This window comes from Streptomyces sp. NPDC107538 (assembly GCF_055657445.1).
In genome coordinates this window covers 282,718-340,388 of sequence record NZ_JBVKAY010000006.1, presented here as the reverse complement: position 1 = coordinate 340,388, position 57,671 = coordinate 282,718, and the positions used below count along the sequence as shown (strand labels likewise).

Here is a 57,671-nt window from a genome sequence, read left to right as displayed (position 1 = left end):
AAGCGCTGCCCGAGACGGTGGGCGCCACTTGCCCGGTATCCGGCCTTCCGGGCCCGGTTGATGTTCCCCAATGGCCGGAACTCGTCGGTGGTGTACCAGGGGTTGAAGGTCAGCTCCTCGATCCGCCGCGCCGCCGCCCGCGCCTCGGCGCCGTCCAGCTCCTGCGCGGGGATGGTGAGCCGGGCGATCGGCACCGCCGGGGCCACCGCGTCCTTCCACTCCACCGCCGCGTCCTCGACCGGGGTGACCCGCTCGTCCACGTACCGCTGCACACACAGGTCGAACGCCACGTCCGCCCGCCCCAGCCGCCGTGCCAGCTCCCGGTGGAGGAAGTCCGGGTCCCGGCGGTCGGGTTCGGCCGCCGCCGGCGTACCGGGCGCGGGCCGCAGCAGATACCGTACGGGCCCCGCCTCGCCCCACAGGATCGCCCCGCGGCTCCAATAGGTCTCGGTGGCAAGGGAGTTGACGGACCGTCGGGTCGCGGCCTGTACATTGCGCCGCATCCGCGTGGCCGTCCGGAGCCCCACCGCGAGCGGCAGCTTCACGAACAGCCCGAACGCCTTGCCCAGCGAACCGCGCGCCCCCGCCATGGCCTTGGCGAACGCCACGAACTCCCGCGCGTCGCTCGCGTGCGACACCGGGAAGCTGGTGGCCAGCAGGTCATGGCTCACGCCGTCCGCCACCCGCACCCGTACCGCCGCGCCCCGCAGATCCGGGGACCCGTCGCCCTGCCGGATGCCGCTGGCGTTGGAGAGCCGGACCAGCGCCGGATAGTCGGCGCCGGGCTGCGCGAAGCCGGTCCGCAGCACCGCGGGAAGGTCGTCGTGGAACCGCAGCCGCGCGTTCTCGACCCCGAGCGGCGCCTTCGCGTGGAACGCCCGCGCGATCCCGCCACCGCCGGCCCGCCGGTTCCTGACCTGGACTTCCATCAGCTCCCGCGCCAGCCGCTCGAACACGAGCCGCTCGGCCTCGGGGCCGCCCCCGTCGTACCGTTCGTACCGCTGGTCGTGCCGCCCTGTCTCGGCCATCGCCGTTTCCCCCTACGGACGCGCTGCGTACGCACACGCACTCATGCGCACGCGATGCATACGGGACAGGGGCCGCACGCTACCGGCGGCGGGGTTCCGGCCACAGCGACAGTTCACGCCATGTACACATCTGCCGACAATGCTCCGGAAGGTCCGGTTCCCGGCGCGCGGAACAGACGGTTCCCCGCACCCGAGGGGCGCGGGGAACCGGGTGATCAGCGCCTACTCCCCCTTCGTCGACTCGACCGCGTGCCCGCCGAACTGGTTGCGCAGGGCGGCGATCATCTTCATCTGCGGGGAGTCGTCCTGCCGCGAGGCGAAGCGGGTGAACAGGGACGCGGTGATCGCGGGGAGCGGCACCGCGTGGTCGATCGCGGCCTCCACGGTCCAGCGGCCCTCGCCGGAGTCCTCGGCGTAGCCGCGCAGCTTCTCCAGGTGCTCGTCCTCGTCGAGCGCGTTGACGGCGAGGTCGAGCAGCCAGGAGCGGATCACGGTGCCGTCCTGCCAGGACCGGAACACCTCGCGGACGCTGTCGACCGACTCGACCTTCTCCAGCAGCTCCCAGCCCTCGGCGTACGCCTGCATCATGGCGTACTCGATGCCGTTGTGGACCATCTTGGAGAAGTGCCCGGCACCGACCTTGCCGGCGTGGACATAGCCGTACGGGCCCTCCGGCTTGAGCGCCTCGAAGATCGGCTGGAGCCGCTCGACGTGCTCCTTGTCGCCGCCGACCATCAGGGCGTAGCCGTTCTGCAGCCCCCACACACCGCCGGAGACACCCGCGTCGACGAAGCCGATGCCCTTCTCGCCCAGCTCGGCCGCGTGCTTCTCGTCGTCCGTCCAGCGGGAGTTGCCGCCGTCGACGACGGTGTCGCCGGGCGAGAGCAGCCCGCCGAGTTCGTCGACCACGGACTGGGTGGCGGCCCCGGCGGGGACCATCACCCAGACCGTACGCGGCGCGTCGAGGCCCTCGACCAGTTCGGCCAGGCTGCCCACGTCGGAGACGTCGGGGTTGCGGTCGTAGCCGACGACGGTGTGGCCGGCGCGGCGGATCCGCTCGCGCATGTTGCCGCCCATCTTGCCGAGACCGATCAGACCGAGCTGCATGTCAGTTCGCTTCCTTCTGTGCGTCAGGGGCAGAGGCAGGCCGGTCGCCGCCGCGCAGGGCGACCGCGTACATCTCGTCCGCGTCCAGCCGCCGCAGTTCCTCCGCGATCAGCTCGGACGTGGCGCGCACCTTCAGGGCGAGGGTGCGCGACGGCTGGCCCGGCAGGGTGAGCGTGGCGAGCGGGCCCTCGGGGCGGTCGATGACGACCTCGCCCTTCGCGGTGCCGAGCCGCACCCCGGTCACGACCGGACCGGCGGTCAGCACGCGCTCGACGGAGACACCGAGCCGGGCCTCCAGCCAGCGGGCCAGCAGTTCGGCGCTCGGGTTGTCGGCCTCGCTCTCCACGGCGGCCGAGGTGATGGTCTCCTTGGCCTGGTCGAGGGCGGCGGCCAGCATCGAACGCCACGGCGTCAGCCGGGTCCACGCCAGGTCGGTGTCGCCGGGGGTGTAGGAGGCGCTGCGCTGTTCGAGCGCGGCGAGCGGGGTCTCCACGGCGTACATGTCGGTGATCCGGCGCTGGGCGAGCGCGCCCAGCGGGTCCTTCGCCGGGTTCTCCGGCGCGTCCACCGGCCACCAGACGACGACCGGCGCGTCCGGCAGCAGCAGCGGCAGGACCACCGAGTCGGCGTGGTCGGACACCTCGCCGTACGTCCGCAGTACGACCGTCTCGCCGGTGCCCGCGTCGGCGCCGACCCGCACCTCGGCGTCCAGATGGGACTTGGTGCGGTCCTTCGGGGTGCGGGCGTGCCGCTTGATGACGACCAGGGTGCGCGAGGGGTGCTCGTGCGAGGCTTCCTCGGCCGCCTTGATCGAGTCGTACGCGTTCTCCTCGTCCGTCACGATCACCATCGTGAGGACCATGCCCACGGCGGGTGTGCCGATGGCCCGCCGGCCCTGCACCAGGGCCTTGTTGATCTTGCTTGCCGTGGTGTCCGTCAGGTCGATCTTCATGGCCTGCGCCAGCTCCGTCCGTCTCGTGCGAGCATCTCGTCCGCTTCCTCGGGGCCCCAACTGCCCGAGGCGTACTGCGCGGGCCTGCCGTGCCGCGCCCAGTACTCCTCGATCGGGTCGAGGATCTTCCAGGACTCCTCCACCTCCTGATGGCGGGGGAAGAGGTTGGCGTCGCCGAGCAGCACATCCAGGATCAGCCGTTCGTACGCCTCCGGGCTGGACTCCGTGAACGACTCGCCGTACGCGAAGTCCATGGTGACGTCCCGGATCTCCATCGAGGTACCCGGCACCTTCGAACCGAAGCGCACGGTCATCCCCTCGTCGGGTTGCACCCGGATGACGATCGCGTTCTGCCCCAGTTCCTCGGTGGCCGTGGAGTCGAACGGGGAGTGCGGGGCGCGCTGGAAGACGACCGCGATCTCCGTGACCCGGCGGCCGAGCCGCTTGCCGGTGCGCAGATAGAACGGGACCCCGGCCCAACGGCGGTTGTCGATGCCGAGCTTGACCGCCGCGTAGGTGTCCGTGGTCGAGGACCGGTCGATGCCGTCCTCCTGCAGATAGCCGACCACCTGCTCGCCGCCCTGCCACCCGGCCGCGTACTGGCCGCGCACACTGTGCCGGCCCAGATCCTCCGGCAGCCGCACCGCCTTGAGCGCCTTCAACTTCTCGGTCAGCAACGACTCGGCGTCGAAGGCCGCCGGTTCCTCCATCGCGGTCAGGGCCAGCAGTTGGAGGAGGTGGTTCTGGATGACGTCACGGGCCGAGCCGATGCCGTCGTAGTACCCGGCACGGCCGCCGATGCCGATGTCCTCGGCCATCGTGATCTGGACGTGGTCGACGTAACTCCGGTTCCAGATGGGCTCGTACATCTGGTTGGCGAAGCGGAGCGCCAGGATGTTCTGGACGGTCTCCTTGCCGAGATAGTGGTCGATGCGGAAGACCTGCTCGGGGTCGAACACGTCGTGCAGGACCGTGTTCAGCTCGCGGGCGCTGGTCAGGTCGTGGCCGAACGGCTTCTCGATGACCGCGCGCCGCCAGGACCCTTCGGGCGGACTGGCGAGCCCGTGCTTCTTGAGCTGCTTGACGACCTTCGGGAACATGCTCGGCGGCACGGAGAGATAGAACGCGAAGTTGCCGCCCGTGCCCCGGGATCCGTCCAGTTCCTCGACGGCCTTGCGGAGCCGCTCGAACGCCTCGTCGTCGCCGAAGTCGCCCGGGATGAACCGCATCCCCTCGGCGAGCTGCTGCCAGACCTCCTCACGGAACTCGGTGCGGGCGTGCTCACGGACCGCGTCGTGCACGATCTGCGCGAAGTCCTCGTCCTCCCAGTCCCGGCGGGCGAAACCGACGAGGGAGAAACCCGGCGGCAGCAGACCCCGGTTGGCCAGGTCGTACACGGCCGGCATCAGCTTCTTGCGGGACAGGTCACCGGTCACGCCGAAGATGACGAGCCCGGACGGGCCCGCGATCCTCGGGAGCCGGCGATCGCCCGCGTCCCGGAGCGGGTTGAGCCACTCGGCGGTCATTCCCCATCAACTCCCTTGCTGTTCGCCTCGTCCAGGAGGCGCTTCAGGGGTTCCTCCGTGACGGTGGTCGCCACGGCTGCTTCGGTGGTCACGTGATCATCTTCCTTCAGGCGCTCGCGTCAACCGAGGAGCGAGCGCAGTGATTCCTGCGCGGCGGCGACGACGTTCTCGGGGGTGAAGCCGTACGCGGCGAACAAGGTCTGCGCGTCGGCGGAGGCGCCGAAGTGTTCGAGGGAGACGATGCGGCCGTGGTCACCGACGTAGCGGTACCAGGTCAGACCGATCCCCGCCTCGACCGCCACGCGGGCCTTCACGGACGGCGGCAGCACACGCTCCCGGTATTCGCGCGGCTGTTCCTCGAACCACTCCACGGACGGCATCGACACCACCCGCGTCCCGACCCCCTCGGCCTCCAGCCGCTCCCGCGCGGCGACGGCCAACTGCACCTCGGACCCGGTGGCGATCAGGATCACCTCCGGGGTCGCGGTGGAGGACTCCCGGAGGACGTAACCACCCTTCGCCGCCTCGGAGTTGAGCGGATACGTCGGCACGCCCTGCCGGGTGAGCGCCAGCCCGTGCGGGGCCGGGTGCGTGGCGTGCCGCTTCAGGATCTCGGCCCAGGCCACGGCCGTCTCGTTGGCGTCGGCGGGGCGGACCAGATTCAGCCCCGGTATGGCCCGCAGGGAGGCCAGGTGTTCGACCGGCTGATGGGTGGGGCCGTCCTCGCCGAGCCCGATGGAGTCGTGCGTCCACACGTACGTCACCGGCAGCTGCATCAGCGCGGAGAGCCGCACGGCGTTGCGCATGTAGTCGGAGAAGACGAGGAACGTGCCGCCGTAGATCCGGGTGTTGCCGTGCAGCGCGATGCCGTTCATCTCGGCGGCCATCGCGTGCTCGCGGATGCCGAAGTGGATCGTACGGCCGTACGGGTCGGCCTCCGGGAGCGGATTGCCGACCGGGAGGAACGACGACGTCTTGTCGATCGTGGTGTTGTTCGAACCGGCGAGGTCGGCGGAGCCGCCCCACAGCTCGGGGATCACCGCGCCCAGCGCCTGGAGCACCTTGCCGGACGCGGCCCGGGTCGCCACCGACGCGCCCTCCTCGAACAAGGGCAGCGCGTCCTCCCAGCCCTCCGGCAGCCGGCCCGCGACCACCCGGTCGAAGAGCCGGGCCCGTTCGGGGGAAGCCGCCCGCCACTCGGCGATCCGCTTGTCCCAGGCGGCGTGCGCCTCCGCGCCCCGGTCGAGGGCCCGCCGGGTGTGGGCGAGGACGTCGTCGGCGACGTCGAAGCTCTTGTCCGCGTCGAAGCCGAGGACCCGCTTGGTGGCCGCGACCTCGCCCGCGCCCAGCGCCGAGCCGTGCGAGGCCTCCGTGTTCTGGGCGTTGGGGGCGGGCCAGGCGATGATCGTGCGCATCGCGATGATCGAGGGCCGCGAGGTCTCCTCCCGCGCGGCCAGCAGCGCGTCGTACAGGGCGTGCACATCGACGTTGCCGTTGAATGCCGGCTCGATCCGCTGGACGTGCCAGCCGTACGCCTCGTACCGCTTCAGTACGTCCTCGGAGAACGCGGTGGCCGTGTCGCCCTCGATGGAGATGTGGTTGTCGTCGTACAGGAAGACGAGGTTGCCCAGCTTCTGATGGCCCGCCAGCGACGACGCCTCGGCGGAGATGCCCTCCTCCAGGTCGCCGTCGGAGACGATCGCCCAGACGGTGTGGTCGAACGGGGAGGTCCCCTCGGGCGCGTCCGGGTCGAACAGGCCGCGCTCGTAACGGGCGGCCATCGCCATGCCGACGGCGTTGGCGACCCCCTGGCCCAGCGGCCCGGTGGTGGTCTCCACCCCGGCCGTGTGGCCGTACTCGGGGTGCCCCGGTGTCTTCGAACCGTGGGTGCGGAACGCCTTGAGATCGTCCAGCTCCAGCTCGTACCCGGCGAGGTACAGCTGTGTGTAGAGGGTGAGTGAGGTGTGGCCGGGGGAGAGGACGAAGCGGTCGCGGCCGGTCCACTCGGGGTCGGCCGGATCGTGACGCATCACCTTCTGAAAGAGCGTGTACGCGGCGGGCGCGAGGCTCATCGCCGTACCCGGGTGCCCGTTCCCGGCCTTCTGCACGGCGTCGGCGGCCAGCAGACGGGCGGTGTCGACGGCGCGCCGGTCGAGTTCTGTCCAGTTCATCTTCAAGAAGTCCTCGATGGAGACGGCGGAACTGCTCTGACGTCTTCAAAAGTAAAAGTCTGACTTTTCTTGGGACAGGTCGCGGTGTGCCAGCCTTCGGTGAAACTGGGACACCCACGACGCGGCGGCGAGGACATGACGCACAGAGACTTCCCGGACGGCGACCGGATCAAGACCTTCCCGTTCCCCGCCGACCGCGACGGCCTCTCCGGCGTCGGCATGCGGGTCGGCCCGATGGGCCACCACGAGCCCTGGCACGCGGACATACCCCTCGACGGGGTCCACCGCATCGACTTCCACGTGGTGATGCTCTTCGACGGCGGCCCGGTCCACCACATGATCGACTTCACCGGGTACGAGGTGGGTGCGGGCGAACTGCTGTGGATCCGCCCCGGACAGGTGCATCGCTTCTCACGCGCCACCGAGTACCGCGGGACCGTCCTCACCATGCAACCGGGCTTCCTGCCCCGCGCCACCGTCGAGGCGACCGGCCTCTACCGCTACGACCTGCCGCCGCTGCTCCGCCCCGACCAGGCCCAACTCGCCGGTCTGCGGCACTCGTTGGCCCAGCTGGAACGCGAGTACGCCGACACCGTCACGCTGCCGCCCAGCCTGCACACCGCCGTCCTGCGGCACTCCCTGACGGCCTTCCTGCTGCGCCTCGCCCATCTCGCCGCGGTCGCCGGCCCGGCCGAGGGGGAGGAGCAGCGGCCCGGCGACACCACGTTCAATCGCTTCCGGGACGCCGTCGAGCGGGACTTCGCCGTCAACCACAGCGTCAGCGCCTACGCGGACGCCCTCGGTTACTCCCGCCGCACCCTCGTCCGCGCGGTGCGCGCCGCCACCGGGGAGACCCCCAAGGGGTTCATCGACAAGCGGGTCGTCCTGGAGGCGAAGCGGCTGCTGGCCCACACGGACCTGCCGATCGGCCGGGTCGGCGTGGCCGTCGGCTTCCCCGACGCGGCGAACTTCTCCAAGTTCTTCCAGCTGCACGCGGGGACGACACCGGTGGCGTTCCGGGCGGAGCTGCGCTGACACGCGACGAGGGGCGGATCCGCGAAGAGAGGCGGACCCCACCGCCTGTGCCGAAGCTCAGCAGTTGTCACCAGCAGAGCCGGATGACGTGGTGAATGAGACCGGACGAAGCAGCCCGGTTGTCACCACCAAGGCGTTCGACTTGTCACATGGGCTCATGCAGCACTCTTTCTGTCACCAGAGGCGAAGACCGGGAGCCGGCGGCTCAGGAGCCGGTGCTCACGAGCGCCCCGATGCGGCACTTCACCTGGCGCCGGGAACAGCGGCACCGTCCTGGCCTGCAGCACCGGCCGTCACCACGCGTGGAGACATCTCGCAGCCGCTGAAGATCTCCTTCACAACCTGCGGGAAACGCCGCACCCACACCCTGACTGTCTCGCGGTGACCCGCCGCGGCGTCTGGCTGATCGACGTACGCCCGAGCCCCTGATCAAGGAGGCGGACCGGGAGTCGTTCGCCTCGGCGATTGACGCCGACATCCCCGTCCATCTCGCGCGTCGGCTCCCCATGCAAAGGCGTCAGAGCGCGCTGAAGCCGCTCTCCCCCGGTCGGCGGCAGCCGGTGATGGCCGCCAGCGGGATTCCCCCGATGAAATCCATTTCCTGGGTGGGGCCGACGGGACCGATGACGGCCGCGGTCGCGGTCTCCAGGGACGTGCTGTTGGCGTAGACCGTCGGCTTGGTCAGGATCTTGCTCCGCGCGGGCGGCGCGGCGAATTTGTGCCAGCCGCTGACCTGGATCTGGTACAGGTGCCGGTCGTTGCTGGCGTACCCACCGCAGTCCTCGTCCAGCGCCGTGGAAACCAAGGTCGGCTTGGGGCTGCTGACATGGGCCCGGGCGTAGGCGATCGGGTCCTCAAAGAACATGGCGAGTTCGGTCGCGACCGACGTGTTGTTGCGGGACCTCATCCCGTTCGCCTGCCGGATGACCTCGGGGGAGCGCCCATCGGCTCGGAAGAAGACCAGGCTGGCCGATCCGGCGAGCGTGTACCCGTGCGCGGGGGTGTCGGACTGCGCCTGCGCGGGCTCCGCGGCGGCCGACGTCTGCCCGGCCGAGTTGGTCTGGTCGGCGCTGGAGGTCTGCGCGGCCCCGCCGACCCTCAGATTGTCGGGCTTGTTCGGTACGGGCGGCGGCTTCTTTTTCCCGTCGGTGGGCGCGGTCTGCACGGCGACCGGGCCGCCGCGACCCTCGTGGGTGGCACCGGTGGCGGGGGCGGTCCGTGGGCCCACGACGCGTTGCACATCGAGCGGTGCCCGCATGACGCGCTGCGCGTTGGCCTCCGCGGCGCGTTCGAACGTGTCGGAAGCGTCGGAGACGCGGAGTCCGTTGCCCATGTCCGTACCGGCCACGGGGCCCCGACGCTGCTGGATGACATGGGTCAGTTCATGGGCGAGGGTGTGCTTGTCCCCACCGTCGGCACCGATGACGACATGGCTGCCGGACGTGTAGGCGCGGGCGCCGACCTCGGTGGCCGACGCACGGGCGGCCTTGTCGTCGTGGACGCGCACGTCGGAGAAGTCCGCGCCGAGCCGCACCTCCATTTCCTGGCGCACTGGCTCGCTGAGGGGCTTTCCGGCGCTGCGGAGCACGTCGTGGACGGCGGAACGCTGCACCGGTGCGGGCGAGGTCGCGATCTCCCGGTGGTTCTCCTGGTGGCCGCAGCCGGCGCCGTGCTCGTGCTGTTCCCGGGCCCAGGAGTGGCCGGCGCCGCGGAGCATCTGGACGACCGCGGCGTTGCCCACAGCGGCCTGTAGGCCGAGCAGACCATGCTGCGCGGGCGGGGCGGATGCGGGCCGACGGGCAGGGATACGGCTGTTGCCCGCCCCAGTGTGGGAGTCGGCTTTCTCCTGATCGTGCACGGGAGCCCCTCTTCTGGCGTGAGATCGTCAACTTCCCTGGATATGTGGCGGGGAGCCACTGGCGCAAGGTGTGGGCGGGCAGCATGCGGTGACCGGACGGGCACACCAGCTCCGGCGCTCCACCAGTCGCCGGAGCTCCCCGCACTCCCGGCGGCCAGCCCAGCGCGTCCTGTCCGGCGTTCCCGGTGACAACCGGCATGCCTTGGTGACAGCTATCGTGCTTCGGCTCACCGCCGTGGAGTCCGCCCCTCGTCCAATTCGCCTGTCAGCGGCCGAAGTTGAACCAGTTCACGTTCACGAAGTCCTGCGCCTGACCGCTGGTGAAGGTCAGATAGACGTCATGGGTGCCGGTGATCCGGCTCATGTTCGCGGGCACCGTCCGCCAGGACTGCCAGCCGCCGGTGTTGGCGATCGAGAAACTGCCGACCGGGGCGCTCGTCCGGCTGTCGATCCTGACCTCGACCAGCCCGCTCACCCCGGTGTTGGCGCCGGAGGCCACCCGGGCGACGAACTGGGTCGCCGCCGTGGAACCGAAGTTGACGTTCTGGAACAGCGCCCAGTCACCGTTGGCCAGCGAACCGATGTTCTGGCCGCCGCCTGTGTCGGTCGTGGTCTCGGTGAGCGTGCCGCTCTGGCCGTTGTACGACTCGGCCTGGATCGCGCTGTACGCGTCCCGGGTGCCGGTCGGCGGCGGGGTGGTGGTGCCCCCGGCCGCCGACAGCACCTGTACGTAGTCGACGACCATCGGGACACCGGACCGCGTGTCACCGTCCAGGCCACCGCCGAACGCGTCCGGGAACGCGCCGCCCATCGCCACGTTCAGGATGATGAAGAAGCCGTGGTTGGTGGCGTTGGTCCAGGTGGTCGCGTCGACCTGGTTCGCGTTCACCGAGTGGAACTGGGTGCCGTCGACGGAGAACCGGATCGTCTCGGGGGTCACCGAGCGGTCCCACTCCATGGTGTAGGTGTGGAAGCCGGACTGGCAGGTCGTGTTGGGGCACGCGGTGGAGTTGCCGATGCCGGTCGTCTCGTTGCACGGGCCGCCCGGGTTGGTGCCGCAGTGCATCGTCGCCCAGACCTGGTTGCGGCCCTGGACGTTCTCCATGATGTCCAGCTCACCGACGCTCGGCCAGTTCTGGTAGTTGCCCCGGTAGGGCGCGCCCAGCATCCAGAACGCCGGCCAGTAGCCCTCGGCGGCCGTCCCGGTGACGTTCGGCATCTGGATACGGGACTCGACCCGCAGCTTGCCGCCCGCCGGGGGCTGGAAGTCGGTGCGGTTGGTCTCGATCCGGCCCGAGGTCCAGCGGCCCGCCGAGTCCCGGACCGGGGTGATACGGAGATTGCCGCTGCCGTCGAGCGAGACGTTGGTGGTGCTGTTCGTCATCGTCTCGACCTCGCCGGTGCCCCAGTTTGCGGGGCCGCCGGGGTACGAAGTCCCGGTCGCGTACTGCCAGTTGGAGGTGTTGACGCCGGTGCCCGCGGTGCCGTTGAAGTCGTCGACGAAGACCTGCGTCCAGCCGGTGGGCGGGGTGGGGGCGGCGCCCTGCGCGGTCGTCGCCCACGCAGTGGCCAGCGCCAGCGCGGCGGCCATGGCGAGGAACGCGCGCCGGAGCGGGCGGCGACGTCTGCGGGGTATGCCGGAGGTTTCACTCATAGCGGCCTCTTCGGGTGTACGGAGTGAAATGAGCGGATGTGGGGTGCGGGGTTGCGGGGTGCGGGGTTCTGCGTGGGGGAGCGCTCTGTGGAGTCCCGTCCTGAGAGCGCTCTCAGAGAAGAGCGTGCGGTCAATGTGCGCTCCGGCGCTGCGGTCGTCAAGAGTTAAAGCGGAGAAAGTCCGTACGGGGGCGGCGAGTTCACCATGTGAAGATCGGAACTTCTCGGGCGGTTTCCCGCCAAGACGGTGTGTTGGTGGGGCGGTGGGGCGGTGAGGTGATGGGCCGGGCTCAGTCCCCGGCGCCCGTGGCCGCGGTCGGGACGTCCATCGGCTCGTCCGGGTTCACGGAGAACGCCATCGTGCCGGCGGTCGCCACGACCGCGTCGTCCACGAGCAGGGCCCGGGGAGAGGTCTCGGTCGCGGTGTCCCCGGGGTCGTCGAGCGCGTCCGTACGCCACAACTCGGCGCCCGTGCCGCTGTCCAGGGCCAGCAGCCGCCCGAACCGGTTGGCGAAGTAGATCTCGTGACGGGCCGCCGACACGACCGGGACGGACAGGTTCTCCATCTCGGTGGTCAGCTCCCACCGCACCTTGCCGCTCGTCGCGGACACGGCGGTGACCGAGCCGTTGGTCCGCGCGAAGTACACCACCCCGTCCACCAGCGTCGCCGCGCCGCGCAGCGCCCGCTCCAGCGGGATCCGGGTGACCTTCCCGGTGTCCGGGTCCACCCGCAGGAACGCGTTGTACGGCCGCTCGTAGCCCGACTGGTACACCTCCTCGGTGGTCTCCGCCTTCAGGAACAGCGGCCGTCCGTCCACGGCGCCCAGCGCGAGCGCCTTCTCGGGCAGCGGGGCGAGTTCCCGCGAGGCGCCGTCCTCCGGATCGAGCCGGACGAGCGAGGACGGGCGGGCGTCGAGGAAGTCGTCCCCCGTCCAGCACCGGGCGTACGGGTCGTCGCCGAGCACCGTGGAAACGCAGTTGTCCCCGGCGGGCTCCGGCACCCGCCACAGCTCGTCGCCGGCCGTGTTGTAGGCGACCAGCTCCGAGTGGTCGGGCGTGAGGGTGAGGATGCCGCCGTCGTAGAGGAGCGCGGGCTCGCTCGCGCTGATGGGCCGGGCCCAGCGCTGCTTCCCGGTCGCCGTGTCCAGGGCCACCAGGTTCCGCCGGGCGCTGTCGGGCTCCGTGTAGACGTAGACCAGGCCGTCGCGCACGCCGATGGGCCGGGCGGTCTGGGGCTGGGTCCCGTACCGCCAGCCCGTCTTTCCGGTGGCGGCGTCCACCTTCGTCACGACGAAGCCGGCACCGGCGCAGTAGAGGTCCTTGCCGTCCGTCCGGCAGCCCGATTCGTCGTAGTTGACGGGGATGTAGTCGGTGGGGAGGCCGCTGTCGGCCCGCAGCGGGGTGCGCCACGGCCGCCAGCCCTCGGGGAGCGACACCGAACGGTAGCCGACGTCGGTGCCGGCGCCGGACGAGGCCGCGGTGTCCTCGAACCCGGCGTAGCCGAGCAGCGCGGCGCTCAGCGCGGTGACGGTGAGGGCGGCGCCGAGACCGACGAGGATCAGCCGCCGCTTGGTCGTACGGCGCTTCGGGCGGGGGTGGTCCGCGAGGGGGTCCGTGAGGGGTTCGTCCGCCGGGCGGTTGTGCGCGGGCCGGTCGTTGTCCGGGCGGTCGTTCGCCGTCGGGTCGTTCGCGGCCGCGCCGTCCGGCGTCGTGTCGTTCGCGGCTTCGCCGTGGGACCGCCCGGCGGCCATCGGTCCGGGGCCTGTCGGCCCGGCGTCTGTCGTCCCGCCGTCCGCTCGATCGATGCCCGTCGGCCGGTGGTGGGTCGGCCGGTGGTGGACCGGCCGGTCGGATGCTTCGGGTGTCGGGTCCGCGGTGGGGCGGGCGGTGTCGGGTGAGGTGTCCAACTCCAGGAACAGGCGGTGGAGTTCGGCGAGGCCGGGGCGGGACGCAGGGTCCTTCTCCAGGCAGCGTTCGGCGATACGGCGCAGCGGCTCGGGCACGGCGTGCAGCTTCGGCGCCTCGAACATGACCTGGTAGCCCGCCAGATAGGGGCTCTCCGCCTTGAAGGGGCTGTACCCGCTGGCCGCGTACACGAGCAGTGAGCCCAGGGAGAACACGTCCGACGCGGCGGTGACGTCCCGCGGCGAGCGCAGCTGCTCCGGCGACATGAACGGGGGCGTGCCGATCACCCGGCCGGTCACGGTGAGGGGCAGATTGTCACCGGCGCGCGAGATACCGAAGTCGATGACCCGCGGGCCGTCCTCGGCCATGAGCACGTTCGCCGGTTTGAGATCGCGGTGCACGACCCCCGCCCGGTGGATGTCTCGCAGCGCCTCGATGAGCCCGAGCGCGAGGCCCCGGATGCGGGCCGTGCTCAACGGCCCCTCCGCGCCCACCAGATCGAAGAGGGTCGGCCCCGGCACGTACAGCGTCGCCATCCACGGCCGCTTCGCCTCCGGGTCGGCGTCGACCACGGGGGTGGTGAAGGCCCCGCTCACCCGGCGCGCCGCCGAGATCTCCTGGCGGAACCGGGACCGGAACTCGTCGTCGTCGCAGTACTGGGCGTGCACCAGCTTGAGCGCGACCAGTCGCCCCGACGCCGACCGGGCGCGATAGACGATGCCCATCCCGCCCGAGCCGAGCCGGTCCTCCAGGACGTACTCGCCGATGGAGGTGGGATCGTCGTCCCTCAGCGGCATTTCCCACCACGCTCTTGTCCGTAGCCCTGATCCGTACGACAGCTGCGGCGGATCAGCCTAGGCGATGCGGGTGGCGGCACCCGACCTGGGGCGTCAGAGAGCGCTCCCGGCCTTCCAGTCCGACCAGGAGAGATTCCAGCCGTTGAGGCCGTTGGACGCGTCGACGGTCCGTTCGCCCGAGTTCTTCACGATCACGACGTCGCCGAGCATCGAGCTGTCGTAGAACCGGTACCCGGGCACCGAGTTGTCGTCCGCGCCCTGGGTGTCGTGCAGACCGACGCAGCCGTGGCTGATGTTGGCACTGCCGAAGACGGACTCGGCGGCCCAGTAGTTGCCGTGGACGAACGTGCCGGAGGTGGTGAGCCGTTGGGCGTGCGGGACGTCCTTGATGTCGTACTCGTCGCCGAGGCCGACCGTGGAGGACTCCATCCGGGTCTCCTTGAACCGCTCGCTGATCACCATGATCCCGGACCAGGTGGTGTGGTCGGCGTCGCCGCCGGTCACGGGGTAGGTGGCGAGGGTCGTACCGTCCCGGACGACGGTCATCTCCTTGGTGGCCAGATCGACCGTGCTGATCTGCTCGCGGCCGATGCGGAAGGTGACGTCCTTGGACTGGGTGCCGTACACGCCGTCCGCGCCCGCCACGTCCTTCAGCCGCAGCCCCAGCGTGATCGTCGTGCCCGCCGCCCAGTAGGTCTCCGGCCGGAAGTCCAGCCGGGTGTCACTGAACCAGTGCCCCACGACCTCGACGGCCGGCTCGGCGGTCACGGTGATCGCCTTCTCCACGGCGGCCTTGTCGGTCACGGCCTCGGTGAAGTTGATCGACACGGGCATGCCGACGCCGGAGGTGGAGTCCGCCTCGGGGGTGAAGTAGCCGACGAAGGTGCCGGCGGGGGAGGCGGTGGTGAAGGTCGCCGTCTCGGTGTCACCGCCGTCCGGCTCGGCGGTCACGGTGTAGACGGTGTCCGAGTACGGGTTCCGGGACGACGTCCACGTCGTACGGGCCTCGTCGAGCGCCCCCGCCAGCTCGGTGCCGTCGGCGGCGGTGACCTTCACGTTCGCCAGTGTGCCCTCGGAGACCGTGACCTTGACGGGGTCGGTGAAGGAGGCGCCCTTCGTGCCGTCGGCGGGCGTGACCGTGACCGCCGCCTTGAGGGTCCCTGCCGACGTGCCGGCCCCCGCCGAGCCGCCGCCGCTCCGCGCGGCCGCGTCCGCGGCGGCGCCGCTGCACCCCGTCAGCACGACGGCCGCCGGCACCGCCCCCAGCGCCGCGAGCAGCCCCCGCCGCGACCACCCCTTCGCCCCTTCCCGCTCGCCGGACCGCTTCGCTATGTACGGGACACCCACGACATGCCTTTCCTCGCCGACCACCACTTGCTTCGCATCCTGCGCCGCCTTCATGGGCGTGCCCTTTGAACCGGGGGTGCGGCGGCTGAGATTCCGGTGAGGACGGCGGGGGACCGCTCCGCTCCTCAGCTAATCCGCTTGATCCGGATTCCACCGGCCGGGCAGGCTTGCGGGGTGTTCGTCGAGCTGGCACCCCATTCGCTGACCTGGGACGAGGTGGACCCCGCCCGTCACCCCTTCGACAGCGCGTCGGTGGCGCGGGTGGTGCGGTCGCTCGGGCCCGCCCGGAAGGTGCCCGTCGATCCTCATGCGCTCGGCGGCCCCGATGCGCCCGTCGACCCCGATGTGCCCGACGGCCGTGCGGCCGAGGACGACGGCTACGGGAACCGGCCGGGGCACTGGGCCGACGCCATGTCGCAGGCCCTCGCCGAGCACTACGGCCGCTGGGCCGTGGGCTGGCGCTGGGCGCACGACGAGGGCGACTTCGGCGGCGGGCCCGTCGGGCACTGGTACACCCCGCGTGCCTCGATCACCACACGGGAGGAGACGCTCGACCGTGTCGTGGCGGCGCTGTGCGAGTGGCGTGCGTGGCTGGAGAACCTCGCCGCCCGCTTCCGGGCGTATCCGCTGACCCTGGTCGGCGTGGCGGACCAGCGGATCCTGTGGGATCGCGCCGCCCGCCACCTGATCCTCCAGGTGGTCGACCGCACCGGCTGCGGAGGCGGCTGGCACAAGCACTGCCGGCAGGTGCTCACCTGGTTCCTCAGCTGCTGGGGCGTCGCACCCGACCGCGCGCGGGAGTTGGTCGAGCAGACGGTCGGCGGGCGGTTCGAGAGCTGGATCGACCCGGACCCGGTGCTGGTCGACGACGTCGCGGAGAGCTTCGCGCGGGCCCTCCGGCCGGCCGACGCCGCACGGTCCACCCGGTCCACCCGCTCCGGCCGGCCCACCGGACCGCCGCCGGACCACCTGGAGCGCTGGCTCGCGGTGCGCGCGGGCGTGGCGTGGCGGGACGTACCCGACAGTGCCGGGGACGGGCCGGTGACACCGTCGAGCGACGGCGCGGCGGAGGACGTCCGCGCCTTCGACGGCGCCCTGGACCCCCGCCGGGCCGAGGGCCTGCTCGCCGCCCTGGACCTGGCGCGGGCCGACGCGGCGCGCGGAGCCGCCCTCGACTTCGCCCTGCTCCAGCGCTGGCAGCGCCCCATCCTGGGCACACCGGAGCCACCGCCCTTCCGCCAACTGCCGGCCTTCGCCAAGGGAGGCCGGGAACGCTACGGGATCGGCCCGGACACCCTCGCCCGCCTCGACGCCTGCCTGGCCGAGAGCGCGCGGCACGCGGAGCGGCCCCTCCCGCTCACCGCCCGCGCGGCCCGCGCCTGCCTCGACGTCTGCTTCTTCCATCCGTTCGGCGACGGCAACGCCCGGTCCGCGTTCCTGGCCCTCGTCTTCGTCCTCGCCCGCGAGGGCGTCGCGCTCGACAGCGTCGGTCTGCTGCGCCGCGTCACCTTCCAGGCCGACGAACCCGCGGACGCGCTGACCCTCGCCCGGTACATCGACATCCACCTCACGGAGACCCGGCGCAGCGCGGCGAGCCCGACCCCCGGCCGGTGAGCGGTCACGCCGGTCACGACCGAGGAGCGCCGCTGTTCCTACGATTCGATTTATTCGATGGATCCGCCCCGGGCGAGCCGTTACCTTCCCCCCATGGCGTTGACTCATGGCACGTGCACGGACCGGTTCGCCGCGGTGCGCGAGGCGCTCGCGGCCTCGCTGGACGACAAGGACGTGGGGGCGTCGGTCGCCGTGTACGTGGACGGCGAGCCGGTGGTCGACCTCTGGGGCGGGTACGCCGACGCGGCACGCACCACACCGTGGGAGCGGGACACGCTCACCCATGTGTGGTCCACCACCAAGACGATGACGGCACTGTGCGTGCTGATGCTCGCCGACCGGGGCGAACTGGACCTGGACGCGCCGGTGGCGACGTACTGGCCCGAGTTCGCGGCGGCGGGCAAGGAGGACGTCCGGGTGCGGCATGTGCTGTCGCACACGGCCGGGCTGCCCCGCTTCGAGGCCCCCACGACGCTGGAGGACCTGTACGACTGGCCGACCGTCACCGCGCGGCTCGCCGCACAGGCACCGGCCTGGAAGCCGGGCACCGAGGCGGGCTACCACGCGGTCACCCAGGGGTATCTGCTCGGCGAGATCGTCCGCCGCGTCACCGGCCGCAGCCTGGGCACCTTCCTCGCCGAGGAGATCACCGGGCCGCTGGGCGCGGACTTCCACATCGGGCTGGCCGCCGAGCACGACCACCGGGTGGCGCCGATCATCGCGCCGCCCTCGTCCCTGCCCCGGAGCGGCCCGCCGCCCAACCCGGACATCCCCGACGGCGTCGCCAACACCACCGCGTGGCGCCGTGCCGAGATCCCGGCCGCGAACGGTCACGGCAACGCCCGCTCGGTCGCCGCCGTCCAGTCCCTGCTGGCCTGCGGGGGCGCGGCGCGTGGCGTACGGCTGCTGTCGGAGCAGGGGTGCGAGCGGGTCTTCGAGGAGCAGTTCGACGGCACGGACAGCGTGCTGGGCGTCCCGATGCGCTACGGCATGGGCTACGGGCTGAACAACGGCCAACTGCCCAACCCCCGCACCTGTTTCTGGGCCGGCTGGGGCGGCTCGATCGTCCTCGTCGACCTCGACGCCCGGATGACCGTGGCGTATGTGATGAACCAGATGATCGACGAAGGCCTCGGCGACGCCCGCGGCTTCTCGATCCTCGCGGCCACCTACGAGGGCCTGTCGGCCTGAACGAACCCGGCCTGAACGGACCTGCCTGAACAGACCTGCCTGAACGCACCGGCCCCAGGGAAGCTCCTGGGGCCGGTGCGTTGGCGTGCGCGGACGTCTGGCAAGATCGTCCGTACCCGGTGGAACCAGAACCCCGCATTCCCCCTCTCTAGGGGCGGGGGACGCACAGGTGATCACCGCGGCCTCCGCTGACCAGCCGCGACAAGGGCCGAGACAAGGGCCGCAACAAGCTGTTCATGCCCTGTGCATGGAGTTGCTCCGCGCGTCCCGTCCACCATCGGATCACGACCACCCGCCGATCATCACCCAGGAGTCCGCATGCCCAGCCGCCGCCGTTTCCTCGCCGGGACCGCCGCCGTCGGCGCGACCGGGGCGGCGGCCGGCTGTGTCGCGCACGAGGGACGCAAGGCCGGGCCCCGCGAGGTCGCCGCCCCGCAGGTCGACCGGCCGTCCGCGCCGGTCGTACCCGCCGCCCGCACCCCGTCGAAGCGGCTCAACTTCGTGGTCGTCCTCGCCGACGACCTCGGCTACGGCGAACTCGGCTCCTACGGCCAGCAGCTCATCGACACCCCCCGCCTGGACGCCCTGGCCGCCGAGGGGCTGCGCTTCACCGACGCCTACGCCGCCGCCCCGGTCTGCGCGCCCTCCCGCTGCTCCCTGCTCACCGGTCTGCACAGCGGCCACGCCACGGTCCGCGAGAACCCCTGGGGGCCCGGCGGCCAAGGCGCGCTCACCGAACAGGACTTCACCTTCGCCGAGGCCCTGCGCGCCCTCGGCTACCGCACCGGACTCATCGGCAAGTGGGGCTTCGGACCCGAGCGGCCGAACCAGCCGAGCCACCCCAACTCCCGTGGTTTCGAGCAGTTCTACGGCTATCTCACCCACAAGCACGCGCACGACTACTACCCGACGTACCTCTGGGACAACGGCGAGAGGCAGGACATCCCCGACAACCGGGACGGCGCCCGCGGGGTCTACGCCCCCGACCTCATCGAGGAGCGGGCGCTCGGCTTCGTCGACGCCCACAAGGACGAGCCGTTCCTGCTGTTCCTCGCCCCGACCGTGCCGCACGCCCCGAGCCTCGCCCCGGACCTCGGCGCGTACGCCGATGAGCCCTGGACCCGGCCGGACAAGGCGCACGCCGCCCAGGTCACCGGCCTGGACACGCTCGTCGGCAACCTCGTGGACCGGCTCCGGGCGCACGGCATCGACCGGCGCACCGTCGTCCTCGTCACCAGCGACAACGGCCCGCACGAGGAGGGCGGCACCGACCCCGACCTCTTTGACGGCAACGGCCCGCTGCGCGGCTACAAACGCAACCTGTACGAGGGCGGCATCCGCGTCCCCCTCATCGCCTGGTCCCCGCAGCGCGTCCCGGTCGGCACCACCGACCGGCCGACCCCGCTGATCGATCTGCTGCCGACCCTCGCCGACCTCGCGGGCGCGCCCGCCCCGACGGACATCGACGGGCTCTCCGCCGCCCCGCTGCTGCGCCCCGGCGGCGCCGAGGCCGCCCGCCACGACCAGCTGTACTTCTACCGCAACCACAGCGGGGTCACCCCGCGCGCCGACCGGGTCGACGGCGGCCGGGCGCGACGCCTGGCCGAGGCGGTGCGGCGCGGCGACCTCAAGGCGGTGCGGTTCGCCCCCGGCCAGGACCGGAAGGCGCCCGACGAGCGGTGGCAGGTCGAGCTGTACGACCTGGCCCGGGACCCCGGTGAGCGGGACGACCTGGCGTCGGCCCGGCCCGCCCAGGCCGACGCGCTGGTCGGGCTGATGCGGTCCTCCTGGGTGGACGACTACCGGCGCGTGCCCTACGGCGTCACCCTCCAAGTGACGCGCCAGGACGGCAAGTTCCTCGTCACCGCGAGCCTCGCCAACGGCTCCGCCCGCCCCTGGACCGCCGCCCGCCTCGCCCTCACCGCGCCCAACAGCTGGCAGGTCCGGGGCCTCGGCACGGCCACGACGGACCGTATCCGCTCCGCCGGCCGGTTCGTCGCCCGCTGGGAGGTCACCCCGTCCGTTGACACCGACCAGGGCCGCCTCACCGCCCGCGCCACCGCCACCCACGCGGGCGCCCCGGTGACGTACACGGCACAGGCGTCAGCCAGGGTGTAGACGGTCAGGACGCGGTCGGGCCGCGGCCCGGGATCAGCGAGCCTCGGCGGGGCTCGTCCGGCTGCCAGCCCAGGGCCCGGGAGATGCCGCGTGCCGCCACCCGTACCGCGGGCGTCAACACCGGTACCTGGGCGCCCACTTGGGGCACCACGACCGACACGGCGGCCACCACGGCCCCGCCCGGCCCGCGCACCGGCGCGGCCACCGACAGCGCGTCCTCGGTGACCTGACGGCTGCTCACCGCCACACCCGTGCGCCGGACTTCGGCCAGCACGCGCCGCAACCGGGTCGCGTCGGCGATGGTGTACGGCGTGAAGGAGGCCAACGGCCCCTGGCAGTAGACCTCTTGGGACGATGAGTCGCCGTACGCGAGGAGCGCCAGGCCGACGCCCGTGGCGTGCAGGGGCCAGCGCCCGCCGACCCGGATGTGGACACCGACGGCCGAGCGCCCGGAGAGCCACTCGATGTAGACCACCTCGTCGCCGTCGCGGACCGCGAGCTGCACGTTCTCGTGCGTCGCTTCGTACAGGTCCTCCAGGTACGGCAGCGCGATCTGCCGCAGCGCCAGGCCGCGCGGGGCGAGCGCCGCCAGTTCCCAGAGCCGCAGCCCGACGTGGTAGATCCCGGCCGCGTCCCGCTCCAGGGCACCCCACTCGGTGAGCGCGCCCACCAGCCGGTGGGCGGTGGTGAGGGTGAGCCCCGCCCGGCGGCTGATGTCGGTCAGGGAGAGCGCCGGATGGTCGTGGTCGAACGCGGCCAGCACGGCGAGCAGCCGGTCGGGCGCGGAGCGGCCGGCGCCCGGTGGCACCGGCGGCCGGGGCGCCCCGGGCGACGGCAGCGCGTCGGTGGTCATCGGCATGGCGGCGTCACCCCAGTCCGGCCTCGGCGATCTTCTGCAGCAGCGCGTGGAGGGTCTCGCGCTCGGCGGCGTCGAGGGGCTCCACGAGTTCGTTGGTGACGCGCTGCCCGGCCGAGTCGGTGTCCCGGAGGAAGGACCGGCCGTCCTCGGTGAGCACGACGATCCGGCTGCGGCGGTCGTCGGGGGAGGGGCGCCGCTCGGCGAAGCCCAGCTTCTCCAGATCGTCCACCAGCCCGACGATCGCACTCGGGTCGTAACCGAGCGAGGCGCTCAGCTCGCGCTGGAGCGCGCCCGGGGACGTGGCGAGGAAGCGCAGCAGCGCGTAGTGCCGCAGCCGCAGGCCCGACTCCTGGAGGGAGGAGTTGAACAGCTGCCCGGAGCGCAGCCCCAGGCGGTACAGCAGATAGCCCGTGTCCGCGTGCAGCCCGCGCATCCACGGCTCGTGCGCGTCGATCGAGGCGGCGTCCTGCGTCTGCTGGCGGGCGATGGCGGGCTCCCTGGTCGAGGCCCCGAGCAGGGGCGGCGCGTACGTACTGCTCCCAGCATGACGCAACGCCCGGGGAACAACAACTATTGACGTCAACAACTATTGCTCTTAACTTCGATTTCGAGGCCGCACGTCGACCTCGAAGCCGCACCGCCACTCGAAGGGACCCCCTCGTGCCCAGCATCGATCTCACCGGCAAGGTCGCCGTCGTCACGGGCAGTGGCCGTGGCCTCGGCCTGGCCTACGCACAGGCCCTCGCCGCCGCCGGCGCCTCCGTCGTCGTCAACGACATCGACGAGGCCGTGGCCGAGGCGGCCGTGAAGTCCATCACCGAGGCGGGCGGCAAGGCCGTGGCCGAGGTCGTCGCGGTCGGCACGACCGAGGCGGCCGACCGCCTGGTGGGCCGCGCGGTGGAGGAGTTCGGGCGCCTCGACATCCTGGTCACCAACGCGGGCATCCTCCGCGACAAGGTGCTGTGGAAGATGTCCGACGACGACTTCGACGCGGTGATCACCACCCACCTCAAGGGCACCTTCACCTGCGCCCGCGCCGCCGCGATCCGTATGCGCGAGCAGGGCGAGGGCGGCTCCCTGATCCTGGTCGGCTCCCCGGCGGGCCAGCGCGGCAACTTCGGCCAGACCAACTACGCCGCCGCCAAGGCCGGCATCGCCGCCTTCGCCCGCACCTGGGCGATGGAGCTGGGCCGCGCGAACATCACCGTCAACGCGATCGTCCCGGTCGCCGCCACCGCCATGACCGAGACCATCCCGGTCTTCGCCCCGTACGTGGAGGCCCTGCGCGAGGGCAAGCCGTTCCCGGACTTCCTGCGCAAGGGCGAGGGCTTCGGCACCCCCGAGGACTGCGCGGCCCTGGTCCCGTTCCTCGCCTCCGAGGCGGCGCGCGGGGTCACCGGCCAGGCCATCGGCATCGGCGGCGACAAGGTGGCACTCTGGTCGCACCCGCAGGAGATCAAGACGGCGTACGCGAACGGCGGCTGGACCCCCGAGGCCCTCGCCGACGTCTGGCCGACCTCGCTGGGCGCCGAGCCGCAGACCGTGGGCATCCCCGCCCCGAAGATCCCGGAGGCGTGATGAGCCAGGCCATGAACGTGGACGACCTCGTCGCGATCGACGTCCACACCCACGCCGAGGTGTCCTCGAAGAAGGGCACGTCGTCGCTGGACGACGAACTGCACGACGCCTCCTCCGCCTACTTCAAGGTCGAGGGCAAGCGGAAGCCCACCCTGGAGGAGACGGCCGCCTACTACCGCGAGCGGAAGATGGCCGCCGTGATCTTCACGGTGGACGCCGAGTCCGCGACCGGCACCGAGCCCGTCCCCAACGAGGAGGTCGCCGAGGCCGCCGCCGCCAACGCGGACGTCCTGATCCCCTTCGCCTCCATCGACCCCTTCCGCGGCAAGGCCGGCGTCAAGCAGGCCCGCCGTCTGGTCGAGGAGTACGGGGTGAAGGGCTTCAAGTTCCACCCCAGCGTCCAGGGCTTCTTCCCCAACGACCGCGCGGTCGCGTACGCCCTGTACGAGGTCATCGAGGAGACGGGCACGATCGCCCTGTTCCACACCGGGCAGACCGGCATCGGCGCCGGCGTCCCCGGCGGCGGTGGCATCCGCCTGAAGTACTCCAACCCGCTGCACGTGGACGACGTGGCCGCCGACTTCCCGCACCTCAAGATCATCTTGGCGCACCCGTCCTTCCCCTGGCAGGACGAGGCCCTGGCGGTCGCCACGCACAAGCCGGGCGTCCACATCGACCTCTCCGGCTGGTCCCCGAAGTACTTCCCGCCGCAGCTGGTGCAGTACGCGAACACCCTGCTCAAGGACAAGGTGCTCTTCGGCTCCGACTACCCCGTCCTCACCCCCGACCGCTGGCTCGCCGACTTCGAGAAGCTGCCGATCAAGGACGAGGTCAGGCCGAGGATCCTCAAGGAGAACGCCGCCCGTTTGCTCGGCCTGACGAAACCGTAGAGGACGCAGATGGACCTCCCCATGTGCAAGGACGGACAGGGGCACAGACATGCGCAATGAGGGACTGGGGTCGTGGCCCGCCCGCCGGGCCCGCAAGACCCCGCAGCGCACCGCGCTGATCCACGGCGACACCAGCCTCACCTACGGGCAGCTGTACGAGCGCACCACCCGCCTCGCGCACGCCCTGCGCGCCGCCGGCGTACGCCGGGGTGACCGCATCGCCTACCTGGGGCCCAACCACCCCTCGTACCTGGAGACGCTGTTCGCCGCCGGCACCCTCGGCGCGGTCTTCGTCCCCCTCAACACCCGCCTCGCGGGCCCCGAGATCGCCTACCAGCTGGCGGACTCCGGGGCCAGGGCGCTGGTGTACGGGCCCGCCTTCACCGGGCTCGTCGCCGGACTGCCGGGCGGCGAGACCGACGTACGGACGTATCTGGAGACCGGCGCGGAGTACGAGGCGCTGCTCGCGGGGGCCGAGGCCGAACCGATCGACCAGCCCGTCGGCGCCGACGACACCTGCATCATCATGTACACCTCGGGGACGACCGGCCGCCCCAAGGGCGCGATGCTCACGCACGGCAACATCATCTGGAACGCCGTCAACGTCCTCGTCGACCAGGACATCATCACCGACGAACGGGCCCTGGTCTCCGCCCCGTTGTTCCACACGGCCGGGCTGAACATGCTCACCCTGCCCGTGCTGCTCAAGGGCGGCACCTGCGTCCTGGTCGAGGCCTTCGTCCCGGAGGCCACCTTCGATCTGATCGAACGGCACCGGATCACCTTCATGTTCGGCGTGCCGACCATGTTCGACCAGATCGCCCGGCATCCTCGCTGGGCCGACGCCGACCTGTCGTCGCTGCGCATGCTCTCCTGCGGCGGCTCCCCGGTGCCGACCCCGCTCATCGCCCGGTTCCAGGAGCGCGGCCTCACCTTCCTCCAGGGCTACGGCATGACCGAGGCCGCCCCCGGCACGCTCTTCCTGGACGCCGCGCACGCCGTGAGCAAGGCCGGCTCGGCGGGCGTACCGCACTTCTTCAGCGATGTACGGGTCGTACGGCCCGACATGACCCCGGTCGACATCGACGAGCCCGGCGAGGTCGTGGTCCGCGGCCCCCACGTCATGCCCGGCTACTGGGGGCTGCCCGAGGAGACGGCCGCGGTCTTCGCCGACGGCTGGTTCCGCAGCGGGGACGCCGCCCGGATCGACGAGGACGGCTATGTCTTCATCGTCGACCGCATCAAGGACATGATCATCTCCGGGGGCGAGAACATCTACCCCGCCGAGATCGAGGACCAGCTCCTCGCCCACCCCGACATCGTCGAGTGCGCGGTCATCGGCGTCCCCGACGACAAGTGGGGCGAGGTGCCGCGCGCGGTCGTCGTCCCCCGGGAGGGCGTCTCGCTGGACGCCGACGAGGTGTTGGCCTCGCTCGCCGGACGACTGGCCAAGTACAAGATCCCCAAGTCGGTCGTGGTCGCCGAGGAGTTGCCCCGCACGGCCTCCGGAAAGCTCCTCAAGGCCCGGGTGCGCAAGCGCTACGGCACCAGCTGACTCGTCATCACCTCCCTTTGAAAGCAGGCAACATGAGCATCACCGTCAACGGCATCGACGAGCTGAAGAAGCTCGCCGGCAGCGACCTCGGGGCCAGCGAGTGGATCGAGGTCACCCAGGAGCGCATCGACACGTTCGCCGACGCGACCGGGGACCACCAGTGGATCCACACCGACCCGGGGAAGGCGGCCCAGGGCCCCTTCGGCGCGCCGATCGCCCACGGCTATCTGACCCTGTCGCTGTTCATCCCGCTCTTCACCGAGCTGCTGGACGTCGAGGGCGTGTCGACGAAGGTCAACTACGGCCTGAACAAGGTCCGTTTCCCCTCCCCGGTGAAGGTCGGCTCCAAGATCCGCCTGGTCGGCACGCTGGCCTCGGTCGAGGACGTGCCGGGCGGGGTGCAGATCACCGTCGACGGCACCATCGAGATCGAGGGCGCGCCCAAGCCGGCCGCCGTGCTGCAGAGCCTGTCCCGGTTCTACGCCTGAGAGCGCGGCAGTGGGGCGGAACACCCTCCAAGGGTGTTCCGCCCCACTGCTGTTCGGTCTAGCCGCAGCGGCCCGTGGTCCACTTGTGCGAGCGGAGCTTGTACGTGCCGGCCAGGTTGCCGCCGTGCTGCTGGCGGGTGCAGCCGGCGCGGTCGTCCTCGTCCTGGTTGGCGCCCTTGTAGTAGACGACGCCGGTGAAGCTGGAGGACGTACCCGCGTTCCAGACGGACTTGACGTTGGTCGTGGCCGACCAGGAGCAACGGATGCTGCCGGACTGCCAGTCGGGGTCGGCGTCGCTCCAACTGCACTTCTGGCCGGTGAAGTTGGCCCCGGTCCAGAAGCAGACGTTGCCGGACGCGCAGTCGACCGCGGTGGGTGCCGCGTGGGCGGTGGAGGCCGGCAGGGCGAAGGACGCGACGGCCGCGACACTCATCGCGAACACGGCGGCCGTCGGACGGTTGCGCAGGATCTGGGGCATGAATCGGGCCACGGCGAAGTCTCCTCGATGGGGGGTGGTGCGTGCTCGGTCGGCCCGAGGCTGGCAAGCGGCGGCGGGGCGGTACAAGCGTTTCCCCGCTGGTGGGACGCTGGGACGCCCGTCCCACGACCGGCCTGCGGCCTTCCCCGCCCGCTGGGACGGCGCTGGGACGCCACGGCGACGGTCGTCAGCAATCCGTTATGGAAGTGGCTGGAGTTGGCGAGGTTCCGGCGGTCTGTTTCTGGCACAGTGTGCTCGGGCCTGTCGTCACATTCCCGTCTGCCCCGCGACGCCTGCCACGCACTCTCGCCGCACCGGGCGAAAGCCCAAGTACGTCCAGTACGAGGCCTTTCGCCCGGCACGCCGAGAGCACGCACCAGACGCCGCGGGGCCCGCCCTTCGGGCGGACGACGGGAATGTGACGACAGGCCCGAGGGCGCGGGGATCGGGGGATCCAGGGGGGCGCTCTCTCATCCACGTACACCACACCGCCGTCTGACCCACGTGCGGCGCCGCCCTTCAGCGCGGCAGCAAGTGAAAAAAGGGGGGACGCCCGTGTCTGCGTGCACGGAGTCCGAGCGGTTCGCCGCCTGTTTGCGCTCGCTCAAGGAGCGATCGGGACTCAGTTACGCGGCCCTCGCCGCGAAGGCCGGAACCAGCGGGTCCAGCGTGCACCGCTACTGCCTGGGCAGTTCGGTACCGCAGGACTACGGCACCGTCCACCGCCTCGCGGTGGCCTGCGGAGCCACCCCGGAGGAGCTACGGACGCTGCACCGCCTGTGGGCCGTCGCGGACGCCGCCCGGGAACAGGAGGCCGCGGACGCCGAGTCCGGGGCCGGGGCCGGGGCCGCGTCCACGGAAGCCGAGCCGGAGCCCGCGGACGCCGGGCCGCGGTCCACGGACGCCGGGCCCCCGGAACCGGCGACGGCGCCGGAACCGGAGGCCGACCGAACCGAGCCGGTGACCGGGACGCGGGCGCCCGCGTCCGGACCGTCGGAGCCCCCGCACGGCTCCGGGGCCGCCGGGTGGAGCCGTCGGCACAAGCGCGTCGCCGTGGCCGTCGGTCTGGCCGTGCTGTTCCTCGGTGGGATGGCCTGGACGCTGCCGTCGTTCGGGTCCGCCGAGGGCAGCGAGGCCGGCACCGGCAAGAAGGCCGACTCGTCGCGGCCGAAGGACACCCGGCCGCTCTTCACCTCCACCTGCCGGGAGGTGGTGGCCATGGGCCAGCACGACACCTGTGTACGCGAGGTGCAGCGCCTGCTGCACGCCAAGGGCGCGGAGATCGGCGTGGACGGCGACTTCGGACCGCAGACACTGCGCCGCGTCACCGCCTTCCAGGTGATCGCGGGCATCGAACCGCCCAACGGCGTCGTCGGCGACACCACCAAGAAGGCCCTCTACGAGTCCGGGGCCCGGCTGGACACCTGGACGCCTGACGAGGTGCGCCGGCGGATCCGTGCGGTGTTCACCGAGGCCCCGGACCGCGCGGTGGCGATCGCCGACTGTCAGTCCTTCCTCGACCCGCTGCACATCCTCCCGAACACCAACGGCACCCGGAACTGGGGCCTGTTCCAGATCTCCGACGCCCGGCTGCGCGAGCTGGACGGCACACCGCGCAAGGCGCTCGACCCGGAGTGGAACATCCGCGCGGCGAAGCGGCTGTGGAGCGAGGACCGGGACTTCGGCGACTGGCCGCACTGCGACCGCGCGTTCAGCCCCAGCCCCAGCCCCAGTCCTCGCCCCTGAGCGGACCTGATGCTCAACTCACGTCCACGAACACCGGGTTGGAGTAGAACCAGGTGTCCTCCCACGGGTCCCCGTCGCCCGGCGTGTGCGGGATCGGACCGTGCGGGTCGACGGACGCGCCCAGATACCCGGCCCCGTTCCGCTTGCCGTCGCTGCCGCGCAGCCGGAGGTAGAAGGACTCGTCGCCGGCCGTGACCGGGATACGCAGGGTGTAGGTGCCCTTGCGGCCACTGACGTCCTTGGTGTGGACGACCTTGGTCGCGGGGGCCCGCCAGGCGTCCCGGTCGCTCACCGGGCCGCGCACCGCGCCCCGGATGACGTCGACATGGGCCAACTCCGGCAGGATTCCCTGGGCGTTGGCACGGGAGGCGGTCGTCACCGTCACGTTCAGGGTGAGCCGCTCGCCCTTGCGGACCCGCAGCCGGCCGCCTAGGGTGACGCCGCGCCCGTGGTCGCGGTCGCGCTTCACCCGGACGTCGAGGCCGTCCAGCAGATGGCCGTGGTCCACCCAGACCCGGCCCGCGCGCAGCCCGGCCATCACCGAGCGGTAGCCGTACCGGGTGACGCCGACATGGGTGCGGCTGAACTGGCCGGGCCAGAAGTCGCTGCCGGGCTGCGGGGTGTCGGTGTTCACCGGGTCGGGCAGCTTGCCGGTGTTGTCGAAGTTCTGCCCGGCCGGCCAGTCGCCGTTCTTCCAGGTGTCGAAGACGATGCGGTGCGCGTCCGAGTTGGTGGTGATCGAGAACAGCTTCCCCTCGGCCAGCATCGCGTCCCACAGGCCGCCCACGGTCGCCGTCGACCAGTCGAAACCGCCGTACGTGAGGAACGCCTCCGCCGGGTAGCCGGGCCAGGACTGGGCCGACGGCTTGTTCTCGTACTCGCCGCGCATCGAGGTCGCGCCCCGCCAGCCGGGTATCGCCGCGCCCTGGGCGCCGGGCGCGCCCTCCATACCGATCATGATCTCGGGGGCCGCGTCCCGCCAGTTGCGCATCTCGTGCGGGGAGTCGATACCGAGGCGCAGCGGGTGGTTGGCGAGGACCAGGACGTCATCGACGTATCCCGAACGCCGCTGCTGGGCCAGCCACTTGATGGCCTTGACGGCGTGCGCCTCGTTGCGGGCGGTGTCCGCGCCGCCCACGGAACCGTCCGTGTAGTTGAGCAGCTTGCCGTCGTAGGCGCGCTCGAAGCGGGTGAGGAGGTCGACCTCGTGGCGGCCGGGGGTGGTGAAGACCGTGCAGTGCTCGGCGGCCGGGATGTACCACTCCAGGCCCTGGAAGATCAGCTGCCGGGGGTTCTCGGCGCGGGCCTTCAGGATCTCCTTGTGCTCCAGCGAGGCACCGAAGTCGGCGTGCCCGAAGTTGGAGTGCTCGGTGAACACCATCCAGTCGAGGCCGTACTTGGCGCCCGCCGCGGCCAGTTGGGAGAACGAGTACTTGGCGTCGTGGCTGTAGACGGTGTGGATGTGGTGGTCACCGACGAGGTAGGCGAGCCGAGGGTCCTCACCGCCGTAGTGGCGGGAGGCGGCGGAGGCCGGTGCCGTGAGGGCGCCCGTGGCACCCAGGGCGAAGGCGGTGCCGAACAGGCCCGCGCCGCGCAGGAGACCGCGGCGGGACACGCCCTGCGGGTCGAGGTCGGCGGGGGAGACGGACGGGTCGGCCCAGGCGGGCAGCTGCTGCTCCTGCGAATCGGACATGATCTGTGGTTCCTTCGCGTCTCAGGGATTCGGCTCAGTGGTTCATGAACGACTTGACGGGCAGCGCCCGTTCGACGACGCGGACGTCACCGAGCCGCCCGTGCAGGATCTGGTCGATCTTCCCGGCGTACTCGTAGCCGCCGAGGATCCAGGGAAGGCCCACGGAGGTCAGCCCGACGGCCGTCGCCTTCGGATTGCGCACGACCGGGCAGCCCTGGACGTACAGCGTGGTGTGCCTGCCGTCGTTGACGACCGCGAGGTGCCACCAGGTCTCCAGCGGCGTCTCCTGACCCCAGTTGGTCGCGATGCCCTGCTGGTTGAGCGGGCGCACCGCCCACTGCGGCTCCCGGTCGTTCGACAGCGACAGCGTGGCCAGCGGCTCGTCCGGGTCGTCGGCGGTCTTGCCCGCCGCGCCACCCGTACCGGTCCGGCCGAGGATGCCGGCCCAGGCGTGGTTCGAGGGGTTCCAGTCGGCGGGCAGCCGGTAGAACGCCTCGATGGTGTAACCGTTCTTGAACGTGGCCGAGTTGAGCGGCGCCCCGTCGACCGTCCGCAGATACGCGCCCTTCAGCGGGGGCTTGCCGCCGTGGAACTCCAGGCTGCCGTGGCCGGGCTGGTCCGGGTGGTGGTCGGCGGACCAGGTGAGCGTGCCCCCGCCGACCGTGACCAGGTCGAGGTCGTTGCCGCGCCCCGAGCGGTCCCGGACCGTCCCGCTGACGGCCGCTCCGTCCTCCTGGCCGTCGAACCGCCAGTAGGCGACCGTGCCGGGTATCAGCATCTTCGACACCGGGCGGGCCGCCCGCGCGGGCACCGGCGCGAAACCGGCGAACCGCTTCTCGAAGTCGATGTCGACCGTGAACCGGTCGGCGTCGCCGGAGAGTTCGCTCTCCTGCCGCTCCAGCTCGTTGAGGCCCTTGGCCGCCCGGCCCAGGATCCACGGGGAGACCGTCTCCACGTCGATGGTGTTCCGGTCGAGGTCGAAGCGGTAGAGCCGGATCATCGCCGCGCCGCCGAAGTACCGGTTCTGGTAGTTCGTGAGGTGCAGGTGGACATCGTTGTCGGCGCTGTTCTTCCGCGTCGCGCGCCCCGCCGGCCAGTAGTGCCCGTTGAGGGTGAGGAAGATCTGGTCGTGGTTCTTGACCAGCTGGTCCCAGAGCGTCTGCCCGTACGACGAGAGGGAGTCGTCCCCGTCGACCAGCTCGTGCGTGGTGAGGACGACCGGTGTGCGCGGGTGCTCGGCCAGGACGTCCTTCGCCCAGGCGAAGCCCTTCGCGGAGAGCCGCCAGTCCAGGGCGAGCACCATCCACTCCCGGCCACCCGCCTCGAACAGATGGAAGGAGTTGTAGCCGTCCGGGGAGGCGCCCCCGAAGGTCGGCTTCCCCTTGAAGCGGGAGGGCCCGAAGACATCCAGGTAGGGTGTCGAGCCGCGCTGGTCGTCGGTGGACGAACGCACGTCGTGGTTGCCCGCGAGGACGCTGTAGCCGACGCCCTTGCGGTCGAGGAGCCGGAACGCCTCGCCGATCGCCGCGGTCTCCTGCGCGGTGCCGTTCTGGGTGAGGTCTCCGAGGTGGGACAGGAACACGATGTTGTCGTCCGCGCCATGCTCCAGCAGATAGCGCAACGACGCCTCGACGGGCTCCCTGTCGATGCTGGGCCCGTCGAAGAGGTACTGGGTGTCGGGCATGACGGCGAGAGTGAAGCGGCGGCTCATGGTGTCGGGCCTCCAGCGCTCGGGGGCCGCCTGAGCCACGGCGGGCAGCGAGACGGTCGCCGCCGCGCCGAGCAGCGCCGTGGCGCGGAGGAAGTTGCGTCTGCCCGACTGGGCCTGGGCAGACTCCTGCCCGGGTTCGTGCGAGGTGCACACAGTGACTCCGTAAGGGGTTCGTGGTTCAGAGGGCCCGCAGCGTCCACGACCAGCGGTGGACGCCCGGGGCGACGAGATACTCGGGCGAGGTGTCGGGTCCGCACGAGGCGGTGCCCAGCCCCCGGTGCGCCGCGTCGATGTGGACCACGCAGCCCGGCCGGGGCACCAGTTCGTCGTGGTGTCCGGCGGCCGTCAGGTCCTCCGCGCGGTGCCGGGTGACCGAGACCTGGCGGGGTCCGTCCAGCCGTACCGACAGGACATGGTCGTCCCCGGAGAGCGTGAAGTGCCGTACACCGTGCCGGCCTCCGCTCTCCTGGGGCCGCAGATAAGGGGTGAACAGCGCGTCCACGGGCGCCGAGTGGTGTCCTACGGGCGCTCCTGCCGCGCGGTCCGGGTAGCTCTCCCAGGGGCCCTGCCCGTACCAGGCGAGACGGTCGAAGCCGGCGCCGGTCTCGAACACCGTGCCGACCCGGGCCACGTCCGTCAGCTCCTCGGGCAGGATCGCGGTCTCCTCGACGAGCACCCGGCCGTCCACCAGCGCCGTGAACGCCTGCTCGTGCTCGACGGCCCCCGCACCGGTCGCCCACCGGGACCGGACCCGCACGGTCGACCCCTTGCGCTCCACGGCCACCGGCTCACGCACCGCGCGGTCCAGGCCCAGGTCGCGCCAGCGTCCGGCCATGCCGCCGAGGACGTCGTTGTCGGTCGGGGCCCGCCACAGGCTCAGCATCGGCGGGGAGGCGAGCAGCGGGTGCAGCAGCAGCCCGGTCTCGTCCGTCTCCGGCGGCGGGATGTGCCCGAGGTCCTCCTCGGCGCCCACCAGCGGCTCACCCTCCTCCGCCGGATACCACTGGACCTGCGGGCAGCAGACCTCGGTGCCGCGCGGCGCCCAGGGCTCGTCGCCGGCCGTCGTCACCCGCAGCGTCAGCCACACCTCGCCCGCCCCGCCCGCCACCTCGGGCCGGTCGATCACCGCCGAGCCGCCGGGCGGTACGGCGGGCAGCTGGGCCGGAACCGTCCAACTGCCCCCGTCGGCCGCCGCGAACTCCCACTCGGCGGCCAGCCACGACAGGTCCCGGAAGTGCTGCCGGTTGTGCACCCGCAGCACCCGCCAGGCACCCTCGCCCTCCACGGACAGCCGCACCGGGGCGGCGATCTCCCGGTGCTCGAACATCACCGGCTTGGGCGTCCGGTCGGGGAAGACCACCCCGTCGGCGATGAAGGCGCCGTCGTGGATCGTCTCGCCGAAGTCGCCGCCGTAGGCCCAGCGCATCCCGGGTCCGGCGACTCCGTTCTCGTACAGCCCGGCGCCCCCACGCCCGGCCGGTCGTCCGTCGTTCACACGCTGGAGGATGCCGTGGTCCCAGAACTCCCAGATGAACCCGCCCTGAAGACCTGGGGTTGCCTCGATGGCGGCCCACATGTCGGCCAGCGTGCCGTTGCTGTTGCCCATGGCGTGCGAGTACTCGCACTGGATCAGCGGCCTGGTCTGCTCGCCCGACAGCGCGTGCGCCACACAGTCCTCGATCGGCGCGTACATCGGGCAGGCGATGTCGGAGGCGTCGCTCGTCGCCGCCCAGTCCAGCTTCGCCGCGCCCTCGTACTGCACCGGCCGCGTCGGGTCGTGGCGGCGCAGCCAGCCCGCCGCCGCGTCGTGGTTGGCGCCGTAGTCGGACTCGTTGCCCAGCGACCAGACGATCACCGACGGATGGTTCTTGTCCCGCAGGACCATCCGCGAGACCCGGTCCACGAACGCGTTCAGATAGCGCGGGTCGTCGGCGATCTCGTGCGCGTGGTCGTGCGACTCGATGTCCGCCTCGTCCACGACGTAGAAGCCCAGCTCGTCCGTGAGGTCGTACAGGGCCGGGTCGCCCGGATAGTGGGAGGTGCGGACCGCGTTGAACCCGAACCGCTTCAGCGTCAGCAGATCCGCGCGCATGTCCTCGTACGACACCGTCCGCCCCGTCAGCGGATGGAAGTCGTGCCGGTTCACGCCCCGGATGTAGACCCGCTCCCCGTTCACCAGCAGGTCCCGGCCCCGGATCTCGACGTCGCGGAAGCCGACCCGGTGGTGCGAGGTGTCGGCCACCGTGCCGTCCGCGCGGTGCAGCCGGACGGTGAGGTCGTACAGCTCGGGGGTCTCGGCGTTCCAGGTCCGTACGTCCGGGACGACCGTCCCCAGCCGGGCCTCGCCGAGGAAGTCGGAGACCCGCTCGTCCTCCGCGTTGAACCGGTCGAACTCCCGGTCCTGGGCCAGCTCCAGCCCGTCCAGTTCCGGACCGGCCAGCTTCCCGCCGACGTACCACCCGGCGGGCAGCGCTCCCGTCGCCGTCCCCGCCGCCGCGCGCACCCGGCAGTCCACCCGCAGCTCCCCGTCGCGGCTCGCCCGCACGGTCACGTCCGCGAGATACAGCGGATCGGTGGCGTACAGCAGCACGGGGCGGGTGATGCCGCCCAGCCACCACTGGTCCTGGTCCTCGATGTGCGAGGCGTCGGACCACTTCACCACCGTGAGCCGTACGGTCGCCCGGTGGCCGGGCCGGACCAGACCGGTGAGGTCGAACTCGGCGGCCAGATGGGAGTCCTTGGAGACCCCGGCCGGCCGCCCGTCCACCTGGACCAGCAGCACGCTCTCGGCGGCGCCGACGTGCAGGACGATCCGGCGCCCGGCCCACTCGGTGGGGATGTCGACCTCCCGCTCGTACACCCCGGTCGGGTTCTCGGGCGGGGAGTCCGGCGGGAACTGCGCCCACGGCATCCGCACATTGGTGTACTGCGGCGGGTCCTCCGCCACGTCGAGCGCCCAGGAGCCGGGCAGCTCGGCCCAGGACCAGCCGGGCCCGGGCTCCAACTCGGGCGACGACAGCAGCTGGAACCGCCACCGCCCGTCGAGCGACACGGCCCCCTCACGCCGGTCCACGGCGTTCATGGGCAGCCGACCCCAGGAGGTCACCTCGGGCGAGTTCCAGGGGCGCAGGGCGAAGAGTGCGTCGGTCATGACCGTTCCGAAGTCGGGGGTGACAGGGGTGAGGTGACGGGCCGGGGCAGGACGCGCCCCGGCAGGCCCCAGGCGGGATCGACGGGGATGCCGAGCCGGTCCAGGACGGTGGGCGCGATGTCGACGAGCGCGGGGGAGTCCAGCGGGGTTCCGGGGACCGTGGGGGCACCGTCCGTGCCGTCGGCGCCGGGCTCGCCGCTTGCGCTGCCCGCGCCGACCACAGCAACGGTCCCCGGCTCTACGGCCGTCCCCGGCTCTCCGGCCGTTCCGAGTTCGGCGAGGACGACGAAGACCTCCCGCTCGGCGTGGGTGTCGCCGCCGTGGCCGCCCTCGTCGACGTGGCCGTGGTCCGTGGTGACCACGACCGTCCAGCGCTCGTCCGCGCGCGCGGGGTCCGAGCGGCGGGCGGCGATCGTGTCCAGCAGGTGCCCGAGGTGGGCGTCCTGGGCGAGGAGGGCACGGTCGTAGGCGGGGCTGAGCGGGCCCGTGGCGTGGCCGGCCTCGTCGGTGGCGCCGAAGTAGACGAACAGCACGTCAGGGTCGCCCTCGGTGAGCCGGCGCACGGCGGTACGGGCAACCAGGAGGTCCGCGCTCTCGTAACCGTCGGACTCGCCGTCGAACCACACCCGCGTGCCGACGGCCGGGCCGAGCGTGCCGCGCAGCACCAGCTCCGGCCAGGACACCACCGCCGCCGTACGCAGCCCCGGCCGCGCGGTGGCCGCCCGGCTGAGGAAGTCGGGGTGGCGGGCGTAGTCGGCGCCGGCGAAGTCGTTGCCCGTCACCCCGTGCCGGTCGGGCCACACCCCGGTCAGCACGCTCGACCAGCCGGGCCCGGAGTCGGTGTAGGCCATGCTGGTGGACGGCCCGCCCTCGGCCTGGCCGTCCGCCTCGCCGTAGGGCAGCAGGCTGCTCCCGTACGCGCCCGCCGCCATCAGCCCGTGCAGCACGGGCGCCGGGGACGGCGAGGCGAGTGCCCCACCGGCCGGCGGCCAGGACCGGGTCAGCAGGTCGAAGCGCACCCCGTCCATGCCCACCACCAGTACCCTGCCGCGCTCCGGCCGCCCGCCGCTCTCGGTGTCCACCACCGCGCCCCTCTGTCTCGGCACCGGCCCGCTAGCCGGCGTACCGCGGTTCAACTGCCCTGGACCGCGCCCTCGGTGGCGCCCGCGATGAAGCCGCGCGCGAAGACCGCGAAGACGATCACCAGTGGGAGGGAGGCCATGAGCACACCGGCCATGACCATGCTGTAGTCGGTGTTGTGGCCGACGTTGAGCTGCGCCAGCTCCACCTGGAGCGTGACGTGCTCGGGGTTGGTGAGCACGATCAGCGGCCAGACGTAGTCGTTCCAGGCACCGACGAAGGCGTAGATGGCGAGGAAGGACATCGCGGGCCTGATCATCGGCAGCGCGACGTTCCAGTACTGCCGGAAGAACCCGGCGCCGTCGATGCGGGCCGCGTCCAGCAGTTCGTCGGGCACCCCGTTCTCGATGTACTGGCGCAGCCAGAAGATGCCGAAGGCGTTGGACAGCGCGGGCCAGACCAGGGCCTTGAGCATGCCGACCCAGCCGAGCTCGGACATCAGGATGAACTGCGGCAGCACGGCCAGCTGCAGCGGCAGCATCATGAACACCAGCAGCGTGCCGAAGAGGAACCTGCGCCCGGGGAACTCGAACTTGGCGAAGGCGAAGGCCGCCAGGGAGTCGACGAACAGGACCAGGACCGTGGTCACGGACGCGATGACGACCGTGTTGAGCATCGAACCGAAGAAGTCGACGGTGTCGAGCACACCCCGGATGTTCTCCAGCAGATGGGAGCCGAAGGTCAGCTTGGGCGGGCTCTTGTAGATGTCCCGGGTGGTGTTGGTCGCCATCACGATCGTCCACACGAACGGGAAGATCGAGATCACGACCGCGAGGATCAGGAAGACGTGCGCGGACAGGCCCTTGGGCCGGCGCGACCCCTTCGCGCCCGGGGTCGGCTTCGCTTCCGTGGCCGGCCGCGGCGTGGTGGCGGTCGTCATGACTTCCTCCCTCGTTGCACGATGCGCCAGTTGATGACGACGAGCACGATGATCAGTACGAAGAAGGCCCAGACGATGGCCGCGCCGTAGCCGTAGTCGTTGTCGAGGAAGGCCGACTGGTAGAAGTACAGCAGCGTGGTCAGGCCCGCCTGTCCCGGGCCGCCGAGGTTCTGGTTGGCGGCGTTGCTGGCGAAGAGGACCTGGGGTTCGCTGAAGCTCTGCAGACCGTTGATGGTCGAGATGACGACGGTGAACAGGATGATCGGCCGCATGATCGGGATGGTGATCTGGAAGAACGTGCGGATCGGTCCGGCCCCGTCCATCTTGGCCGCCTCGTAGACCGACTGCGGAATGGCCTGGAGGCCGGCCAGATAGATGATCATGTTGTAGCCGGTCCACATCCAGGTCATCAGCAGCGCGATGACCACCTTGATCAGCCACGGGTTGCTCAGCCACGGCACGGGGGAGATGCCGACCGTGCCCAGGATCGCGTTGACCAGACCGAAGTCGTTGCTGAACACCGCGCCGAAGAAGATCGCCACGGCGACGATCGACGTCACGTTCGGGACGTAGAGGGCGATGCGGTAGAAGCCCTTGAAGCGGCGCACGGAGTGCAGCAGCGTGGCCAGCACCAGGGCGCCGAAGAGCGTGGGGACGGTGGACAGGACCCAGATCAGCAGGGTGTTGCGGATCGACAGCCAGAAGACCGGGTCGCTCCACAGGAACTCGAACTGCTGGAGACCCACGAACTCCTTGGTGCCCAGGCCGTCGTAGCGCTGGAAGGACAGATACAGCGAGTAGAAGACGGGGACGAACGAGAAGACGAGGAAGACCAGATAGAAGGGCGAGATCGCCAGGTACTGCCGCCAGTACGACAGCACCCCGCGCCGTGTGGGCCGCGCGACGCCCGCGGGCGGGGTGCGCCGCGGGCGGAAGCGGGCCGGGCCCGGCCCGCCACGGCGCTCGGGCACCGTGGCGGGGCCGGTCACCGGAGGTGACGACACCTCACTTCACCCCCTGTCGCCTGGCGATCTGCTTGGCCTGGGAGACCGCGTCCTTCCAGGCGTCGTCGGGCTTCTTGCCCTTGGCCTCGATGCTGGTCAGCTCGGCCATGAAGGGAGCCATCACCGCGGAGTCGGCGGGCGCCTCGTAGCTGACGGGGATCGCCTCGGCGGCCGGGCCGAACACCTCGATGATCTTCTGTCCGCCGAAGAAGGCGTCGGGGCCCGTCATGGCCGGCATCGCGTACGTCTCCGGGGAGGCGGGGAAGATGGCGGCGTCGGTGAAGCTCTTGGCGTTGTTGTCCGGGCTGAGGATCCAGCTGATGATCTTGAACGCCTCTTCGGGGTTCCGGCACTGCTTGGGCAGGGTCAGATAGGAGCCGCCCTGGTTGGCCGGCCCGCCCGGGGTCGCGGTGACCCGCCACTTGCCCTTGGTGTTCGGCGCCGCCGACTCGATGTCCAACGCGTGCCAGGCGGCGCCGACCTCGGTGGTCAGGGTCTTGCCGACGGCCGCGTTCCAGCTCTGGTCGTTGATCTTGGCGTCGATGCCGAGCGTGTAGGCGCGGATCGCGTGGTCCCACGCGGCGCGGATGTGGTCCTGGTCGCCGATGAAGTGGTTGTCCTTGTCGATGAACCGCTCGGTGCCCTGGCCGACCGCGATGCTGAACACCGAGCCCATGTTGTTGATGAGGAAGGTGCCGGGCAGCGCCTTCTTCAACTCGGTGCCGAGCGCGAAGTAGTCGTCCCAGGTCTTGGCCTCGGCGGCGACCTTGGCCGGGTCGCTGGGCAGGCCCGCCTTCTCGAACTGGTCGGCGCGGTAGAAGAGCGCGGTGGGGCCGATGTCGATCGGGAAGCCGATCTGCTTGCCGTCCTCGGTCTGGGCGAGCTTGGTCTTCCACTCCAGGTACTGCGAGGAGATCTTCTTGAAGCCCAGGTCGTTCAGGTCGAGGAAGCGGTCGGCGTTGGGCAGGAAGGAGGCGATGTCCTCGCCCTTGATACCGGTGATGTCCGGCACCGAGGAGCCGCCGGCCGCGAGGGTGGTGGTGAGCTTCTGCTTGAAGTCGCCGCCGATGGAGGAACTGGTCAGCTTGATCTGGCTCTTGAACTGCGTCTTGGCCTCGGCGACCACCTTGTCGCTGAGGGCGCCGCCCCAGTACCACAGGGTGAGGTTCTTGCCGTTCTTGGTGCCGCCGGAATCCGAGCCGCCGCCACAGGCGACGGTCAGTCCGGAGGCCGCCGCGGTGAACACGGCAGCCTGGAGGAAGCCTCTACGAGAAAGGTCCACGGGTCACTCCTGTTTGTTCCTGTTCGTGGTACTTCGGGGCTTTGGTGCAGGGGGGCGAAGGGCAGGGGGATGCGGGGGGTCAGTGGGGCCGCGCGGGCGGGGTGACCGGGGCGTGGCGCACCGGTGGGCCGACGTCGGCGGGGATGCGGTCCGCGAGGAAGCCGTAGGCCTTCCGCAGGCCGGGGTCGGTCAGTGAGCGCCACCAGCGGTCGACGCCGTACCAGCCGGGCGCGGCCAGGCCTCCGCCGTGGTGGCCCACGGACAGTCCGGCGGACAGTACGGCGAACCGCAGCCGCTCCGCCAGGGGCCAGCCGCCGAGGGAGGCGGCGACGAAGCTCGCGCCGAAGACGTCGCCGGCGCCCGTCGCGTCGAGCACGTCGACGTCCAGGGCCGGGACCTCCGCGTACTCGCCGGTCGTCTGGTCCACCGCGACCGCGCCCTCGCCGCCGCGGGTGACCACGGCCACCGGTACCAGCTCGCTCAGCGTGCCGAGCGCGGCGACCGCGCTGTCCGTCCGGGTGTACGCCATCGCCTCGGTCTCGTTGGGCAGGAAGGCGTGGCACAGGGCGAGTTGGTCGAGCAGGTCGCGGGACCACCGCTGGGTGGGGTCCCAGCCGACGTCGGCGTAGATGTGCGTGCCGTTCGCGGCGGCCTTGGCGAGCCACTCGCGCGGCTCGGCCTCGATGTGCACGAGCGCCGTGCGCGACTCGGGCGGGTCGCCCATCAGGACGTCCTGCGAGTACGGGGGTTCCTGACCGTGGGTGACGAGGGCGCGGTCGTGGCCGTGTGCCAGGGAGACGGTGACGGGGGTGTGCCAGCCGTCGGCGGTGCGGGAGAGGGAGAGGTCGACGCCCTCCTGGCCGGCGAGGACCTCACGGCAGTACCCGCCGTAGTAGTCGTCGCCGAAGACCGTGGCCAGCGAGGTCCGCAGGCCGAAACGGGCCGCGGCCACCGCCAGGTTGGCGATACCGCCCGGGCCGCAGCCCATGCCGTCGGTCCAGATCTCCTCGCCGGGTGTGGGCGGCTTTCCCAGCCCCGTCAGCACGAGGTCGTAGAAGAGCAGCCCGGTCAGCAGCACATCGGGCCGGTCGTCGTCCACGTGTGCACCTCTCGTCAGAACTCTTCAAATTCGATGCCGGGAATCGTGCGCCGATCCGAGAGATTGGTCAATACCCGAGCAGAAGTGAGCATGGATTTGATTGGGAATGACGAGTACTGTTCAGCGCGTGCTGGCAGAGCGACGACACCAACTCATCCTGCGGGCCCTGAGATCAGGGGGCCCGGCGGCAGTCACCGACCTGTCCGAACAGCTCGGTGTGAGCCCCGCCACCATCCGGCGCGACCTCGTCCGGCTGGAGGAGGAGGGGCTGCTCACCCGCGTGCACGGCGGCGCCGTCGTGGACGAGGGCGATCAGCCCTTCGCCGAGGTCGCCGAGGTACGGGTGGCCGAGAAGGACGCGATAGCGGCGAAGGCCGCCTCGATGGTCCACGACGGCCAGTCCGTGCTCCTCGACATCGGGACCACCGCCTACCGACTGGCCCGGCAGCTGCACGGCCGCCGCCTCACCGTGATCACCAGCAATCTGGTGGTCTACGAGGAGCTGGCCGACGACGAGGGCATCGAACTGGTGCTGCTCGGCGGCATGGTCCGCCGCGAGTACCGTTCGCTCGTCGGCTTCCTCACCGAGGACAACCTCCGTCAACTCCACGCCGACTGGCTCTTCCTCGGTACGAGTGGAGTGCGCCCCGGCGGACAGGTGATGGACACGACCGTCGTCGAGGTCCCCGTGAAACGCGCGATGATCAGGGCGAGCGACAAGGTCGTCCTGCTCGCCGACTCCGCGAAGTTCCCCGGCACGGGCATGGCCAAGGTCTGCGGACCCGGGGAACTCGACGTGGTCGTGACCAACGGGTCGGTGGACCCGGGGACCCTGTCGTCGTTCGAGGACGCGGGGGTCGAAGTGGTCACCGTATGACCGCCCCCGGAAGGGGAGGGCCGGCCCACGTGTCGACCGTCCCCGGGCGGGGAGGGCTGACACGTGTCGGACGGCCCGCAGAACTTGCACGATCGGCAAAGGTGGTAGTTGCGTGAAGCTGACGATTCTGGGCGGCGGAGGATTCCGGGTGCCCCTCGTGTACGGGGCGCTCCTCGGGGACCGCGCCGAGGGCCGGGTCACCCATGTCGTCCTGCACGACCTGGACGCCGAGCGGCTCTCCGCCGTCACCCGTGTCCTCGCCGAGCAGGCCGCCGATGTCCCCGACGCCCCCGAGGTGACCGCCACCACCGACCTCGACGAGGCCCTCACCGGCGCCGACTTCATCTTCTCCGCGATCCGCGTCGGCGGCCTGGAGGGCCGCGCGAACGACGAGCGCGTGGCCCTCGACGAGGGCGTCCTCGGCCAGGAGACCGTCGGCGCCGGCGGTATCGCCTACGGCCTGCGCACGGTCCCGGTCGCCGTGGACATCGCCCGGCGCGTGGCCCGGCTCGCCCCCGACGCCTGGCTCATCAACTTCACCAACCCCGCCGGCCTGGTCACCGAGGCCATGTCCCGCCACCTCGGCGACCGCGTCATCGGCATCTGCGACTCACCCGTCGGCCTCGGCCGCCGCATCGCCCGCGTCCTCGGGGCGGCCAAGCCGGCCGAGGCCTGGATCGACTACGTCGGCCTCAACCACCTCGGCTGGGTCCGCGGCCTGCACATCGCCGGCCGCGACGAACTCCCGCGCCTGCTGGCCGACCGCGACCTCCTCGGCTCCTTCGAGGAGGGCAAGCTCTTCGGCGTCGACTGGCTCCAGTCCCTCGGCGCCATCCCCAACGAGTACCTGCACTACTACTACTTCAACCGCGAGGCCGTCCGCGCCTACCAGGCGGTCGAGAAGACCCGCGGCGCCTTCCTCAAGGACCAGCAGGCCCACTTCTACGAGGAGATGCGCCGCCCCGACGCCCACGCCCTCAAGGCCTGGGACCGCACCCGCGCCGAGCGCGAGGCCACCTACATGTCGGAGAACCGGGAGACGGCCGGCGCCGGCGAACGCGACGCCGACGACCTCTCCGGCGGCTACGAGAAGGTCGCCCTCGCCCTGATGCGGGCCATCGCCCGCGACGAGCGCACCACCCTCATCCTCAACGTCCGCAACAAGGGCACCCTCGCCGCCCTCGACACCGAGGCCGTCATCGAGGTGCCCTGCCTGGTCGACGCCAACGGCGCCCACCCGGTCTCCGTCGCCCCCCTGCCCGACCACGCCACCGGCCTGGTCTGCGCGGTCAAGGCCGTCGAACGCGAGGTCCTGGCCGCCGCCGAGGCGGGCTCCCGGACGACCGCGGTGAAGGCCTTCGCCCTGCACCCGCTGGTCGACTCGGTGAACGTGGCCCGGCGTCTGGTCGAGGGCTACACGGCCGTGCACCCCGGCCTGGGATACCTGAAGTAGGCTCCCGCCCAGAAAGCGCTTTCCCGACCTGCCTCCTCCCTCTCCACCCCCTCCCTCTCCACCCGCTCCAGCTCCGCCCTCTCTCTGGAGACCACTCATGCATGACGAACGCCGCCGCATCGAGGAACGCGTCGAGCGCGTCCACACCCAGCGCATCAAGCCCGCCATCTACGCGGCCTCCGTGCCCTTCGAGGTCGAGGCCTGGCAGGCGCCGGGCGAGCCGGTCCCCTTCGAGGAGGCCGCGGCCGCCTCGTACACCCCGTTCGCGATGGACACCCCCTGGGGCCCGCCGTGGGGCACCACCTGGTTCCGGATGCGCGGACAGGTCCCGGCCGAGTGGGCGGGCCGCCGTGTCGAGGCGGTCATCGACCTCGGCTTCGTCGGCGACTGGCCCGGCAACCAGGCCGAGGCCCTGGTCCACCTCGCCGACGGCACCCCGCTGAAGGCGGTCAACCCGCTCAACCAGTACGTGCCGATCGGCAACCCCGTACGCGGCGGCGAGACCATCGACTACCTGGTCGAGGCGGCCTCCAACCCCGACATCCTCGCCGACAACTTCTCCAAGATCACGCCGATGGGCGACATCCTGACCGCCGGCGACAAGCCCCTCTACACCTTCCAGCGCGCCGACATCGCCGTCCTCGACGAGGAGGTCTTCCACCTCGACCTGGACCTCCAGGTGCTGCGTGAGCTGATGGTCCACCTCGCCGAGCACGAGCCCCGCCGCCACGAGATCCTGCACGCCCTGGACCGGGCCATGGACGCCGTCGACCTCGACGACGTCTCCGGCAGCGCCACGGCCGTCCGCGAGATCCTCGCCCCGGTCCTCGCCAAGCCCGCCCACGCCAGCGCCCACACCATCTCCGGCGTCGGCCACGCCCACATCGACTCCGCCTGGCTCTGGCCCATCCGCGAGACCAAGCGCAAGACCTCCCGCACCTTCTCCAACGTCACCGCGCTGGCCGACGAGTACGAGGACTTCATCTTCGCCTGCTCCCAGGCCGTGCAGTACGAATGGGTGCGCGACAACTACCCGCAGGTGTGGGAGCGGATCAAGAAGGCCGTCGACAAGGGCCAGTGGGTACCGGTCGGCGGTATGTGGGTCGAGTCCGACGGCAACCTGCCCGGCGGCGAGGCCATCGCCCGCCAGCTCGTCCACGGCAAGCGGTTCTTCATCGAGCACTTCGGCATCGAGACCAAGGGCGTCTGGCTGCCGGACTCCTTCGGCTACAACGCCTCCTACCCGCAGCTCGCCAAGCTCGCCGGCAACGACTGGTTCCTCACCCAGAAAATCTCCTGGAACCAGACCAACCGCTTCCCCCACCACACCTTCTGGTGGGAGGGCATCGACGGCACCCGCATCTTCACCCACTTCCCGCCGGTCGACACCTACAACGCCCGCTTCAGCGGCGAGGAGATGGACCGCGCGGTCCGCAACTACCAGGAGAAGGGCGCCGGTACGCGCTCCCTGGCCCCCTTCGGCTGGGGCGACGGCGGCGGCGGCCCCACCCGCGAGATCATGGAGCGGGCCCGGCGCCTCGCCGACCTCGAAGGCTCCCCGAAGGTCGTCGTCGAACACCCCGACGAGTTCTTCGCCAAGGCCCGCGCCGAGTACGAGGACGCCCCCGTCTGGAACGGCGAGCTGTACCTCGAACTCCACCGTGCCACCTACACCTCCCAGGCCCGCACCAAGCAGGGCAACCGCCGCAGCGAGCACAAGCTGCGCGAGGCCGAGCTGTGGGCGACGACGGCCGCGCTCCACGCGCCGGAGTACACGTACCCCCACGAGAAGCTCGACCGCCTCTGGAAGACGGTCCTCCTCCACCAGTTCCACGACATCCTGCCGGGCTCCTCGATCGCCTGGGTGCACCGCGAGGCGGAGGCGGAGTACGCGCGGGTGGCGAAGGAGTTGGAAGAGCTGACGACGGAGGCCGTCGCGGCGCTCGGCGGCGGCGACGCGCGTGTCTTCAACACCAGCCCGCGCGACCGGGCCGAGGTCGTCCGCACGGCCGAGGGCGCACCCGTGTACGTCACGGTTCCCGCGAACGGCAGCGCGCCCCTCACCCCCGCCGCACCCCCGCACCCCGTCACGGTTTCCGGCCGCGTCCTCGACAACGGTCTGGTCCGGGTCGAGATCGCCGAGGACGGCACCCTCGCCTCGGTCCGCGACCTGGTCGCCGACCGCGAGGTCCTCGGCGACAAGGGCAACCTGCTGCGCCTGCACACCGACCTCCCGAACTACTGGGACGCCTGGGACGTCGACAAGCACTACAGGAACCGCTACACGGACCTGCTGGACGCCGATTCGATCACCGTGGTCGAGGAGGACCCCCTCCTCGGGGCCATCCGCGTCGAGCGCGCGTTCGGCAAGGGCTCCCGCATCACCCAGACGATCACCCTGCGCGCCGGCAGCCCCCGGATCGACTTCGAGACGGACATCGACTGGCACGAGGCGGAGAAGTTCCTCAAGGCCGGCTTCCCGATCGATGTCCGCGCCGCCCACTCCTCCGCCGAGATCCAGTTCGGTCACATCCAGCGCCCCACCCACACCAACACCAGCTGGGAGGCGGCCCGCTTCGAGGTCTCCGGCCACCGCTGGGTGCACGTCGGCGAACCCGGCTACGGCGTCGCGGTCATCAACGACTCGACGTACGGCCACGACGTCTCCCGCACGGTCCGCGAGGACGGCGGTACGACCACCACGGTCCGCCTCAGCCTGGTCCGCGCCCCGCGCATCCCGGACCCCGAGGCCGACCAGGGCAAGCACCGCCTCACCTACTCCCTGCTCCCCGGCGCGACCGTCGAGGACGCGGTCGCCGAGGGCTACGCCCTCAACCTGCCGCTGCGCGTCGCGGACGCGGCGGGCGCGCCCGAGCCGGTCGTCTCCGTGGACGGCGACGGCGTGACCGTCGAGGCGGTCAAGCTCGCCGACGACGCCTCCGGCGACGTCGTGGTCCGGATCTACGAGTCGAGCGGCGGCCGGGCCCGGGGCGTCCTGCGCACCGGATTCCCGCTGGCCGGGGCGCAGATCACCGACCTGCTGGAGCGCCCGCTGTCGGAGACGGCCACGGAGGGCAACGGCGTCCCGGTGACGCTGCGCCCCTTCGAGGTGCAGACGCTGCGGCTGAAGGTAATGAAAAATTAAGGGAACGTAAAACGGCTGGTCGCGGCGGTGCACTGCCCGCCGCGACCCTTGTCCGTTCCCTCCACGACACCTGAAATTCGCTCACTGCCCCTGTGATACGGGGCAACGCGACAGTGCGAAGAAAAGTTGTGAGGTGTCATCGTGCGAGATCCGCGCATGAACGCGATCGGTAAGGGGCTGCGGCGCCGGGGCAGGCTGATCGCCGAGGCGGTGAGCCCGCCGCGCAATCCGCTGAACGCCGTGCCCGCGCCCAGGGCCGACACCGCGCCCGTGGAACCGCCGTACGTGGCACCGCGCGCGTCCCGGCTGGTGGACGCGCCCGTGTTCGTCCTCTCCTCGGTGCGGTCGGGCTCGACGCTGCTGCGGGTGATCCTCAACAGCCACAGCCAGATCCGCGCCCCGCACGAGATGCATCTGCGGACGGTCCACGTCCATCTCTCCCGGGATTTCACCGCGGACGCGATGATGGCGCTGGAACTCGACAAGTCCGAGCTGGAGCATGTCCTGTGGGACCGTATCCTCCACCATGAACTCACCCGCAGCGGCAAGCGGATCATCGTCGACAAGACACCGCCGAACACGCTCATCTGGCCGCGGCTGCACCGATGTTGGCCGAACGCCCGCTACATTCTGCTGCTGCGTCACCCCGGTGCGGTCGTGCAGTCCCTGACGAGCCGCCGTACCGATCCGGACCACGAGGCGATCCGGGCCGAGGTCCTCTCCTACAGCGAGAAGCTGGAGGAGGCACGGCAGAGCCTGCCCGTCCATGTGATCCGTTACGAGGAGCTCACCGCCGAGCCGGAGAAGGTCACGCGGGGGATCTGCGACCACCTGGGTGTCGCCTGGGAACCGGGGATGCTCGACTACGGCACGAAGGACCACGGCACCTTCCGCCCCCAACTCGGCGACTGGTCCACCACGATCAAGTCCGGCAAGATCCAACCGGCCCGCCCGGCCGACCCGACCTCGGACCTCCCGCCGCGCCTACGGGAACTGGCCGAAGCGTGGGGGTACGCCGGCTGAGTTGACGGGTGCGGGTCCGGTGGGGCTTCTCGCGCAGTTCCCCGCGCCCCTTGACGGCATGGGTCGCGCCCGGCGCTTTTAAGGGGCGCGGGGAACTGCGCGACCAGCCCCCACTCACCCGCACCCGACAACGCACCCAAGGGGGCCGAAGGGGCGCAGCCCCTGAGGAAAATCAGACCACGAGAGGCCGGTCCGCGGCGGGCTTGCACACCGGGACCGCCGGGACGGCCAGCGCCCGCGTCTCCGCCGCGACCACCACCTCGGCCACCTGATGCGGCAGGTTCACCGCCCGCACCGGCCGAGGCCCCGACACCACCGTGTAGTCCTGCCCCAGCCGAGCCGGCATCACATCCCCCGGCTCCTCGCCGAGCGCCAACCGCACAGCCGCCCACGGCGCGTTGATCCCGCACAGGGCCAGCTGATGCAGCCCACCCGCCGGCCGCGTGTTGACATCCATCAGCACCGGCTCGTCCCCGTACATCCGGAACTGGATGTTCGTCAGATAGTGCAACTGGAACCGCTCCGCGATCCGCCGCGCCGGCTCGATCCACGCCGGGTTCAGCGAGAAACCGCGCCGCCGCCCGTTCTTGGTACGGCCCACGGCCATCCGGACCCGCCCGTCGGGACCGGTGAGACAGTCGACGGACACCTCCGGCTGTTCCAGCCGCGGCATCACCATCCAGTCGACGGGCTCCTCGGCCGCCCGCACCGCCTCCACCACCATGTCGAGCTGCACATACGGAGTCGGGAACCCGCTGAGGTGCGAGAGCGAGAACGGGGCGCGTGTCACGACACGGAAGCCCACCCCACCCGCCCCGGACGCCGGCTTGAAGCACGCCTTGTGTCCGGCGTCCTCCAACTCCTCGACCGCGGCGATCAGTTCGTCGGCGTTGGTGACCCGGAACCACGGCGGCACCGGAATTCCGTGCTCCCGGACCGCCTCGTACGCGGTCACCTTGTCCTCGAAGACCTCGATCCCGGCGACGGGCGGCGCCAGCAGCGCCGTGCCCACGGCCGCGAACTCCTCGCGGTGCGCGGCCAGCGCGGCCTGGTGCAGCCGGGGCACGAACACGTCGATGGAGCGCTTGGCGCACTGGTCGAGCGCGTACTCGACGTACGCGGCGGGGGAGAGGCCCTCGGGTTCGAGGTCGGCGGTGTCGGCGGCGGCCAGGACCGGGGAGTCGGCGTCACCGTGCGTCGCGTGGATGTCCACCGGACGAGCGTGCGGATTATGCCGCAGCTGATCCATGAAGAAGACGTTCTCCGCGTACGTGCGGTTGAGCCAGACGCGTACGCGAGAGACCATGCAGGCCGCCTTTCCAGGGTTCGCGGGCACGGCGGAGCAGGCCGTGCCCGGCCAGGGGGGATGGAGGTACGCCGAACCGCCGTACGCGAAAGAGGGGCGTGGCGGTGGTGTAGGACGGATCATACGGCCACTGGGGCCCATGTTTCTGTCACGCGCGTGTTAATCCTTGCGCGGCGGGATCACCGGGGGGCTCACGGGGGCACGGGTGCGAGGGTCCGGCAGACCGGTCTTGTCCACCGGTGTGCCCGTGTGTTCTCGTGTTGATGTTCGGTGTTCCGAAGGGAGTACGGGTGGAGTCGAGGGTCGGCCGGCACGGAAATCTGCTGGCCATCAGTGATCTGCACATCGGCTATCCCGAGAATCGAGCCCTCGTCGAACAGATGCGTCCGGAGACCGACGACGACTGGCTCCTCGTGGCCGGTGACGTCTCCGAGACCGTCGCCGACATCCGCTGGGCCCTCACGACTCTCGCCGGCCGCTTCGCCAAGGTCGTCTGGGCGCCGGGCAACCACGAACTGTGGACCCACCCCAGCGAGACCGTCCCGTACAAGGGCGTCGAGCGGTACGAGCATCTCGTCGCGCTCTGCCGGGAGTTGGGCGTCGTCACCCCCGAGGACCCGTACCCCCTCTGGGAGGGACCCGGTGGCCCGGTGGTGATCGCGCCGCTCTTCCTGCTGTACGACTACTCGTTCCTGCCCAAGGGCTGCGCCACGAAGGAGGAGGGTCTGGAGTACGCGCACGGCACCGGTGTGGTCTGCACCGACGAGCATGTGCTGTACCCCGACCCGTACCCGAGCCGCGACGACTGGTGCCGCGCCCGGGTCGCCGAGACCGAACGCAGGCTCGCCGAACTCCCCGCCGAACTGCCGAAGGTGCTGGTCAACCACTACCCCCTGGACCGGCACCCGACGGACGTCCTGCGCTACCCCGAGTTCGCCATGTGGTGCGGCACGGCCCTGACCGCCGACTGGCACCGACGCTTCAACGTCGAGGTCATGGTCTACGGCCATCTGCACATCCCGCGGACCACCTGGCTGGACGGGGTCCGCTTCGAAGAGGTGTCCGTGGGTTACCCCCGTGAGTGGCGCCCCCGCCCGGAACCGCCGGGCAGGCTGCGTCGCGTTCTGCCGATGGAGGACCAAGCCGGTGATCGAGGAACTGCTTCCGGGAGCGGTCGTGGTCGTGGAGGCGCACGGCCCTGACGCGGCCGTCGTCGAGGGGATCGAGCTGTACCCCGAGGAGGAGGCGGTCGTGGCGCGGGCGGTGGCGAAGCGGCGCCAGGAGTTCACCGTCGTCCGCGCCTGCGCCCGGCGGGCCATGGAGAAGCTCGGCGTGGCGCCGCGGGCGATCGTGCCCGGCGAGCGCGGAGCCCCGGGCTGGCCGGACGGGCTGACGGGCAGCATGACCCACTGCGACGGGTTCGCCGCCGCCGCCCTGGTCCGCGTCGGCGACCTCGCCTCCCTCGGCGTCGACGCCGAACCCCACGACGCCCTGCCCGAGGGCGTCCTGACGGCGATCGCCCTCCCCGCGGAGGAGATCCGACTGCGCCGTCTGACCGCCGACCACCCCTCGGTCCACTGGGACCGGCTGCTCTTCAGTGCCAAGGAGTCCGTCTACAAAGCGTGGTTCCCGCTCACCGGGCGGTGGCTGGACTTCTCGGAGGCCGACATCGAGGTGACCGTCGACCCCGACGGCCGCTCCGGCGCCCTGCGCGCCGAACTCCTCGTACCCGGACCGGTGGTGGACGGTCGTCGTATCGACGCCTTCGACGGACGCTGGACCGTCCGGCAGGGGCTGGTGGCGACGGCGGTTTCGGTTCCCCTCCCGACGTAGGACGAGGACGAGGACGCCAGATGAACGCACTGACCTATGTGGAGTTGCACAGACGGATATCGCCGGACATCGACGCGGAGATCGCGGCCGCCCTGGAGGGGCTCGGGCCGTCGGCGGAGGCGGTCCGGACCTCCATGGCCGGGCTGCTCGGCCATCAGCGGATGAAGTACCCGCTGTCCGTGCTCCCGCTGCTCGTGCACGCGGCCGAGACGGGCACCCCCGGGCCGGCCGTGCCCCTGTCGGCCGTGCACGTCCTGTGGTGGACCTCCGCCTGCTACCTCGACGACCTGGCCGACGGCCAGCGGGCGCACACCCCCGCCGGACTCGGCCCGGACGAGGCGCTGCTCGCGTCCGTCCTCGGTGGACAGGCCCTCCCCATCAGGGTCGTCCAGTCCCAGCCGGTGCCGGACGCCGTCCGCAACGCGCTCACCGGTGAGATCGTCACCTGCTGGATCGACGCCGTGGAAGGGCAGTTGAGGGATCTGCGCGGCGACATCGCGGGCACCTCACCGGACACGGTCCTCGCCGCCTATCGCGGGAAGTCCGGTGCCCCCTTCGCGATGATCACGGCGATGGCCGCGATCCTCTGCGGCTCCGGGGCCGAACGGATCGCACGGTGGCGGGAGTTCGGCGAGGTCTTCGGCATCCTCTGGCAGCTCTTCAACGACCAGGAGGACCTGCTCTCGGGCCGGGACGAGGACCTGCTCAACGGCACGGCCACGTATCTCCTCGCCTGCGCCCTGGCGGAGACCCCGCCCGGATCGAGGGCAGACGTCGTCGAACTCGCCGTCACCGCGCGGACCTCCGAACCCGCCCGCGCCCGACTCCGCGAGACACTCCTCGCCCCCGTCGTGCTCCGGCGCTACGAGAAGGACCTCACCGCCCACCGCGACGACGCCCACCGCCTCCTCGACGAACTGGGCGGCGACGAGACCTACTTGCCGGCCCTGCGACAACTGGTGGACCAGGCCGCCCGGATGCAGCTGACCTAGGGCCGGTCCGGGCTGGGGGCCGCGTAGCGCCGACGGTTCGCGGGGAGTTCCGGCGGACCGTCGGCGCGAGCGGTCACCTCTCCGGGCACCAGCTCCGGAGCAGCCGGAAGAACTCCTCCTCGTTCCCCGACAGGCCCGCCGCCGCCAGTGCCTGCTCCGCCTCGGCGAGCGCGGCGGGCGGCACCACGGGTGGTCGGCGGGACTCGGGCGGCCCGTCGAAGGCCGCTCGTACGGTCCCCAGCAGCCGCAGATAGGCCTGTACGGCGGCGCGCTCGCGGTCGGTCAGTACGGCGGTCGGCATCGAACGGCTCTCCCCTGGTCGGATCGGCGGAACTCCATGCCGCCCCGGCACACGGGGGGCACCCTCCCAGCTTGCCGTCCACCACTGACAATCCCCCCGCCCCGACGCGCGGATGTCGCCGCGGGGGCTACCGCGGCGCCGGGCCCAGCACCGTCTCCCGCTCATGGTCCGTCAGGGGTGGTGCCGTCAACGGGGGTTTGACGGGGCCGCGGAGTACCGCGAGGACCACCTCCGGCCGGACCAGGGCAGCGATGGGCTCGGTGAGGGTGATCACGCCGAGGTATGCCTTGAAGGCCAGGGGGCGGCCCAGCGCGGTACGCATCAGCCGCTCCACATAGCGGCCGAAGAGCCTGCGCGCGGCGTTCGGGCGCTTGCCGATGGCCTCCGGGTAACGGATGTCCGCGCCCGTGGCCAGCTCCCAGGCGAGCGTCACCGGCACCGCCACGGCCTTCTGCACCCGTCGCGCCAGCCCGGGCGCCGACAGCCCGTGGGCGGCGACCCGTTCACGCAGCAGTACGGCGCTCTGCGCGGCGACGGACATGCCGTGGCCGTATATCGGGTTGTACGTGGCGACCGAGTCGCCGATCGCGACCAAGCCGTCGGGCCAGCCGGACACCTTCTCGAAGAAGCGCCGCCGGTTGATCGTGCTACGGGTGATCACGACGTCCGTCAGGGGCTCGGCGCGGGCGATCAGCTCGCCCACGACCGGGTCCCTGACGTCACGCGCGAACGGCTCGAACTCCTCGGCGAGGGAGGTCGGCTGGCCTCCCCGGGTGCCCGACAGCGTCACCAGCCAGCGCCCGCCCTCGACGGGCACCAGGGTCGCGCTGCGCCCCGGCACCGGCTGCGAGCCGTCCGGCTGCACATTGACCACCGGGTACTCCTCGGTGCCCGCGGGCGCCCGGAAGAGCCGGGTGGCGTACACGAGCCCGGAGTCGACCTCCTCCATCGGCGCGGGCGCCACGCCGAGCGCGTCGAGCCACGCGGTGCCCCGCGAACCGCGCCCGGCGGCGTCCACCACCAGGTCGGCGCCGAGCACCCGCTCCTCGCCGTCGACGGAACGGACCCGCAGCCCCGTCACCCGGGAGGCGTCGCCCTCCAGCCCCAGGATCTCGGTGCGGTCGAGCACGGTGACCCGGGGCCCGGCGAGCAACTGGGCGCGGACGACCGACTCCAGCAGATCGCGGCTGCACGCGATCATGAACTCCATCTCGGGCCAGCGCCGGACCCAGCCCTGCGGTGACAGGGAGACCAGACCGGTCGGCAGCGGGATGCGCCGGGCTCCGGCCGCCAGCCAGGCGTCCGTGACCCCCGGCAGCAGGTCCTCCATGGCGCGCGCCCCGCCGGACCACAGCAGATGGGCGTGCCGGGCCTGGGGGACACCCTTGCGGGGCTCCGGCCCCTCGGGCAGCGCGTCGCGTTCGACGACGACGACCTCGGCGTGGTCGCGCAGCGCGGCGGCGGCCAGCAGACCGGCCAGGCCCGCGCCGACGACGACGGCGCGGGCGCGGGCGGCGGTCGTGACCGCCGCGTCGCGCGGACCGCTAACGGGTTCTCTCATGGAAGTCGCTCTCTGACCTGGTCGCGGCGGCCCATTCGCGGGCGGCCGCTACAACGGGTGACTGACGCAGGGCGATGGACATCCTGACGAGGTCACGGGGGTTCTCGGCGGGCGGGGCGGGCGTGTCGGCGCCGGCCGAGCTGATGACCCGGCCCTCCGGATCATCCTCCCTGGCCCGGACCGCCGCCGTCACCATCGCCGCGTCGGCCTCCGCCCGCGCCTGGACGGGCTCGGAACCCGACGCGACGGCCGCGTCGTACGCCCTGGCCCGTACCCCGGAGTCGAAGTACGGGTACAGGCTGAGCATGCCGTCGTGGATGTCGGACTCCCGCTGGGTCATCCGGAGCCTCGCCGGGGCCCACCAGGAGATCCGTACCTCGTGGCTCGCCTGGCCCCAGACGGGGCGCAACTCCCGCCACAGCGGGCCGAGCCGGCGGTACATGGACCAGATGGTCCAGGAGTCGTCCAGGCGCTCCCCGGCCAGCGGCAGACAGAAGCCGACCGCGCCGACCTGGGCGCCGACGGACGCCAGCAGCGGGGCGACGTCCGTGCTCAGAAAGTCCAGGTCGCCGCCCTGCCAGCGGGCGACCACGGCGATCAGTTTGACCGCCGCGAACGGGATGTTGAGCAGGAAACCGGAGGCGATGATCAGCAGCCCGGCGCGCAGCCAGCCGCGTACCTGGAGCGCCCAGCGCCAGCACATGACGTTCATCGCGACACCCGCGACGGTGAACCCGACCAGATAGAGCACGATCATCTCGCGCAGGAACGGGGCGTCGGCGTAGTACGTGTCGAAGTCCCGCACCCGCTCCACGGACGCGTCGCCGAGCACGAACAGCACCACGATCGCCGCGCACACCGCGCCGTACCCGGCGATCCAGCGGCGGGAGAGCCTGCGGGTCGACTCGGGCGGGCCGCCCCGCCAGTTGGTGATCAGCACCAGACAGGAGCCGCTGAAGGCGCTCAGCAGGAAGTAGACGACGGGCGCCGAGACGTTGGTGACGCCGGTGACGTGGTTCAGCTCGGTGATCGTCGGCGGCGCGGCGAAGCAGAAGACCAGCGCGGCCAGCGTCATCAGCGCGCACACGGATCTGATCAGCGGGTCGCCCCAGTTCCGCAGCAGCGCGGGCGTCTTCGAGGCCAGCGCGATCGTCATCGCGACAGCCGGAATGTAGTAGCTGGGCCCGTCCATGTCCGCTGCGTCTTCGCGTCTCGTGGGTCTCGGCGTTCCGGCCGCTCAGCCCTGCGGCCCGCGGTAGCCCAGCGAGGCCCCGATACGGCCCGCCAGGTGGTCGCGGCGCACCGGCCCGCGCAGCGCCGAACCGGCCAGCCACGTACGGCACTTGCTGGCCAGCAGCAGTCCGAAGCTCTCGGCGTCCTGCTCGTCGGCGAGATCGAAACGGGTCCGGGCGGCGACCTTCAGCACCGTGTCCCGCAGATCGGTGTCGCGCAGTTCCGTGTCCCGGCTCAATAAGCGCGCGGCGACCGCGGCACCCTCGACCTGCCGGCCGCAGTGCCCGGCCTGCATGTGCCACAGCTCATGGCCGAGGATCACCAACTGGTGGTCGGGCGCGGTGCGTTCCTCGATGACGACCAGGTCCTGTTCGGCCATGTCCAGCCACAGCCCACTGGCCGTGCCCGGCGGGAAGGCGGCCGTACGGTAGTGGACGGGGCGGCCGCGGCGTCTGCTCATGGCGTCGCACAGGGCGCCGTAGAGGTCGGCGGGGTCCGCCGGTGCCGGCAGGTCGATCTCGCCGACCAACTCGCCGCACAGACGGCGCATTTCCTTTCCGATGCCCACAGATCTCCCCCGGTCAGGACTCGGGCCGCTTGACGCTCTCCAGCAGCATGTCCAGCCACTCCGCGACCTTGTCGCGGTGCTGGTCGGTGGGCAGCTGTGCCGCCCGCCAGGCGATGGAGCGCACCCCGTGGTTCTGCAGCAGCCGCTGCAGCGGGTCGTCCGCGGCCTCGGCCGCCGCGCGCTCACGGTCGGCGAGCTGCTGGAGAAGCTCCTGCTCGGTCCGCATCAGGGCGCTCGCCAGCGCCTCGGGGTCCTCGGCGGTGAGGAAGCCGGCGTGCACTCTGAAGAAGCGCTGGATGGCGTCGCAGTGCTCCATCGTGGGACGCCGGTCCCCGTTGATCAGGGCACCCGCCTGCTGGCGCGACATCCCGGCGCCGTCGGCGATCTCCTGCTGGGTGTACTTCCGGCCGCCCGGCTTGAGCCGGGTGCGGCGCAGCAGGCCCAGCCGCTGCAGAAAGCGGGCCTGGACGTCCGGTTCACCGGCGCGCTGCCCGCTCAGCAGGGCCTTCACCACCGCCTCCGGCACGCCCGAGGCGACCGAGAGCCGTCGGGTGTCGAAGACCTCCGTGTGCCGAACGCGCAGCTTGTCGGCCAGCGCGGTGACACGGGCCACGACGGCCGGCAGCAGAACCGTCGCCGCGGCGTCCGGAACCTCGAAGCCATCCGTCACCGACAGATCTCCTACGTCTCTCTCAGGCCAATTTCGCGGTACTGCGGAATCCGTGGATCCAAGCCTGGCGCGAGACCCTGGTCCCGGCAAGTACACCGTGAACTGCGGGGAGACTAGCGGTTGGGTCGAACTCACATCCAGGTCTCGCCACAACTGTGGCGAGATTCAGCCGTCAACCGGCGCCAAATGCCACGATAGTTGACACGCCTCCGGCCGGGGCACCAGGATCAAGGCGCCGCGAGAAGGCCGCATAGGCAAGAGGGGTGACCTCCCGATGGCATATCAGGCAGGAGGGCGGCGGTCGGTACCGCGGCCCGTCCCCGACAGTCTCGAAACCCGGGACGCGCAGGCGTATCTGCAGGACTACGCCGTGCTGCTGGACTCCGTGCTGTTCCCGTCCGCCGTCCTCGACCACCGCTGGGACGTCGTCGTCGCCAACGCCGCTTTCCGGTCGCTCTTCGGCAATGTGGGACCGCATCCGACGGCCATGCCCGACGACAACTTCCTGCGTTTCGTGCTCTTCCACCCGGACGCCGCCACGGTCCTCGGGGACCACGAGTCCAGCTGGTGTCTGCCGATGCTCGCCCATGTCGCCGCCGCGGTGGAGCACCACCCCCAGGACCGGGGCCTGCAGTCCATCCGCCGGGACATCGCCCAGGACCCGATCATGGACGCCGCCTACCGCCACGGCCTCCCGCACTGGCTCCGCACGGTCGGCCCCGCCGCCGGCCGGCACGACGGCGCCGTACGCCCCGTGGTGCACCCCGACCCGCGCTGGGGCGCCACCGACTGCCGGATCGTCGGCGAGACCCCCGACACCCTCCGCGACCTGGGCTACCACCGGATGACCCTCGTGCTGCGCGAGGTGGACCGTCCGGCCAACCCCGTCCGCAGGCCCCGCCGCCCCCGGCGGGCCGCCCTCGGCCATCTGAGCGTGGTGCCCTCCCCCGAGCGGTGAGCCGCACCCCCTCCGGTGCCGCCGGCGTTCAGGTCGCCGACGGCGCCGGAGGTCAATCCTTGTCCAGGGGCACGCCCCCGGGAACCCCTCGTTTGGCCGCCTGGATCTGCTCGTACACATGCGTCCGCAGCTCCGCGAACCGCGGGGCCACCCGGGTGTGCAACTGATCCCGTCCGGCGGGCAGATCGACCTTCAGCTGCTCCCGTACGACGGTGGGGGAGGCGGAGAGGATCAGGACCCGCTCGCCCAGATAGACGGCCTCGTCGATGTCATGGGTGACGAACAGGACCGTCATGCCCCGCTCCCGCCACAGGCCCCGCACCAGATCCTCCAGATCGGCACGGGTCTGCGCGTCCACCGCCGCGAACGGCTCGTCCATCAGCAGCACCTGAGGCTCGTACGCCAGCGCGCGGGCGATCGCGACCCGCTGCTGCATCCCGCCGGACAGCTGCCAGGGGTACGCGCCCGCCGCGTCGGCCAGCCCGACCGAGGCCAGCGCGTCGTCCACCAGCCCGCGCCGCCGCTCCCTGCTCAACTTCTTCTGCTTCAGCGGGAGTTCGACGTTGTCGCGGACCCGCATCCAGGGGAACAGGCTGCGCCCGTACTCCTGGAAGACGACCGCCATCCCCGGTGGCGGGCCCGCCACCGGCCGTCCCCCGAGCAGGATCTGACCGGCCGTCGGCTCCAGCAGCCCGGCCACACACTTCAGCAGGGTCGTCTTGCCGCAGCCCGACGGGCCGACCAGACAGACCAGTTCACCCGGGTCGACGGTGAAGGTGAGGTCCCGCACCGCCTCCACCCGACGCCCGGCACCCTCGTAGACCTTCTTCAGACCGCGTACGTCCAGCATGGTCCGCCGCTCCTTCTCCGGTTTCACCCCGACCGCCGGGAGGACGCGCGCAGACCGTGGTACCAGCCGAGGACGCGCCGCTCGACCAGCCGGAAGACGACGGACAGCAGGAACCCGAGCAGACCGAGGACGAGGATGCCGGTCCACATGTCGGGGACCGCGAAACCGCGCTGGAACTGCACGATGGTGTACCCCAGCCCGTTGCTGGACGCGGTCATCTCGCTGATGACCATGAGGATGATGCCGATGGACAGCGCCTGCCGCAGCCCCGCGAAGATCTGCGGGCTCGCCGAGCGCAGCACCACGTTCCGCAGCCGGGCGGCGCCCGTGATGCCGTACGACCGGGCCGTCTCGGACAGCACCGAGTCCACCGCGCGCACGCCCTCGACGGTGTTGAGCAGGATCGGCCAGACACAGCCGCTCGCGATGACCGCGATCTTCATCGTGTCGCCGATGCCCGCGAACAGCATGATGACCGGGACGAGGACCGGCGGCGGGACCGCCCGCAGGAACTCAAGGACCGGTTCGCAGACCGCCCGCACCCGCCGGGAGGAGCCGATGACCGTGCCGAGCGCCACCCCGACGACGGCCGCCAGGGCGTAACCGGCGGACAGCCGCAACAGGCTGGGCAGTACGTCGGCGCGCAGTCGCTCGGCGGTCCAGACGTCCGGGAAGGTGGTCAGGATCGTGCGCAGCGGCGGCCAGAACACATCGGTGCTGCCCGCCGACGCGAACCACCAGACCGTGACCAGCACGAGGGGCAGCGCGACGACGAACACCACCCGGAGCAGCACACGGCGCACGCTCACACCGCCACCTCCCCGCGCACCGACTGGTGCCAGGCCAGCGCCCGCCGCTCCACCGTCCGCGCGCCCACGTTGATCAGCAGCCCCAGCAGACCGGTGACCACCACCAGCGCGTACATCTCCGGCACCGCCTGCGAGGTCTGCGCCACCGCGATGCGCTGGCCCAACCCCGGTGCCCCGATGACCAGTTCGGCGGTCACCGCCAGGATGAGGGCCACCGCGGCGGCCAGCCGCACCCC

Annotated in this window: 46 protein-coding genes (2 of these 46 only partly in view); 17 read left to right on the top strand and 29 right to left on the bottom strand. The window is 71.4% G+C overall.

Features of this window, described 5'->3' with window-relative positions:
- From ACZ7MG_RS23235 to tkt, 5 genes are all read right to left on the bottom strand, one after another.
- Positions 1–1,028, bottom strand: partial view of a peroxidase family protein gene (locus tag ACZ7MG_RS23235; RefSeq protein ID WP_471383040.1) — the start only. The gene continues 1,915 nt to the left of window position 1, outside the view; only the first 1,028 of its 2,943 coding nucleotides appear in the window; the start codon lies at positions 1,026–1,028; its stop codon lies beyond the left edge, outside the window.
- Between the two features lie 222 nt (positions 1,029–1,250).
- Positions 1,251–2,135 (bottom strand): phosphogluconate dehydrogenase (NAD(+)-dependent, decarboxylating), encoded by an 885-nt coding sequence (gnd, locus tag ACZ7MG_RS23230; RefSeq protein WP_471383038.1) that lies wholly within the window; start codon positions 2,133–2,135, stop codon positions 1,251–1,253.
- Between the two features lies 1 nt (position 2,136).
- The gene (gene opcA / locus ACZ7MG_RS23225; RefSeq protein ID WP_471383037.1) at positions 2,137–3,087 is read right to left on the bottom strand and encodes a glucose-6-phosphate dehydrogenase assembly protein OpcA; all 951 of its coding nucleotides are present in this window, start codon (positions 3,085–3,087) and stop codon (positions 2,137–2,139) included.
- Complete coding sequence (zwf, locus tag ACZ7MG_RS23220) at positions 3,084–4,613, bottom strand: glucose-6-phosphate dehydrogenase (protein WP_471383035.1); 1,530 nt, start codon at positions 4,611–4,613, stop codon at positions 3,084–3,086. The genes opcA and zwf overlap by 4 nt, the downstream gene beginning before the upstream one ends.
- 119 nt (positions 4,614–4,732) lie before the next feature.
- Complete coding sequence (gene tkt, locus ACZ7MG_RS23215) at positions 4,733–6,784, bottom strand: transketolase (protein ID WP_471383033.1); 2,052 nt, start codon at positions 6,782–6,784, stop codon at positions 4,733–4,735.
- Positions 6,785–6,919: 135 nt separating this feature from the next.
- Here tkt and ACZ7MG_RS23210 point away from each other — a divergent pair, with 135 nt between their 5' ends.
- The gene (locus ACZ7MG_RS23210) at positions 6,920–7,819 is read left to right on the top strand and encodes a helix-turn-helix transcriptional regulator (protein ID WP_471383031.1); all 900 of its coding nucleotides are present in this window, start codon (positions 6,920–6,922) and stop codon (positions 7,817–7,819) included.
- A 517-nt stretch (positions 7,820–8,336) separates the two neighbouring features.
- Here the strand turns inward: ACZ7MG_RS23210 and ACZ7MG_RS23205 are convergent.
- From ACZ7MG_RS23205 to ACZ7MG_RS23190, 4 genes are all read right to left on the bottom strand, one after another.
- Positions 8,337–9,677 carry an eCIS core domain-containing protein gene (locus ACZ7MG_RS23205; protein WP_471383029.1) on the bottom strand — a complete coding sequence of 447 codons (1,341 nt, stop codon included), beginning with the start codon at positions 9,675–9,677 and terminating at the stop codon, positions 8,337–8,339.
- 265 nt (positions 9,678–9,942) lie between these two features.
- The gene (locus tag ACZ7MG_RS23200; protein ID WP_471383027.1) at positions 9,943–11,331 is read right to left on the bottom strand and encodes a glycoside hydrolase family 16 protein; all 1,389 of its coding nucleotides are present in this window, start codon (positions 11,329–11,331) and stop codon (positions 9,943–9,945) included.
- 289 nt (positions 11,332–11,620) lie between these two features.
- Entirely contained in the window at positions 11,621–14,032 is a 2,412-nt protein-coding gene (locus ACZ7MG_RS23195) for a protein kinase domain-containing protein (protein ID WP_471383026.1), read from the bottom strand.
- A gap of 93 nt (positions 14,033–14,125) precedes the next feature.
- Positions 14,126–15,433, bottom strand: a complete 1,308-nt coding sequence (locus tag ACZ7MG_RS23190) for a L,D-transpeptidase (RefSeq protein WP_471383024.1) — start codon at positions 15,431–15,433, stop codon at positions 14,126–14,128.
- A gap of 120 nt (positions 15,434–15,553) precedes the next feature.
- On the opposite strand from ACZ7MG_RS23190, the gene ACZ7MG_RS23185 reads away from it, so the two are divergent.
- From ACZ7MG_RS23185 to ACZ7MG_RS23175, 3 genes are all read left to right on the top strand, one after another.
- Positions 15,554–16,993, top strand: a complete 1,440-nt coding sequence (locus ACZ7MG_RS23185) for a Fic family protein (protein ID WP_471383022.1) — start codon at positions 15,554–15,556, stop codon at positions 16,991–16,993.
- 93 nt (positions 16,994–17,086) lie between these two features.
- Positions 17,087–18,184: a serine hydrolase domain-containing protein gene (locus tag ACZ7MG_RS23180; RefSeq protein WP_471383020.1), complete on the top strand. Its 1,098-nt coding sequence runs from the start codon at positions 17,087–17,089 to the stop codon at positions 18,182–18,184.
- 318 nt (positions 18,185–18,502) lie between these two features.
- Positions 18,503–20,302: a sulfatase-like hydrolase/transferase gene (locus ACZ7MG_RS23175; protein ID WP_471383018.1), complete on the top strand. Its 1,800-nt coding sequence runs from the start codon at positions 18,503–18,505 to the stop codon at positions 20,300–20,302.
- Between the two features lie 4 nt (positions 20,303–20,306).
- Here ACZ7MG_RS23175 and ACZ7MG_RS23170 read toward each other — a convergent pair whose 3' ends face one another.
- Positions 20,307–21,161, bottom strand: a complete 855-nt coding sequence (locus ACZ7MG_RS23170) for an IclR family transcriptional regulator (RefSeq protein ID WP_471383016.1) — start codon at positions 21,159–21,161, stop codon at positions 20,307–20,309.
- Between the two features lie 7 nt (positions 21,162–21,168).
- Entirely contained in the window at positions 21,169–21,594 is a 426-nt protein-coding gene (locus tag ACZ7MG_RS23165) for a MarR family winged helix-turn-helix transcriptional regulator (protein WP_471383981.1), read from the bottom strand.
- Positions 21,595–21,821: 227 nt separating this feature from the next.
- On the opposite strand from ACZ7MG_RS23165, the gene ACZ7MG_RS23160 reads away from it, so the two are divergent.
- Genes ACZ7MG_RS23160 through ACZ7MG_RS23145 form a run of 4 tightly spaced genes read left to right on the top strand, consistent with a single transcriptional unit; the run spans position 21,822 to position 25,672 of the window.
- The gene (locus ACZ7MG_RS23160) at positions 21,822–22,739 is read left to right on the top strand and encodes an SDR family NAD(P)-dependent oxidoreductase (RefSeq protein WP_306819826.1); all 918 of its coding nucleotides are present in this window, start codon (positions 21,822–21,824) and stop codon (positions 22,737–22,739) included.
- An 11-nt stretch (positions 22,740–22,750) separates the two neighbouring features.
- A complete protein-coding gene (locus ACZ7MG_RS23155) occupies positions 22,751–23,629 on the top strand; it encodes an amidohydrolase family protein (RefSeq protein ID WP_471383979.1) in 879 nt (292 codons plus the stop codon).
- A gap of 49 nt (positions 23,630–23,678) precedes the next feature.
- A complete protein-coding gene (locus tag ACZ7MG_RS23150) occupies positions 23,679–25,184 on the top strand; it encodes an acyl-CoA synthetase (RefSeq protein ID WP_471383014.1) in 1,506 nt (501 codons plus the stop codon).
- 32 nt (positions 25,185–25,216) lie between these two features.
- Positions 25,217–25,672 carry a MaoC family dehydratase gene (locus ACZ7MG_RS23145; protein ID WP_471383013.1) on the top strand — a complete coding sequence of 152 codons (456 nt, stop codon included), beginning with the start codon at positions 25,217–25,219 and terminating at the stop codon, positions 25,670–25,672.
- A 58-nt stretch (positions 25,673–25,730) separates the two neighbouring features.
- On the opposite strand, the gene ACZ7MG_RS23140 is transcribed toward ACZ7MG_RS23145, so the two are convergent.
- Positions 25,731–26,162 (bottom strand): peptidase inhibitor family I36 protein, encoded by a 432-nt coding sequence (locus tag ACZ7MG_RS23140; protein ID WP_471390685.1) that lies wholly within the window; start codon positions 26,160–26,162, stop codon positions 25,731–25,733.
- Between the two features lie 543 nt (positions 26,163–26,705).
- Between ACZ7MG_RS23140 and ACZ7MG_RS23135 the strand changes: the two genes are divergently transcribed.
- Positions 26,706–27,896 carry a helix-turn-helix domain-containing protein gene (locus tag ACZ7MG_RS23135; RefSeq protein ID WP_471390688.1) on the top strand — a complete coding sequence of 397 codons (1,191 nt, stop codon included), beginning with the start codon at positions 26,706–26,708 and terminating at the stop codon, positions 27,894–27,896.
- 13 nt (positions 27,897–27,909) lie between these two features.
- Here the strand turns inward: ACZ7MG_RS23135 and ACZ7MG_RS23130 are convergent, their stop codons facing one another.
- The 8 genes from ACZ7MG_RS23130 to ACZ7MG_RS23095 form a co-directional block, all read right to left on the bottom strand.
- Positions 27,910–29,589 carry a PHP domain-containing protein gene (locus ACZ7MG_RS23130; protein ID WP_471390690.1) on the bottom strand — a complete coding sequence of 560 codons (1,680 nt, stop codon included), beginning with the start codon at positions 29,587–29,589 and terminating at the stop codon, positions 27,910–27,912.
- A gap of 34 nt (positions 29,590–29,623) precedes the next feature.
- Entirely contained in the window at positions 29,624–31,453 is a 1,830-nt protein-coding gene (locus ACZ7MG_RS23125; RefSeq protein ID WP_471390692.1) for a LamG-like jellyroll fold domain-containing protein, read from the bottom strand.
- Between the two features lie 25 nt (positions 31,454–31,478).
- Positions 31,479–34,451, bottom strand: coding sequence for a glycoside hydrolase family 2 TIM barrel-domain containing protein (locus tag ACZ7MG_RS23120; RefSeq protein WP_471390694.1), 2,973 nt, complete (start codon positions 34,449–34,451; stop codon positions 31,479–31,481).
- Positions 34,448–35,536 (bottom strand): alkaline phosphatase family protein, encoded by a 1,089-nt coding sequence (locus ACZ7MG_RS23115; protein ID WP_471391318.1) that lies wholly within the window; start codon positions 35,534–35,536, stop codon positions 34,448–34,450. Before ACZ7MG_RS23115 ends, ACZ7MG_RS23120 begins: the two co-directional genes overlap by 4 nt.
- 47 nt (positions 35,537–35,583) lie before the next feature.
- Complete coding sequence (locus ACZ7MG_RS23110; RefSeq protein WP_471390697.1) at positions 35,584–36,471, bottom strand: carbohydrate ABC transporter permease; 888 nt, start codon at positions 36,469–36,471, stop codon at positions 35,584–35,586.
- The gene (locus tag ACZ7MG_RS23105) at positions 36,468–37,352 is read right to left on the bottom strand and encodes a carbohydrate ABC transporter permease (protein ID WP_471391321.1); all 885 of its coding nucleotides are present in this window, start codon (positions 37,350–37,352) and stop codon (positions 36,468–36,470) included. Before ACZ7MG_RS23105 ends, ACZ7MG_RS23110 begins: the two co-directional genes overlap by 4 nt.
- Positions 37,353–37,476: 124 nt before the next feature.
- Positions 37,477–38,757, bottom strand: coding sequence for an ABC transporter substrate-binding protein (locus ACZ7MG_RS23100; protein WP_471390699.1), 1,281 nt, complete (start codon positions 38,755–38,757; stop codon positions 37,477–37,479).
- A 79-nt stretch (positions 38,758–38,836) separates the two neighbouring features.
- Positions 38,837–39,856 (bottom strand): carbohydrate kinase family protein, encoded by a 1,020-nt coding sequence (locus ACZ7MG_RS23095; RefSeq protein WP_471390702.1) that lies wholly within the window; start codon positions 39,854–39,856, stop codon positions 38,837–38,839.
- A gap of 127 nt (positions 39,857–39,983) precedes the next feature.
- On the opposite strand from ACZ7MG_RS23095, the gene ACZ7MG_RS23090 reads away from it, so the two are divergent.
- From ACZ7MG_RS23090 to ACZ7MG_RS23075, 4 genes are all read left to right on the top strand, one after another.
- A complete protein-coding gene (locus tag ACZ7MG_RS23090; protein ID WP_471390704.1) occupies positions 39,984–40,733 on the top strand; it encodes a DeoR/GlpR family DNA-binding transcription regulator in 750 nt (249 codons plus the stop codon).
- Positions 40,734–40,845: 112 nt separating this feature from the next.
- On the top strand, positions 40,846–42,186 hold the full coding sequence (locus ACZ7MG_RS23085; RefSeq protein WP_471390707.1) for a 6-phospho-beta-glucosidase: 1,341 nt from the start codon (positions 40,846–40,848) through the stop codon (positions 42,184–42,186).
- Positions 42,187–42,283: 97 nt separating this feature from the next.
- Positions 42,284–45,331, top strand: coding sequence for an alpha-mannosidase (locus ACZ7MG_RS23080; RefSeq protein ID WP_471390710.1), 3,048 nt, complete (start codon positions 42,284–42,286; stop codon positions 45,329–45,331).
- A gap of 156 nt (positions 45,332–45,487) precedes the next feature.
- The gene (locus ACZ7MG_RS23075; RefSeq protein ID WP_471390712.1) at positions 45,488–46,354 is read left to right on the top strand and encodes a sulfotransferase family protein; all 867 of its coding nucleotides are present in this window, start codon (positions 45,488–45,490) and stop codon (positions 46,352–46,354) included.
- 172 nt (positions 46,355–46,526) lie between these two features.
- Here ACZ7MG_RS23075 and ACZ7MG_RS23070 read toward each other — a convergent pair whose 3' ends face one another.
- Complete coding sequence (locus tag ACZ7MG_RS23070; protein ID WP_471390715.1) at positions 46,527–47,660, bottom strand: ATP-grasp domain-containing protein; 1,134 nt, start codon at positions 47,658–47,660, stop codon at positions 46,527–46,529.
- A gap of 290 nt (positions 47,661–47,950) precedes the next feature.
- Here ACZ7MG_RS23070 and ACZ7MG_RS23065 point away from each other — a divergent pair, with 290 nt between their 5' ends.
- Genes ACZ7MG_RS23065 through ACZ7MG_RS23055 form a run of 3 tightly spaced genes read left to right on the top strand, consistent with a single transcriptional unit; the run spans position 47,951 to position 50,485 of the window.
- Positions 47,951–48,862: a metallophosphoesterase family protein gene (locus ACZ7MG_RS23065; protein ID WP_471390718.1), complete on the top strand. Its 912-nt coding sequence runs from the start codon at positions 47,951–47,953 to the stop codon at positions 48,860–48,862.
- A complete protein-coding gene (locus ACZ7MG_RS23060; RefSeq protein WP_471390720.1) occupies positions 48,807–49,493 on the top strand; it encodes a 4'-phosphopantetheinyl transferase family protein in 687 nt (228 codons plus the stop codon). Before ACZ7MG_RS23065 ends, ACZ7MG_RS23060 begins: the two co-directional genes overlap by 56 nt.
- A gap of 20 nt (positions 49,494–49,513) precedes the next feature.
- The gene (locus ACZ7MG_RS23055; RefSeq protein ID WP_471390722.1) at positions 49,514–50,485 is read left to right on the top strand and encodes a polyprenyl synthetase family protein; all 972 of its coding nucleotides are present in this window, start codon (positions 49,514–49,516) and stop codon (positions 50,483–50,485) included.
- 73 nt (positions 50,486–50,558) lie between these two features.
- Here the strand turns inward: ACZ7MG_RS23055 and ACZ7MG_RS23050 are convergent, their stop codons facing one another.
- From ACZ7MG_RS23050 to ACZ7MG_RS23030, 5 genes are all read right to left on the bottom strand, one after another.
- On the bottom strand, positions 50,559–50,786 hold the full coding sequence (locus tag ACZ7MG_RS23050; RefSeq protein ID WP_086764541.1) for a hypothetical protein: 228 nt from the start codon (positions 50,784–50,786) through the stop codon (positions 50,559–50,561).
- Positions 50,787–50,913: 127 nt separating this feature from the next.
- The gene (locus ACZ7MG_RS23045) at positions 50,914–52,347 is read right to left on the bottom strand and encodes an FAD-dependent monooxygenase (protein ID WP_471390726.1); all 1,434 of its coding nucleotides are present in this window, start codon (positions 52,345–52,347) and stop codon (positions 50,914–50,916) included.
- Entirely contained in the window at positions 52,331–53,539 is a 1,209-nt protein-coding gene (locus ACZ7MG_RS23040) for an MAB_1171c family putative transporter (RefSeq protein ID WP_471390729.1), read from the bottom strand. The genes ACZ7MG_RS23045 and ACZ7MG_RS23040 overlap by 17 nt, the downstream gene beginning before the upstream one ends.
- Positions 53,540–53,584: 45 nt before the next feature.
- On the bottom strand, positions 53,585–54,130 hold the full coding sequence (locus ACZ7MG_RS23035) for a toxin-antitoxin system, toxin component (RefSeq protein ID WP_471390732.1): 546 nt from the start codon (positions 54,128–54,130) through the stop codon (positions 53,585–53,587).
- Positions 54,131–54,161: 31 nt separating this feature from the next.
- Positions 54,162–54,818: a helix-turn-helix domain-containing protein gene (locus tag ACZ7MG_RS23030; RefSeq protein ID WP_471390735.1), complete on the bottom strand. Its 657-nt coding sequence runs from the start codon at positions 54,816–54,818 to the stop codon at positions 54,162–54,164.
- Between the two features lie 274 nt (positions 54,819–55,092).
- Here ACZ7MG_RS23030 and ACZ7MG_RS23025 point away from each other — a divergent pair, with 274 nt between their 5' ends.
- Complete coding sequence (locus tag ACZ7MG_RS23025) at positions 55,093–55,776, top strand: MmyB family transcriptional regulator (RefSeq protein WP_471390737.1); 684 nt, start codon at positions 55,093–55,095, stop codon at positions 55,774–55,776.
- Between the two features lie 52 nt (positions 55,777–55,828).
- On the opposite strand, the gene ACZ7MG_RS23020 is transcribed toward ACZ7MG_RS23025, so the two are convergent.
- The 3 genes in view from ACZ7MG_RS23020 to ACZ7MG_RS23010 are tightly spaced (at most 23 nt apart) and all read right to left on the bottom strand, a layout consistent with a single transcriptional unit that may run on beyond the window.
- Entirely contained in the window at positions 55,829–56,626 is a 798-nt protein-coding gene (locus tag ACZ7MG_RS23020) for an ABC transporter ATP-binding protein (RefSeq protein ID WP_471390740.1), read from the bottom strand.
- A 23-nt stretch (positions 56,627–56,649) separates the two neighbouring features.
- On the bottom strand, positions 56,650–57,429 hold the full coding sequence (locus tag ACZ7MG_RS23015; RefSeq protein ID WP_471391325.1) for an ABC transporter permease: 780 nt from the start codon (positions 57,427–57,429) through the stop codon (positions 56,650–56,652).
- A gap of 2 nt (positions 57,430–57,431) precedes the next feature.
- Positions 57,432–57,671: the end of an ABC transporter permease gene (locus ACZ7MG_RS23010; protein WP_471390742.1), read on the bottom strand. It continues 534 nt past the right edge of the window; the window shows 240 of its 774 coding nt (coding positions 535–774); its start codon lies beyond the right edge, outside the window; it ends in the stop codon at positions 57,432–57,434.

What these genes read in the sequence shown, in the direction of transcription:
- gnd (WP_471383038.1), bottom strand. Translation starts at nt 2,135, where the DNA reads ATGCAGCTCGGTCTGATCGGTCTCGGCAAGATGGGCGGCAACATGCGC.
- opcA (WP_471383037.1), bottom strand. Translation starts at nt 3,087, where the DNA reads ATGAAGATCGACCTGACGGACACCACGGCAAGCAAGATCAACAAGGCC.
- zwf (WP_471383035.1), bottom strand. Translation starts at nt 4,613, where the DNA reads ATGACCGCCGAGTGGCTCAACCCGCTCCGGGACGCGGGCGATCGCCGG.
- tkt (WP_471383033.1), bottom strand. Translation starts at nt 6,784, where the DNA reads ATGAACTGGACAGAACTCGACCGGCGCGCCGTCGACACCGCCCGTCTG.
- ACZ7MG_RS23210 (WP_471383031.1), top strand. Translation starts at nt 6,920, where the DNA reads ATGACGCACAGAGACTTCCCGGACGGCGACCGGATCAAGACCTTCCCG.
- ACZ7MG_RS23200 (WP_471383027.1), bottom strand. Translation starts at nt 11,331, where the DNA reads ATGAGTGAAACCTCCGGCATACCCCGCAGACGTCGCCGCCCGCTCCGG.
- ACZ7MG_RS23195 (WP_471383026.1), bottom strand. Translation starts at nt 14,032, where the DNA reads ATGCCGCTGAGGGACGACGATCCCACCTCCATCGGCGAGTACGTCCTG.
- ACZ7MG_RS23190 (WP_471383024.1), bottom strand. Translation starts at nt 15,433, where the DNA reads ATGAAGGCGGCGCAGGATGCGAAGCAAGTGGTGGTCGGCGAGGAAAGG.
- ACZ7MG_RS23180 (WP_471383020.1), top strand. Translation starts at nt 17,087, where the DNA reads ATGGCGTTGACTCATGGCACGTGCACGGACCGGTTCGCCGCGGTGCGC.
- ACZ7MG_RS23175 (WP_471383018.1), top strand. Translation starts at nt 18,503, where the DNA reads ATGCCCAGCCGCCGCCGTTTCCTCGCCGGGACCGCCGCCGTCGGCGCG.
- ACZ7MG_RS23170 (WP_471383016.1), bottom strand. Translation starts at nt 21,161, where the DNA reads ATGCCGATGACCACCGACGCGCTGCCGTCGCCCGGGGCGCCCCGGCCG.
- ACZ7MG_RS23165 (WP_471383981.1), bottom strand. Translation starts at nt 21,594, where the DNA reads ATGCGCGGGCTGCACGCGGACACGGGCTATCTGCTGTACCGCCTGGGG.
- ACZ7MG_RS23155 (WP_471383979.1), top strand. Translation starts at nt 22,751, where the DNA reads ATGAACGTGGACGACCTCGTCGCGATCGACGTCCACACCCACGCCGAG.
- ACZ7MG_RS23150 (WP_471383014.1), top strand. Translation starts at nt 23,679, where the DNA reads ATGCGCAATGAGGGACTGGGGTCGTGGCCCGCCCGCCGGGCCCGCAAG.
- ACZ7MG_RS23145 (WP_471383013.1), top strand. Translation starts at nt 25,217, where the DNA reads ATGAGCATCACCGTCAACGGCATCGACGAGCTGAAGAAGCTCGCCGGC.
- ACZ7MG_RS23130 (WP_471390690.1), bottom strand. Translation starts at nt 29,589, where the DNA reads ATGTCCGATTCGCAGGAGCAGCAGCTGCCCGCCTGGGCCGACCCGTCC.
- ACZ7MG_RS23120 (WP_471390694.1), bottom strand. Translation starts at nt 34,451, where the DNA reads ATGACCGACGCACTCTTCGCCCTGCGCCCCTGGAACTCGCCCGAGGTG.
- ACZ7MG_RS23110 (WP_471390697.1), bottom strand. Translation starts at nt 36,471, where the DNA reads ATGACGACCGCCACCACGCCGCGGCCGGCCACGGAAGCGAAGCCGACC.
- ACZ7MG_RS23080 (WP_471390710.1), top strand. Translation starts at nt 42,284, where the DNA reads ATGCATGACGAACGCCGCCGCATCGAGGAACGCGTCGAGCGCGTCCAC.
- ACZ7MG_RS23075 (WP_471390712.1), top strand. Translation starts at nt 45,488, where the DNA reads ATGAACGCGATCGGTAAGGGGCTGCGGCGCCGGGGCAGGCTGATCGCC.
- ACZ7MG_RS23070 (WP_471390715.1), bottom strand. Translation starts at nt 47,660, where the DNA reads ATGGTCTCTCGCGTACGCGTCTGGCTCAACCGCACGTACGCGGAGAAC.
- ACZ7MG_RS23055 (WP_471390722.1), top strand. Translation starts at nt 49,514, where the DNA reads ATGAACGCACTGACCTATGTGGAGTTGCACAGACGGATATCGCCGGAC.
- ACZ7MG_RS23050 (WP_086764541.1), bottom strand. Translation starts at nt 50,786, where the DNA reads ATGCCGACCGCCGTACTGACCGACCGCGAGCGCGCCGCCGTACAGGCC.
- ACZ7MG_RS23045 (WP_471390726.1), bottom strand. Translation starts at nt 52,347, where the DNA reads ATGAGAGAACCCGTTAGCGGTCCGCGCGACGCGGCGGTCACGACCGCC.
- ACZ7MG_RS23040 (WP_471390729.1), bottom strand. Translation starts at nt 53,539, where the DNA reads ATGGACGGGCCCAGCTACTACATTCCGGCTGTCGCGATGACGATCGCG.
- ACZ7MG_RS23035 (WP_471390732.1), bottom strand. Translation starts at nt 54,130, where the DNA reads ATGCGCCGTCTGTGCGGCGAGTTGGTCGGCGAGATCGACCTGCCGGCA.
- ACZ7MG_RS23025 (WP_471390737.1), top strand. Translation starts at nt 55,093, where the DNA reads ATGGCATATCAGGCAGGAGGGCGGCGGTCGGTACCGCGGCCCGTCCCC.
- ACZ7MG_RS23020 (WP_471390740.1), bottom strand. Translation starts at nt 56,626, where the DNA reads ATGCTGGACGTACGCGGTCTGAAGAAGGTCTACGAGGGTGCCGGGCGT.